Below are 49,607 nucleotides of genomic sequence, written 5' to 3' on the forward strand. Positions count from 1 at the left end.
AAAAACGTTTGCGAATGGGCCCTGGGTCTCATATTTACCGTGTTTGTAGGTGCCCTGACCGTTCAAGGGGTGATGGCGGCGTCGATTGATGGGATATCCATCAGGACGGCCAAATTCGCGGTCGATACCTTTGTGCCCGTCGTAGGTAAAATGTTTGCACAGGCCGTCGACATGGTTGTGAATTGTTCGTTGCTGATAAAAAACGCGGTGGGCCTCATGGGTTTGCTGGTCATAGCGTCCATATGCCTGTATCCGGTGCTCAAGATACTGTGCGTCATGGCGATATACAAGCTTGCCAGCGCAGTCCTGGAGCCGGTGACCGACAAGCGCATTGCAGACTGCCTGAATGACATTGGCAACATGATGATAATAATCGCGATAACAGTAGCCGGGATGGCCATGGTATTTTTCTTGGCGATAACATTGGTCATAGGGGTTGGGAACGCTGCTACCATGATGAGATAGCTTTGTGGTGACGCCTTGGTACAACATGGCGACTGATGCTGATGGAAGTTTCTGTTATTGTGAGGAAAATAAAAGCTTGAATATGGTACATCTGCAAGGAGGTGGTAAAAGGTGTGAACCCTTCAATTGGCAGGTGGATTATCAATTTGGCCGTGATAAGCATGCTGGGCGTAGCGGTAGACCTGTTGCTTCCAAGCGGCAGCATGAAGAGGTATGTCAGGTTTTTGATAGGCATAACAATCTTGACTGCAATGTTAAAGCCAATCTTTCAAGCGTTTGACCAGTTGCCGAATTTAGAGAGATATACTGCTCAGGCTTTTGCAACCATGGATTTTGCCGATGTGAGCTACCAGGTAAAATGGCTGGAAGGCCAGCAACAGCGTGAAATAATGGATTATTTTGTAGAGAGTATGGAATCGCATATGGAACAGCAAATCAAACAGTTCAAAGGCTATGAGCACGTAAAGGTAAACGTACAAATGAATGAGAAGTTCCATCATGATAACCGATTGTCGGATATTCTGAAGGTGTATGTGGACATCGGCGTTTCTGCAGGCAGCCATATCGAACCGGTACGCATCAAGGTAGACACAAAGGATGTCGATATTCCGCATTCTGATAAGCCTATCAAAGAGTCAAAGGACGAGCAGGAGATAAAGGCGCTTCTATCCAGCATATACGGTGTTGATCAAAATAGGATAGAGGTGCGCTTTCAATCCACTGCACACAAGAGTCCAAGCGATAATAAACAAAGGGTTCAGGAGGGAGAATTGCCGTGAAGCAGGTTGGCTTTTTGAAGGCCATAACAGAAAAGCTTAAGAATTTAAAAAACGTGGAAATAGTAATAGCTGTATTGTTTGTGGCGGTGGTGCTCAGCGTATATGCATCGAGCTTTAACCGGGCGTCTCCTTCCGTACCCAACCCTGATGACGGAGCCAATAGAGGCGTACAATGGGTGGAGCAGGATACATATGAAGACCAGCAGGAGCTCAAGCTGCAAAAAAAGCTGTCGGCCATCAAAGGAGTGGGAAGGGTAGAGGTCATGATCACGTATAAGTCAAGCAAGGAAATCGTCCCCGCTATGAATACTACCCAATCGGAGACGGTGACCGAGGAACAGGATAGCAATGGGGGGACGCGAAGGGTATCCCAACGGGATGTAAACAGCCAGACCGTTACGATCGGTGAAACCGGTAACGCCAAACCGCTGGTGATCAAAGAGATGGAGCCCGAGATCAAGGGCGTAATAGTCATTGCCGAGGGCGCAAAGGACATACGCGTAAAGCTTGACCTTATAAGGGCGGTTCAAACAGCCCTGGGGGTCAGCCCCCAGCAGGTTGAAGTGTTTGAAATGGAAACAAATAAAATGAAGGAGTGATGGAGATGTTGGTGATAAAGAGAAAGAGCGTGGTTATGGGAATTCTTATCGTATTGCTGATCATCACGGGTTATCTAAACCTTGTTTACAATCAAAGCGTGCTGAATGGGCAGGATGCACAGGAAGCGGTGAGTCAACAGGGTAAAGAGGATGGGATAGCTGTCAAGGACAAAGAAGGTTCATCTGAAGAAGAGGACGATACGGCCGAAGTGGCAGCCGTCAGTTCAGCGAATTTCTTTGCAAGCTACAGGCAGGAGCGGGAGAATACTCGTAAGGAGGAGATTGAGTACATACGCGAAATCCTGGATAACCCGGCATCGGATCCCGAGATGAAGAAGGAAGCGCAGGCACAGCTGCTTGAAATAACCAAAAACATGGAGAAAGAGCTGGCCATAGAGGCTCTGATTAAAGCCAAAGGTTTTAAGGATGTGGTGGTGATTCTACACAAAGATTCGGTGAACGTCATTGTGGATAAACCAGAACTGAAGCAGGAGGAGGTTGCACAGATTTTGGATATAGTGCGGCGAGAATCCGGACATAAACCTGAAAATATAAAAATTATACCCAAAATATGAAGGAAGAAGTTTGTAAAACAGCGCCTATTCTGCTATAATAACATTGTGTAAAATGTGTAGGAGGTGAGCGACGTGTCAGAGGTTACGCAGAACAAAACTGAAGAATACGGGAAAGTGACGTTTGCGGATGAAGTGGTGGCTATCATCGCGGGGCTGGCTGCTACCGAGGTAAAAGGCGTTGCAGCCATGAGCGGTAGCGTGGCAGGAGGCATAGCCGAGAAGCTAGGGCGCAAGAATTTGACCAAAGGAGTAAAGGTGGAGGTAGGCGAGAAAGAGGCCGCTATTGACCTGTATATCATCGTCGATTACGGCGTTAGGATACCCGAGGTGGCCTGGAATATTCAAGAAAACGTGAAAAAAGCAGTGGAGACCATGACGGGATTGTCGGTAGTAGAGGTTAACGTTCACGTTCAGGGCGTCAATTTTGATAGGGAAGTCAAGGAAGAGGATGTGAGCAAGAAACAATAGAATACATAAATCCTGACCCTCTGATCCTGTCAGAGGGTTAATTTTAGCAAAACTTTGGTAAATAAAGTAAATAAAATAGAGCATTTGGTGGTTAAAGAGTTTTTACAAAGGAGTCTGAAAAACAGGCTTGTGAATGGGGAGGAAAACATATGAAGATAAGCTGGCTCGAGAGGGCCCTGTTGGTGGTGTATACCTTTGTCGTTGCGCTGGTTTCGCTGGTACTGATGGCCATAGCAGTGGGGGTTATACCGTTTGCTCGTGCAGTCGAATACATAAACAATATTCAATATGATTGGGATTTTAGACTTGCGCTCTTCATCGTCTCTTTTGTTTTTTTGTTGACAAGCTTGAAGCTCCTGTTTTTGAAGCGAAAGCGTACAACCTTTGCTGGTACACTCATTAAGAACACAGAACTGGGCATGATAAGAGTATCGATAAATACATTGGATACGCTGGTACAAAAAGCCGTAAGGGGATTTGGTGAGGTCAAAGACGTCAGAAGCTTGGTGGTTGCCGAACCTGACGGCGTAAGGGTGCGCCTTAACATGCAGCTTATGCCGGATGTCAATATACCCGAGATAAGCCAGGCCATACAGAAAAAGGTTAAGGAGTACGTCGAGTCTACCGCAGGCATTATAGTAAAAGAGGTATATGTTTATATAGATAACCTTGCTGCCCTTCAACGTTCGAGGGTAGAATAAGGAGGGAGCCCCCTGTGGAACGAGAGGACATGCATGCCTTTTTTAAATCTCACAAGGGAAAAATAGTAGGGGTGTTGGCCGGGCTGCTTTTCGGAATACTTGTACTGGCGGTAGGGTTCTGGCGGTCGGTCTTTTTGGCCATATGCGTAACTGTGGGGTATGTGATAGGAAGCGTGTACGACGGGGGCAGCAAGCTCCGCATGTTTTTAAGAAAGATGTTTTTCAACGATTTGACATAGAATCGTATTGCGCTTTAAATTATAGCGGCGTTTGGGAGGAAAAACATGGCTAGAAAAGACGCAAGGGAAGTGGCCATGAAGTTTTTATACCAGAAAGAGCTGGCGGGAGAAGCAGACCTTGATTCCTTGCTTAGGATGGAGCCACACTACTCTATACACGAAAAGGACAGAGAATATATATTAAATTTGGTAAATTTGTTTGAAAGGTATGCACAGGAAATCGACGGACATATAAAGTCTTTTTCTAAAGGATGGGAATTTAACAGGATTGCCAAGGTGGACCTGGCTATATTGCGGTTGGCGCTGTGTGAAATCTTATATCGCCCTGATATTCCTGTAAGCGTTTCCATAAACGAGGCTGTGGAACTGGCCAAAAAATTCAGCGGGGATAAATCCGGCAAGTTTGTCAATGGAGTGCTGGGCGGTTTCATTCGCTCTAATCAGATTGCAACAGATGAGCAAACTGCATCAGAAGAGAAGATTACAACAGAGGAGCAAATTGCATCAGAGGAAAAGGTTGAAGCGGAGGAGAAGCCACAGTGAAATACATCCTTGGCATGGATACCAGCTGCTATACCACGTCTGTGGCGCTGGTGGATTTGGATGGGAATGTCCTGTTAAACAGGCAGATCCCACTGGAGGTGGAGCTGGGACAGAGGGGCCTGCAGCAATCAAAGGCGTTGTTTCAGCACCTTCATCGTTTACCTGACATTGCTAGTGAGATTGTCAGGGTTATCGATCCTAAAAATGAACTGGCAGCCGTGTGTGCCACCTGCAGACCACGTCCGGTTGAAGGCTCCTACATGCCGGTGTTTATGGTATCCCACCTTACAGGACAGGCTTTTGCAAGCATGCTTGGCATTCCCTATTACTCTGTCAGCCACCAGGAAAGCCATATCCAGGCGGGAATCTTTTCGGCTGGAGGGCCATACAGCCAACGCTTTTTGGCCATACATCTGTCTGGCGGCACGTCAGAGCTGCTTAAGGTGACCGATAGAGGTACAGCTTTTGAAATTGAAATAATTGGTGCAACTCAGGACCTCCATGCCGGCCAGTTTGTCGACAGGGTGGGAGTGGCAATGGGGCTTCCGTTTCCGGCGGGAGCCTATCTGGAAGAGCTGGCACGAAAAGGAAAGGATGGATATGTCACCATCCCTTTTTCTGTTAAAGGGTTGACAATAAGCTTTTCGGGGCCGGAGGCGCATGCTCACAGGCTGCTTGCTCAGGGTATCGACAAGGAAGATGTGGCCATGGCGGTGTATAACTGCCTCGTGAATACCCTTGAGAGGTGGATTCTGAATGCAATGGATAACCTGGACATGGATACAAAAGATGTGCTTCTGGTTGGAGGCGTGGCATCAAGCGCCATACTTCGTCAAAAGCTAGTTGATAGGCTAAAAAAGCGGGATGAAGCCATACGCCTTTACTTCGCGGATCCATTGCTGTCAAGGGATAACGCGGTGGGCACCGCGCTTTTGGGATTGAAGCTTTACAAGGGCGTACCGCCGATGTTAAAGTAGGCCGGGTATGCAATTTAAACTCTGCTATTTGGCTTATAGATAGTAGGATCGATTACTTATCGAAACTTTTGAGAAGTCGTTCATTTAAATATATTCCAGGTGTCTTTTGAAATAAACATCAAATATAGAAAGGCATTAGTAAGGTATCGAATGATGGAATATCCAAGCAGACACAGAAGAGGTCGGTTTGCGGGAGGAGGATAATATTGGAAGCCAAGATAATTGATGGAAAAGATTTGTCAAATCGATTGAGAGAAGATATAAAGTCAAGAGTAGAGAAGTTAAAGCAAAATGGGATTATCCCGGGGTTGGCCGTTATTCTCGTGGGGAATGACCCTGCATCTGCTGTATATGTCCGTAACAAGGAAAGGGCCTGCAATGGGGTGGGAATATACTCGCGGGTGATCAAGCTGGATGAGAATACGTCCCAGGAGGCCTTGCTGGAATACATATACAGGCTAAACGTTGACGAAACGATACACGGCATACTTGTACAGCTGCCCTTGCCGCCACAGATAGATCCCAATGCAGTCATAAACGCCATTGATCCTGCCAAGGATGTTGATGGTTTTCACCCGGTCAACATGGGGCGGCTGGTGATAGGGGAAGAGTGTTTTGAACCCTGTACTCCAAAAGGCATCATTCGGCTTATACAGGAGACCGGGCAGCCCATAGCTGGCAAGCACGCCGTGGTAATAGGGAGGAGCAATATAGTCGGAAAGCCAGTGGCCTTGATGCTACTTCGACATAACGCCACCGTTACGCTTTGCCATTCAAAAACCGCCAATCTGAGGGAAATAGCCCGTCAAGCGGATATACTGGTGGTTGCGGTGGGAAGGCCCAACCTGGTGGACAGCAGCTTTATAAAACAAGGGGCTATAGTAATAGACGTGGGGATAAACAGGGTGGACGATAAGCTGGTGGGTGATGTCAATTTCCAGGATGCCTGCCATGTGGCGGGGTGGATCACGCCTGTACCGGGTGGAGTTGGGCCAATGACCATTACCATGCTTTTGGAAAACACGGTTTTGGCAGCGGAGAGAAAATGGGTAGGGTGATCTTTTCAGTCCATCAAATAAACGAATATGTACGCGGTTTGCTGGGGCGAGACCCCATACTGCAGGATGTGTGGGTGCGTGGGGAGATTTCCAATCTGAAGATTCACTCCTCAGGGCATATATATTTTACTCTGAAGGACGAACAGGACAGGATACGCTGCGTGCTGTTTAGGCAAAATCAAAGGGATATGGCCTTTATACCATCTGATGGCATGAGAGTGCTGGTAAGGGGCCAGGTATCGCTTTACTGCAAGGATGGACAGTACCAGATATACGTGATGGGCATCGAAAAGGACGGCATAGGTAAGCTGTATCTAGCTTTCGAAGCCCTAAAGCAGCGGTTGAAAGCTGAAGGGCTTTTTGATGCGCAACATAAAAAGCCCATTCCTCCTTTCCCCAGAAAAATAGCGGTTATCACCTCGCCTACGGGGGCGGCGGTTCGAGATATAATAAAGGTGGTGCGGCGCAGATGTCCATGTGTGGACATACTGGTGGTTCCCGTGCTGGTGCAGGGTTCTGCGGCTCCCGCCCAGATAGAGGCCGCCCTGGACTATGTCAATACGAGAGACGATATCGATACCATCATTTTGGGCAGAGGGGGAGGCTCGCTGGAGGAGCTGTGGGCTTTCAACGAAGAGGTTGTGGCCCGGGCAATCTGGCGCTCGAGGATTCCGGTGATATCGGCTGTGGGGCACGAGACCGACTTCACCATAGCCGATTTTGTGGCAGACCTGAGGGCACCCACCCCTTCGGCCGCTGCCGAGATGGCGGTACCGATGCTCCAGCATCTGCAGGAGATGCTGGCCGGGCTAAACGTTCGGCTGATGGAAGCCATGCGCAACATGCTGCTGCACAAGAGAAAAGGCCTGGAGCATCTCCAGTCGAGCTACGTGTTTCGATATCCCGACAGGATTATGCAGCAGCGCAAACAGCAGCTGGATCAGGCGTATACAAGGCTTTGTGCTGCCTTCAACGATATATTATCCAACAAAAGGGAGAGGCTTTCGCGGTTGGCGGCAGCGCTGGATGCGTTGAGCCCTCTGGCCGTTTTGGGACGTGGCTATGCCGTTGTAACTTTGAGGCCGTCTGAGAGGGTGGTGTATTCCGTAACGTCGCTGAAACAGGGCGATGGCATTACGGTACATTTTAAGGATGGGCGTGCCGATTGCAGAGTAGAGAAAATAGAGGGTGGGGTGTATGGGGTAAGATGAGTCGGGAACGTGATAGGGCTGTATCGGAGTTGACGTTTGAAGAAGCGCTGAGGGAGCTGGAAATCATAGTATCGCGCCTTGAATCAAGCGATTTATCGCTGGATGAGGCCATTGAGCTGTTTAAACGAGGGGTCAGCCTTTCTGCTCACTGCAACGCAAAGCTGGAGAGGGCTGAAGGGATGGTAAAACTGCTTATACAAAATCAGGGGAAAATCGAAGAGGTGCCTTTTATGCCTGTAGAGGGAGATGAGGTATGAATTTTGATGAGATATACAGCAGTAAACTGGCGCTGGTGGAAGATGCTTTAAAGAAATTGATGGAGCGGCACAAGGAGTGCCCGCCGACCTTGTTTAAGGCCATGAATTACAGCTTGTTTGCTGGTGGAAAACGTATAAGACCCGTGCTGCTGCTTTCGGCCCATGAATTGGTGGGAGGAAACGTCGAGGAATCCATGGCACTGGCCTGCGGCCTGGAGATGATTCACACTTATTCTCTGATACACGACGACCTGCCGGCCATGGACGACGATGACCTGCGCAGGGGTATGCCAACCAATCATAAGGTTTTCGGAGAGGGAATGGCCATACTGGCAGGCGATGCCCTGCTCAATCTGGCTTATGAGGTTTTCCTGGAAAACGCCATGAAATATCCCTACAAGCTGGAGCGGCATGTAAGGGCGGCTTTTGTGATAGCTAGGGCTGCCGGGCTTCACGGCATGATTGGGGGACAAGTAGCTGACCTTGAACAGGAGGGAAAAGATGTCCAGCCCGATATGCTTTACTATATCCACACCCACAAGACCGGGGCGCTGATTGAAGCCGCCGTCAGGGCGGGGGCGATACTTGAGCCCATCGAAGGGGATGTTGAGGATGCCGTTGCAAAGTACGGACAAAAGCTTGGGCTGGCATTTCAAATAGTAGATGATATCTTGGATGTTACAGGGGATGCAGCCAGTATGGGGAAAAATCCGAGCAGGGATGAGGCGCGCAAAAAGCCACTTTTCCAGCTCTGTATGGCCTGGGGGAATCGCGGCGTATGGCACGGGACTTGATTGAAGAAGCGGTAAGCCATCTGGAACGTTTTGGTAAAGATGCTTATTTTCTAAAAGAGATTGCCTATTATGTACTGAAACGCCAGAAATAGGAGGTACTGGATGGAACAGCTTAAGCAACTTGCCGCTAACTCCGTTTTATGGGTGAGCTTTCTGGCGTGGTTTATTGCCCAGGCGTCCAAGGTGGTTTTGACGGTATTGACCCATAAAAAATTGGACCTGCGCAGGTTTGTGGGTTCAGGCGGCATGCCCAGCTCTCATACGGCTCTTGTAGTTTCGCTGGCCACTGCACTTGGAGAAATAAACGGCTATGACTCCTATATATTTGCGTTATCCCTGGTATTCGCTTTCGTGGTCATGTACGATGCGGCGGGGGTAAGAAGGGCAGCCGGAAAGCAGGCTGCCGTGCTCAATGAAATAGTAGAAAGGTTACAGGAAGGTAAGGATGTTCCGCAGGAGAAGTTGAAGGAGTTCATCGGCCATACGCCCATAGAAGTCATTGTGGGCGCCGTTTTAGGCTTTGTGATAGCTAAACTGTTGGTCTAAAATTTGAATTTGTGAGGGTGTTATGATATAATACTATTCCAGAAAACAATCTCATGCGTGGTGGTGCAGTATTCTAGTCAGCCCGGCCAATTTTGAAGACGGGCCTAAAAATCCGTCAAGGGCACATCGATGAAGTTCCTGGTGCTGGCTCTCGACGCCCAGTCGGGGGTTGGTGCTGGGAGTTAAGGAAGGTGGGCGATCCGCAAAGGCATGCGGGCGTTGACCCACTTTCCGCGGAGACCCAAGCTGGTGGTAACCATCGGTTGCTACTACTTGGGCGTGAACCTGTATCGCGGCGAAAAGCTGTGTACAGTGTAGCCCGCCTTGAGTGGTATGGGTGGATTACAGGTCAGGTTCCTGCGCAATAGGGCCCATTGTGCGGGGACTATTGCTGTATGAAACCCATGCTGCAAAAGAGGCTAGAAATTGGCTGCGGCTGTCGGGGAAAGCCCCTAGACTGCTATACGGTGCGTTGGGGATTACAGTGTGGTCTAAGTGGTGATCCAGTTTTACCGTTGGCGACACGGTAAGGCGGGGTTTAAAGGGAAACCGCTTCTTCGGCGACGGGAAGTACCCTGCCGGGAAATCCTACTGGACCTTAAGCCGCAAAGTCTACCCAACGCATCACCACCACGATACATATTAAGATTTTAAGGTATAGGAGCGTGTATGGCGTTTGTCAAAGGATGATGGTGGCCCTTATAAGAGTAGTAACGGCAAAGGTAAAGCGAAAAAAGACAGCAAAATAAAAAATAAGGGCAAGAACAATAATGGTAAAAATGGCAAAAACGGTAAAAAGCGCAATAACGGATGGCCAGTTAAGGTTTTCATCTTGACCTTTGTTATTGCGTGTGCTTTCAGCTTTTTTTCTGAAGTTACAATTCGAAGGATAGACGATTTGATACTGGCCATACTCATATTGTTGTTCATTGTATCCATAGGCGTAGTTTTTGATATAATAGGCATTGCAGTGGCATCAGCATCTGAGGTACCGTTTGTATCAATGGCATCCAAAAAAGTGCGCGGTGCCAGAGAGGCTATACGCCTTATAAGGAATGCGGATCAGGTCAGCAGCTTTTGTAACGATGTGGTGGGCGATATATGCGGAATTATCAGCGGTGCCGCAGGAAGCGTTTTGATCATGAAAATCGCATGGACAAACTCGGTATCATTGGAAGAGAGCCTGTTGAGCATAATAATAAGTAGTTTGATTGCTGCTGTCACGGTGGCGGGCAAGGCGCTGGGCAAAAGCTTTGCCATCGCCAATTCCAACAAGGTGGTATACTATACGGCATACTTCTTGTCGTTATTCACCAGAGACGAAAGGCTGAGCGGCAAGAGAAGCTCTCAAAGCAATGCATTCATGAAAGCGAGAGAGAATTAGATGGATAGATACCCTCTGCTGAAGCGCATTGATTCACCGAAAGATTTAAAATGTTTAAATATAGATGAATTAAAGCAATTGGCGGAAGAGATAAGGCAATTCCTGCTGGAGAAGGTGTCCAGGACGGGGGGACACCTGGCTTCAAATCTCGGCGTGGTGGAGCTGACCATAGCGCTTCACTACGTGTTTAACAGCCCCTTTGACAAGATCATCTGGGATGTGGGACATCAGGCATATGTGCACAAGATACTGACGGGGAGAAGAGAGCAGTTCGATTCATTGCGCCAGTTTGGGGGCTTGAGCGGTTTTCCAAAGCGCAGCGAAAGCGTGCATGATGTGTTTGATACAGGGCACAGCAGCACCTCTATATCGGCTGCACTGGGCATGGCACGTGCCAGAGATTTAAAGAATGAAAAGTACAGCGTGGTAGCGGTAATCGGCGATGGTGCGCTGACGGGCGGCATGGCCTTTGAGGCCCTAAACGATGCCGGCCATTCCAAGACCAACCTTATGGTTGTGCTCAATGACAACGAGATGTCCATATCTGAAAATGTAGGCGCTTTGGCTGCTTATCTATCAAAGCTCAGGTCAAATCCCAGGTACACCAGGGTTAAAAAGGGGATAGATTCGCTGGTTCGCAAAATTCCATGGGTGGGGCAGTATTCTGCCAATTTGATTGAAAGATTTAAGAACAGCTTTAAGTATCTCGTGATCTCGGGGATGTTCTTCGAGCAGATGGGATTTACCTATATAGGCCCTATTGACGGTCACAACCTGGCAGCGCTAATTGATGTAATGAAGAGGGCTACCATGGTGGAGGGACCTGTATTCATCCATGTGGTCACCAAAAAGGGCAAGGGGTATGCTTTTGCTGAGAAAAAACCCGAGCTGTTTCATGGGGTTCCTCCTTTTGATGTGCAAAGCGGCGAAATAAGTGCAAAAGGTGAGGTTACCTTTTCTCAGGCTTTTGGCCAGCATTTAGTGGAGATGGCGCAGCGGGACCCAAGGATTGTGGCCATTACGGCGGCCATGCCGGAAGGTACGGGCCTGGTTGAGTTTAAGAAGCGATTTCCAAATCGCTTTTTTGATGTGGGCATCGCTGAGCAGCACGCCGTCACAATGGCTGCTGGGCTGGCGGCCAACGGCTTTAGGCCATATGTGGCCATCTACTCTACTTTTTTGCAGCGCGCATATGACCAGATACTACACGATGTATGCCTCCAGAATCTTCCGGTGGTGCTGGCGGTGGATAGAGCCGGCATAGTGGGGGAAGACGGGGAAACCCATCAAGGGGTGTTTGATATAAGCTACTTGCGGCATATACCCAACATCACTGTGATGGCTCCCAAGAATATAGATGAGCTTAAAGAGATGCTGGACTATTCCTTGACGATGGAAGGGCCTGTGGCCATTCGCTATCCCAAAGGGAATACAGGGATAGACAATATTTTTCCTGCAAAGCCGCTTGAGGGATTAAAATGGGAAACTATGGTAAACGGAAGCGATTGTTGCATATTTAGCTTTGGCAGGATGCTAAAGGTGGCTTTGGAAGTTGCCAGCATCCTCAGAAGGGACGGTATAAGCGCTCGCGTGATAAACGCCAGGATTATCAAGCCGCTGGATGAGCAGCTGCTTATGGATATCTCAAATCGCATAAACAAATGGATCACGCTGGAGGATACCGTCATTCAGGGAGGGTTTGGGAGCAGCATAAATGAGTTCGTTGCGGCCCATCAGCTCCCTGTATCTGTAATGAATCTGGGCGTAGGCGATCGATTTGTCCCACATGGTTCGGTGGAGCGTTTGCTCAGACAGCTGGGACTTGATTCCAACAGCGTGGCGTTTAAAGTGAAAAAATTCTTGAGCGGATATAGAAAGAGGGCGTATGTCAACTTCTAAAGAGCGATTGGATGTGCTGCTTGTCAGGAAAAATTTGATAGAAAGTCGAGAGAAAGCAAAGGCCGCTATAATGGCTGGGCTGGTGTATGTTGGGGGTAAAAAGGTAGACAAGCCTGGAACCCTGGTAAGGGTTGACGAAGAGGTCACCATCAAAGGAGACCCAATTCCATATGTAAGCCGCGGTGGCCTTAAGCTGGAAAGGGCGCTCAAAGTCTTTAATGTATCCGTTGAGGGAAGAGTGTTTATTGACGTTGGGGCCTCAACAGGAGGTTTTACGCATTGCCTCCTTCTAAACGGCGCTAAAAAGGTCTATGCAATAGATGTGGGGTATGGGCAGCTGGCTTGGCAATTGAGGCAAGACCAGCGCGTGGTGGTGATGGAGCGAACCAACATCCGGTATGTCACTCCTGACATGTTTGATGACCCAATACAGGGTGCCACAATAGATGTATCGTTTATATCTTTGAAGCTGGTGCTTCCCGTGGTTAAAGAATTAGTCTCCGAGGGCAGCGATATCATAGCTCTCATCAAGCCGCAGTTTGAAGCAGGAAGGGAAAAGGTGGGCAAAAAGGGGGTAGTGAAGGACCCACGCGTTCACGCTGAGGTCCTTTTGGGGTTTATAGAGATGTGCCGGCAGCTCGGGGTTACACTTTATGATATTACCTATTCCCCCATTACCGGGCCGGAAGGCAACATCGAGTTTCTGGCCCATGTATGCAAAGACGCTGCCTCCCCGGTCATATATGTGACTCCACAAAGAGCGGAGCAGGTGGTCGAAGAGGCTCACTGGGAACTCTTGCATGGTCAGTGAGGAGGTGCCGCGTGAAAAACATTGGTGTCATACCCAATTTTTCTAAAGACCCAGGAGGGGTTCAAACCAGTTCCATCGTATCAAAGATAGAGCAAAAGGGAATGCAACCCATCGTCCTGCCGGAAGTTTATCAGGTTATAAAGGCCGGGAAGGTTGTCGAAAAAGAAGATTTCTACAGCATGTCGGATTTTATATTTGTGTTGGGCGGGGACGGTACCCTGCTGAGAGCAGCCAGGCAGGCTTGCAAGTATGGCCTGCCTATTTTGGGTATAAATATGGGACGGCTGGGTTTTCTCACCGAGGTGGAGGTTTCGGATATAGACGGGGCGCTTGACTCTCTTCTGTCTGGCGACTATTATATTGAACGGCGTATGATGCTCAAGGCAAAGCTGGTGCGGCAGGGGATGGAGGCGTATGAGCTGGTAGCTTTAAATGATATAGCCATTGCTAAAGCCTCTTTTGCGCGGATCATACACCTTAAGGTCTTCATCAACGGCGAGTTTGTGGGGTATTATCCCGCAGATGGAATTCTGGTATCCAGCCCTACCGGCTCAACGGCTTATTCCTTGTCTGCCGGCGGCCCCATAATCAATCCAGGCATGGAGTGCCTCCTGCTCACGCCTATATGTCCCCATGCCTTGAGCGCCAGAGCCATCGTCACCGACAGCAAAGACGAGATCAATATAGTGGTGGCTGATAAAAGCCGCGATGTCTTGCTGACGGTTGATGGACAGGAAGGAGTGCCGGTATACAAGGGGGACAATATAGTCATAACTAAAGCCGAGGTGGAGACCAGGCTTGTACGTATACGGCGGCGTAGCTTTTTTAACCTGCTCAGGGACAAGATGGCAGAGAGGTTGTCCGATTTGCCAGAGGCAGGAGGAGGTGGGAGAGAGGAATGAAGCTGCAGCGCCATGCCAAGATATTGGAACTTATACAGCAAAAGGATATTGAGACACAGGAGGAACTGGCAGAAGAGCTTCGGAACCACGGGTTTGATGTCACTCAGGCTACCGTATCCCGGGATATCAAGGAATTGCGGCTCATTAAGGTTCTCACTCCTGCGGGGACTTACAAGTACGCCACCATGAGCAAAATAGATTCCCAAAACTGGGAAAAGTTGATACGCGTCTTTGCTGAGTCGGTTACCTCCATAGACTATGCCAATAATCTGATTGTGGTGAAGACGCTTTCGGGCAATGCACAAGCAGCAGCGGCGGCCATTGATGCACTTAACTGGCCAGAGATTTTGGGGTGTGTAGCCGGGGATGACACCATCCTTGTGGTGGTGAGAGATGCCGATAAGGCAAAGGATGTGATGGAGCGTTTCAAAAAGTTGAGCCGCTATACGAGTTGAGGGGATGGCTGCGTGTTGTTTCGATGACAGGTGTGGGGGTGCCTTCATGCTTAGCCACTTGTCCATACGAAACGTGGCTCTGATTGACAACCTTACAATTGAATTCTGTGATGGGTTCAACGTCCTCACCGGAGAGACCGGTACTGGGAAGTCCATCATCGTCGATGCCATAGGGTTGATACTGGGCGAGAGGGCTGACAGAGAGCTGATCCAGAGTGGAAAGGATTATGCCCAGGTAGAAGGCTTGTTTTATTTAAAACGCCCCGAAAAGGTAGCACCTATCCTTGAACAGTATGGTGTTCCAATTGAAGATGACGGCACTTTGCTGCTAATGCGCCAGCTTTCGCGCAGCGGTCGAAATATATGCCGCATAAACGGACAGATGGTGACCCTCTCCGTCTTAAAAGAGGTAGGACAACACCTGGTGGACATACATGGCCAGCATCAGCATCAATCGCTGCTTAATGTTGAATACCACATCGAGATTCTGGATCGCCTGGGCGGGGATGTCATAGCTCTGCTTAAGCAGCAGGTGGGGCAGCTGTATTCTCAATGGAAGGCTGTAAGGCGTGAGATGGAGGAACTGATAAACCTCGAAAGAGATGGGGAACGCATGAAGGACCTTTTAAGCTACCAGATAAACGAAATTGAAGCAGCCAATCTGAAAGTGGGTGAGGATGTCGAGCTCGTCAATGAACGCTCTTTGTTGCAGAATGCCGAAAAGATTATGAGTGTGGTTCAGGAGGCCTATGACGTGTTATATAGGGGCAGTACTACAGGGACGGCGGTGTTTGACCAGCTGGCCAGCGTGAGGGACCGGTTTGCTCAGATAGCCCAGTTCAACGAGGTCTTTGCGCGTATATCGCATGACATTGAAAACATATATTACCAGTTAGAGGACATCATAGACAGGATAAGGAATTACAGGGACAGCTTTGACTATGACCCTGACAGGCTCAATGAAATCGAGTCCCGCCTGTCCTTGATCCATTCTTTGAAGAGGAAATATGGCCCTACTATCGAAGAAATCCTGGCGCTTAAAGAGAAACTTCAGCAGCAGCTGCTTACCATTGAAAGTAGCCAGGAAAAGCTGGAGCAGCTGAGGCTGCAAGAACGCAAAATCTATGGTAAGCTGGTAGAGGCCTGCATTGAGCTTTCACGTAAGAGAAGGGAACTGGCTGAGGTGTTCGAGCAGCAGCTGGTGTGTCAACTGAAAGAATTGGGGATGGAGAAGACCAGGTTCAAAGTGGAGATATCGAGTCCCGACTTGGGCAGCTTTGCTGAAGGCCGGCTTGAAGCATCGGCTTCAAACTACATTACCTCCCAGGGATTTGACAGGGTCGAATTTTTGATATCGCCCAACCCTGGAGAGCCGCTTAAGCCGCTGGCAAAAATCATATCAGGCGGTGAGATGTCCAGGGTGATGCTGGCTTTCAAGACGGTACTGGCTGAAAAGGACGACATACCGACCCTGATCTTTGATGAGATAGATACAGGGATAAGCGGGCGGATAGCCAGCGTGGTGGCCGAAAAGATAAATGAGCTGTCGCGTTCTCATCAGGTGATATGCATAACACACCTGCCTCAGATTGCCGTCATGGCAGATAAGCACTACAGGATTGAGAAAAAGGTTTGTGATGGGCGCACTGTAACGCATGTGCACCTATTGGACGATCAGGAACGCCAGATAGAGATAGCCAAATTGATAGGGGGAACGGAGGTCAGCCAGATAGGGCTGGAACACGCACAGGAACTAATTGATACAGCTCGCAAGATCAAACAAGCGGTAAATTGACATAAAAGGGCTAAATGCCCTTTTATTTTTTTGCCTTTTTTTGCACTGCAACGCTCTGAATAATTCGTTTTTTTTGAGGTTAACTTAAGTTTATGAATCTCAATTCAACAAATAGGACAGGAGAATGTGGCAGCTATGGAGAGATGTAGAACTAAGAAACTGGTAGGAATATTTCTGGCATTGATATTTTTATTTATAAACTATTCTCCCTGGATTCAGAACTTGAGGAATATACCTTCAGAACTTCAAATTTTTGAGGGCGATGCCCACATCCTCAACATCGGGTTGCCGCTTATCGTAAAGATTGAGACCGACAACGTCAATGTTCTAAAATTCAACGGCAATTCCCTGAAGGACCAGCCAAATTATAACATGGCGCGGCCTTTAGCTATACAAACGGTAAACGAAGGCAGCGCTGAACTCATATTTAAACTCTTTGGCGTTATCCCCATCAAGCAGATGAAGGTGAAAGTAGAGCCGGTCAAAAGGGTATTTCCTGGTGGTAACTCTATAGGCGTCTCCATGTATACCCAGGGAGCGCTGGTGGTTGGCATATCCGAGGTCATGGACCCTGAGGGGTTCACCCATTATCCGGCCAGTGAAGCCGGTTTGAGGCCGGGAGATGTAATTGAAAAGGTCAACGGCATCACGGTAGAAAATGCAGATCACCTTTCAAGGCTGGTAAATCAGGTGAAGGAAAAGGGACTTGAGCTGGAAGTGAGAAGGGGTAACACCATATTCAAAACCCATATAGTGCCTGTTAGGGATATGCACGACTCAAAGTACAGGCTGGGTATCTGGGTGCGCGACAGCACTGCCGGGGTTGGTACACTTACATTTTACGACCCTGATACCGGATGCTTTGGCGCTCTGGGCCATGCTATTACAGATATCGACACCGGCGTTTTGCTGTCGGTAAAAAATGGCGAAATAGTGCAGTCCACCATAATAGATGTCAAACAGGGCAGGCGCGGTGAACCGGGGGAGCTCAAAGGCGTCTTTTCAAGTAAGCAAAGAGCTATGGGCAATATCCTACGTAATACCCAGTACGGGATATACGGAAAGATGTACCGTCCTTTGCCAGAGTTTTACTATGACAGGCCGCTGCCGGTATGTTCCCAGTACGATGTAAAGGTAGGTAAGGCAAGCATACTGACCACGGTGGACGAAGAGGGTGTAAAAGAGTTTGAAATTCGAATAGTCAAGGTAAACGTTCAACAGCATCCCAGCTCCAAGGGGATGGTCATAGAGATTACAGACCCCGAACTGCTTGCGCGAACCGGGGGGATTGTGCAGGGGATGAGCGGCAGTCCAATTATTCAGGATGGAAAGATTGTAGGTGCCATTACGCACGTATTTGTAAATAACCCTAAAAGGGGATACGGGATATTCATAGAGTGGATGCTGAAGGAATGCCAGAAAATCCTCGATTAATGCGGAAGTTTGGTGTTTCTCCACGGCGGCAGATCTGGCAAAAAAAGTGGTAAACCGACAATTGTTTTTTTAAGGCACAGGCAGGAAATTTTATGCATCTGTCGAATAAAGATTAGATAAAAGATGGTCGGAGTTTGTATGTTTTGATTGATGGGGGGTATATTTACAATGAAAAATAATATAAAAGTGTTGTTAGCGGATGATAACAGGGAATTCTGTGATATTATCAGTGAGTATTTGGAGAAACAGGATGATATGGAAGTTGTGGGAATAGCAAACGATGGAATAGAGGTTCTTGAGATGGTTCCCAAAATAAAGCCGGATGTAATCGTTCTGGATATCATAATGCCCCATCTCGATGGGTTGGGTGTCTTGGAACGGTTGAATAGCCACGATTTAGAGCAACCACCAAAAATTATAGTATTATCGGCGGTTGGGCAAGACAAGATTACCCAGCGCGCCATCGCACTGGGGGCAGACTATTATATGGTTAAGCCCTTTGATATGGAAGTGTTTGTGAGAAGGATCCGCGAGGTGGTACTGGGGCTCTCACCCGATGTGGGAACACATGTATTTTCTGTCAGCCAGTCGGCCCAGAGCTACCAGGCTTCAATTCCTACATTGAACAGGCGTGTCTATGAGAGGCAGTCTTCAATTGAGGCCGATGTCACCAACATCATCCATGAGATAGGGGTACCTGCTCACATTAAAGGGTATCATTACTTGAGAGAGGCTATACTGCTGGTGATAAACAACATGGACCTTCTAGGAGGAATTACCAAGGAGCTTTATCCCATGATTGCCGAGAAATTCAATACCACCCCCAGCAGAGTGGAAAGGGCTATACGCCATGCTATCGAGGTGGCATGGAACAGGGGCCGCATAGAGACCATAAACAAGATATTTGGATATACCGTCCATGATGAAAAGGGCAAGCCCACCAATGGTGAGTTCATCGCCATGATAGCTGACAGGCTGAGGCTGCAGATGAAATTTTCGGCTCACTAGTATTGGTTCACTAGAGTAGTGTTAAAAGAGATCTGATGGGTGCCGTGGATGAATTGTGAGTTTAATCACCGAACTTTTTATAATGCCACCGCTATAAATGGTGATTAGTTCAATGTAAATGGCGTAAACTCTAGCGCCTCATACTGGGATATGTCAAGGGCAGCGAAAAATTCGCTGCCTTATTTTTTATGCATATTTAATGTGGTAATGCAAACCATATATGTATGGATATTGATTTACAACCAATGGAAGCCGAGGGTGTTGGATTTTATGATTAAAGGTCGAGCAAAGAAGGACAGGCGCACCAAAAACCTCATTGGACGGCTTATGCCGGGCGATATAGCGGTGATATACCATCAAGACCTGGATGAGGTTGCGGCCTTACATCTGGTGGAAAAAAGGGTAAAGGCCGTCATAAATGGAGCTTTGTCCATAAGTGGACGATATCCCAACCAGGGGCCAAAAATCCTTTCAGAGGCAGGTATACCCATTATCGACAATATTGGCCAGGAAGCCTTTGATCATATACAGGACGAGGATTATCTAGAGATAGATGAGAAAGGCCTGTGGGTAAACCACAGGTATTTGTGCGATGTCAAGTTCCTGGATAAGGATGAAGTGGAGAAGAAGATGAAGGAGGCCAGCGAAAACATATGGAGAGTACTCCGCGAGTTCATAGATAACACTTTGGACTATGCTGAAAAGGAAAAGGAGATGGTGATTGGCCCTGTAAAGGTGCCACCCATCAAGACCAGGATGGAAAAGCGCCATGTGCTCATAGTGGCAAGGGGTAGAAACTATATTGAGGATTTAAAGGCCATACGCTCATATATCGATGAGGTACGCCCCGTGATGATTGGCGTGGATGGCGGAGGAGATGCATTGTTGGAGTTTGGCTACAAGCCCGACATAATAATAGGCGATATGGACAGCGTCAGCGATCGCTGTTTAAAAAGCTGTGGCGAAATCGTTGTGCATGCCTATCCCGATGGGCGTTGCCCTGGCATGGAACGAATCCGGGCCCTGGGGCTGGAAGCAGTCGCATTTCCATTTCCGGGTACAAGCGAGGACGTAGCCATGATACTGGCTTATGAGAATAAAGCCGAGTTGATAGTCATGGTGGGCAGCCATAATAGCATGATTGACTTTCTGGAAAAGGGGAGAAAGGGAATGGCCAGCACTCTGCTGGTGAGGATGAAGGTGGGATACAAGGTGGTTGATGCCAAAGGCGTGAGCGAGCTCTATAAAAATCGCATTCAGCCCGGATATATAGCTGCTATATTTGCCGCAGCCATGTTTCCCATTCTGCTCATAGCGCGCATGTCACCGCAGATTCAGGACTTATATCAGCTGATAGCGCTTCGTATAAAGCTATTACTCGGTCTGTAGGTGGAGGAACCATGTTGCATCTTAAATACTACATCATCCTGCTAATCGGAATATTTCTTGCGCTGGGACTTGGAATTTTGATTGGCGTAACGCTTGAGAACAACAACGTGCTGGAAAATCAACAGGAACTCATCATTCGTCAAATAGAAAGGGAATTTGAGGCTTTAAGAAACGAGGCCGACATGCTTAAAAAAACCCTGGCGGAGGTAGAAGAACAGAAAGCCCAGGCAGACTCTACCTGTGAATATTTATTCTCTCGGCTTATAGAGGACAGGTTGCACGGCCTTAAGGTTTCAATTATAAGCCTGGGTCAGGGCGATATTGCTCCTGACTTGATACAGCTCTTGAAGCTGGCCGGAGCGTCGGTTGAGTCCAGCATAACCGTTCAGACCGATTTATATGCAAGGCAGGATTTGAGCGCAGCGTTGGAAGCTTTTTTGCCGAATGGCCAGGACGGTATGGAGAGAAACGGCTTTCACCGTATAGTTGCCGGCGAGTTGGTCTCAAGCCTTATTGAGGGGGCATTTACGCCGCTATCCGTTCGATTAAAGGAGATGAATCTAATTCAAGCTTCCAGCAACCTCAAGCAAAGCAGCGATGTGGTCATATTGAGCGGCAATGGAAAGAATAAAGAGGCACAATCTTTGGAAGAAGGCAGTTTTGATATTGTGCTCATTCAAACTGCGCTCAATATGGGACTGCCCGTTGTGGCGGTAGAGCCATCCTCGGTGGAGGAGAGCGCTATTTCAGAATACGAGGAGTTGGGGGGTTCAACCGTGAGAGATATCGACACGATTTACGGCAAGCTGGCGTTGATATCGATACTGGAAGCCAATAAGCCCGAGTAAGATAGCAGAGCCTGTCTTGTCATCTGAAGGAGGGCATATCAAATGGATAATCGGGATGTGGGGATCGTCATTCCGGCGTATAACGAGGAACAGCGCATTGGCACCACTTTAAGGGCGCTGAAGAGCCTCCCATGGGTTCGCGAGGTTGTGGTGGTGGATGACGGATCAACCGATAATACAGCCCAGGTGGCGCTGAGGGAAGGTGCAAGCCTCATAAAGCTGGCGCGAAACCATGGCAAGGGATATGCTTTACGTCAGGGATTAAAAGCTGTATCCAGCCCCATTGTGCTGGTTTTGGATGCCGACCTGGGGCAGAGCGCCATTGAGGCGGCAAAGCTGATACAGCCCATCAGGGAAGGCATGGCTGATGTGGCAATTGCGCGATTTGCGGCTCTACCCGACAGACACGGCTTTGGCCTGGTAAAGGGGCTGTCCAGAATAGGGGTACGGCTTTTGACGGGAAAGGATTTGAATGCCGTGCTTTCGGGCCAGCGCGCTTTCAGAAGAGAGGCCATAAACCCGGAGTTTTTTAAATATAAGAGGTTTGGCATAGAATTTGGGATGACGGTGGATTTGCTCAACCATGGTCTCAGGATATGCGAGGTGGACGTTGAGATGTCCCATCGCGTCACAGGGTTGGACCTTGCAGGGATACTGCACAGGGCAAAGCAGTTTAAGGACATATTTGCCGTTCTGATGGTCAAGCTGTGGGAAAAGGCGGGGACGAAAAAGGTATATGAGGTTGATTGATCAAATCGCGTCGCTGGTGCTGTCCTGCTTTGCTGTACGGTTTTTTATGCCTCGCATCTTTAAAATGCTGAAAACCAGGGGAATGATTGTAAAAAATTATAGGGGGCAGCCTGTTGTCACATCCATGGGCTTGACCTTCATCTTTCCATGCGCCTTGAGCATCATCCCCTTTATGGTTGCAGGAATTGAGCCGGAGCATATGGCATTTTTAACAGTTGTGACCTCGCTGACGCTGACCGGTTTCATAGACGATGTGCTGGGGGAGGCGACCATAAAGGGCATAAAGGGTCATGTGGCTGAACTCATTAAGGGCAGGATATCTACAGGGGGAGTCAAGCTCATAATAACGGTATTGGTGGGGATGTTTGTATCCTGCTGTTATCACAAAAGCCTGATAGCCTGGGGAGTTTATGCGCTGTTATTTTCGCTGCTTGTCAATTTCATAAATCTTATGGATTTAAGGCCGGGGCGCGCCATTAAAGCATTTCTGCTGGCCGTTATTTTCTTCATGATGTTAGGGGGATTTTCAAATGTTTGGATAGTAATGCCGGTTTTGGCTGCTCTACCCTTTTATATGAAAGGTGAGATGGAGGAGAAGTACATGCTGGGAGATACAGGGGCCAATCTTTTAGGGGGAATAGCCGGTTTTTACGCCGTCAAAGCTGTACCATTGGCGCCGGCAGCTGTGATGGCGGCGGTGCTGCTGTCAATTCATGTGATAGCCGAGTACTACTCTCTATCCAGATTTATAGAGTCGATTCCCGTGCTGCGGTTTATCGATCAATTGTGGAGGTTGAAAACAGATGGGGATACAGGCATGGATAGAGCTTAAAAGAGGAGTGGTAAAGGAAATAGTGGAGCGAAATGAAAACGGTACAACCGTTGTCAAGCTTGAGGTTGATCATCCATCCAAGCTAGCAATAGTATACGTGCCATTAACTGGAGCGGTTGACATAGGAGATGAGGTACTGGTCAACACCACCGCATGCAGCCTGGGCCTGGGCACAGGGGGTTATCACTTTGTGGTGTGCAACCTCAATGTGAAGGATAACGCTTTTGTCAGTAGAGGTCACGGCATGAAGCTGAAATATACTCCTCTTCAGATGCAGCTTCTGTTGTCCGAGGAGGAAAAAAGCCCACATCATGCCTATTACAACCAGCCGATTGATTTTCGTGGCAAGCTGGTGTATGTCGGAGAGCTGCACAGCATGCTGCCTCCGCTATGCGCCTACCTGAAGTACTTTTCCGGTGGTAGCATATCTATTGCGTATGTAATGACAGATCACGGGGCACTGCCCATAAACTTCAGCCGAAACGTCGGCCTGCTCAAAAAGAAAGGGTTACTGGATGTTACCGTCACCTCAGGCAATGCCTTTGGTGGGGACTATGAGTGTGTAAACATATACACTGCCCTGAAGGCTGCCCTCAATGTGGCCAACTGCGACGTGGCTGTTGTGGCCATGGGGCCTGGCATACTGGGGACCGGCACCACATTTGGGTTCAGCGGTCTGGAGCTGGGGCTATATGTCAACCTGGTGGCGGCCTTGGGAGGGCATGTGGTGTACATACCGCGGGTGGGGTTTGGCGATGCTAGAGAAAGGCATGTTGGAATAAGCCACCATTCTCTGACGGTGCTCAGGGACATTATCCAATACCCTCTTCCCCTTGTGTTGCCTTTGATGGATAAATCAAGGCAAAGAAGAGTTGTAAAGCAGCTTAAAAGCAACGGGCTGCTCGCCAAGTACAGAACGATTTTTCTAAGCGGCAGGGATATAAGAAGAGCTTTGGAGCATTATGGCCTTGTTCCCACCACTATGGGTAGGGGCATCGATGAGGAGCCCTATTTTTTTTATACCCTGGGAGCAGCGGCGCGCTATGGTTTGGTGGAGGTTCTAAAAAGATGACAATCATAGTAAGTAAAGGACAGGTTATAAATTCCCCTTGAGGTTCATAGTTATCAAGTAGGACAAATATTATAAAAAGCCTTGGGGGGATACCTCCATTGAACGCTTTGAAGATAAAAACAAATGTAATGCTTCATATAAGGGAAAACATAGCCCTTTACCTGCTTGTGGTGTTTGTCTTTATCACTGGAGTGGCTGCCGGAGGATTTACGGTCAGTTCCATCAGCGCTGAGCAGCGGCTGTACCTGGCCGATTACCTGCAGGGGTATTCGTACATTCTTGGCAATCAGCCTCATGTGGATAGGTCGACGATATTCATAAAGGCTGTATTGCACAACCTCCAGACTGCTTTTTTCATTTGGTTGTTTGGGCTGACTTATTTAAGCGCCCCTTTAGTGCTGATAACGGTGGGGGCCAGAGGGTTTTTTCTGGGCTTTACTGTGGCTTTTTTGATTGACTATTATGCCCTAAACGGATTGTTCATGGTGCTGACGTGCATTTTGCCACAGTCGTTTATCCATATACCTTGCCTTATGGTTATGGGCGTATTGGCACTGCAATTTGGAATAGAGAGGTTCAGAATAAGGAAGTTGCCCCACTTAAAGCACATGAGGTTGCGGAGAATAGCGCCTTACACCTTCAAGTTTGTGCTTATCATCATTGCTTTTTTTGTGAGCAGCATGTTTGAGGCTTTTGTGGTGCCCCTGGTCTTCAAATTTTTGTTTGCCAATATGTTGAAAGTGAAGGATTTTATAACCTTTTTACCGAAATAGATAAAATAGTACTCAACCAGCCGACATAAGAAGCATTGATGGGTATCATAATATTCGACATGGCAGCATTGGAACCAAATAGATGATATTGAGAGGTGAGATGTGTGTACAAAAACGCCGCCGAGTTCATTCAAAAGAGGATTGGTGTACGGCCTACGGTGGGGTTGATACTGGGGTCGGGTCTGGGAGATGTGGTCGATACCATAGAGGATCCTATCTTTATCGATTATAAGGACATACCCGGCTTTCCAAAGACGACTGTGCCGGGTCACAAAGGCCGATTTGCGGTTGGACGATGTCAGGGAAAAGAGATAATAGCGGCCCAAGGGCGGTTTCATTATTACGAGGGCTATGATATGGAACAGGTGGTTTTGCCGGTCCGCACCATGAAGATTCTGGGGGTACAGACGCTTATTATTACCAATTCCGCAGGAGGAATAAACCCCGATTTTTCGCCCGGCGATCTGATGGTCATAAGGGACCACATAAACATGTCGGGCGTCAATCCATTGAGGGGGAGAAATATGGATGACCTTGGCCCGCGATTTCCGGATATGACCTATGCTTATGACCCGGACTTGAGGCGCCTTGTTATGGATACTGCAAAGGAGATGGGGCTGAAAGTCAGGGAAGGGGTTTATGCCATGATGCCAGGCCCTAGCTATGAGACCCCGGCTGAGATACGCATGCTGCAGAGGCTGGGCGCCGATGCGGTTGGTATGTCCACTGTACCCGAGGTCATAGCCGCTGTCCATGCCGGCGTAAAGGTGGTGGGCATCTCATGCATCACCAACATGGCTGCAGGGCTATTGGACAAGCCTTTAACCCATGAAGAGGTCATTGAGACGGCCGGGCAGGCGGCCAGGGATTTTGCCAGGCTCTTGCTGGGTTTTATTGCGAAAATGTGACTGCTGTAATCTATTAATGCATGTTAATGCAACAGTTTCGCTGAAACAGATATAAGCCGATTTGACGGGCGCTTTTTGATGTGCATAACCCTTCTATTCGATGGAAAACCTAATCCTAGATGATGATTATAGGAGGGATCACATTGAGCACATTAAAAAGCGCTATTCTTTGCTGGTTGTTAACAATACTTTTTGTTATAATGCCATTCGGGGTGGCTGCAGCTGCACAACCGGTGACTGAGCTCCCCTTTGCTATACAGTCCAAAGCGGCACTACTTATGGATTATGAGACGGGTACCGTGCTGTATGAAAAAAACGCCCACGAGAAGCGTCCCATGGCCAGCATAACCAAAATTATGACCCTTCTGTTGGCCATGGAAGCCATTGAGGACGGCAGGCTAAAGCTGGATGATCCCGTACATGTCAGCGAATATGCAGCCAGCATGGGCGGATCTACCGTATTTTTGGCTCCGGGCGAGACATTTCCGGTATCCACCATCCTGGAAAGCATAATAGTAGCATCGGCCAACGATGGTAGCGTTGCTCTGGCTGAAAAGATATATGGCAGCCACGAGCTGTTCGTACAGAAGATGAACGAACGGGCCCAGCAATTGGGAATGAAAAACACCCATTTTGTCAACTGTACCGGCCTGCCTGCAGAAAACCATTATACCACCGCATATGACGTTGCTCTGATGAGCAGGGAACTGTTGAAGCACCCCCTGTTTTTCAAGTGGAGTACAATCTGGCTGGATTACATGAGGGACGGCCAGACCATGCTGGTCAACACCAACAAGCTGATCAGGTTTTATGAAGGCTGTGACGGCGTGAAGACGGGCTATACTGAAGAGGCCGGGCACTGCATTTCGGCCACTGCAAAGCGTGGGAACTTGAGGCTTATAGCTGTTATACTGGGGGCACCCACATCTCAGGTCAGGTTCAGTGAAGCCAGCAAGCTTTTAGATTACGGCTTTGCGAATTACGAGTCGGTCCGAGTCGTAAAGAAAGGCCAGATAGTTCAAAATGAGGTGCCTGTAACAGGAGGGAAAACCAGCAAGATAATGGGGCTGGCAGCCGATAACCTGTCGCTGTTGCTCAGCAAGGGCGATTCAAAGGAGTTTACGAAGGACGTACAGATTTCGGCTCCCTTAAGGGCTCCCATCAATCAGGGACAAAAGATAGGGGTACTGACGGTGAAGAGGGACGGCAAAGAGGTTGGAAAAGTGGACATCGTGGCAGGAGAATCGGTGGAGGTTGCCGGCGTGTTTGATTATTTCAGCAGGATATTTAACAACTGGCTTAAGAGATCGACAAACGGAAAAAACAGGTGATGCCCCAGCTGGCCTATTGACAGTTAGATTTTACTTGAAAATTGCTGGCATAATGCCGCTGGTAGATTGAAATGGATCGGCAAAGATATATAAACGCCGGTCCATTTTTTATTTGATTTAAAAAGAAAAAATCCAGCTGAAAGGGTTTCATAATGGCGCCTAATAATGTACAATAAAGTCATGAAATATTTGTCCATATGCTTTTTTGACTGCAGGACAACCATTATGTGAGGGAACGGAGGGTTGTCTGAATTGTACATGAACTGGATTGACGTACTTTTAAGCCTGCCGGCTGTGTTTTTGGCCATATCCTTCCATGAGTTTGCCCATGCCCTTACAGCCTATTGGCTGGGGGACCCCACTCCTAAAAATCAGGGGAGGCTTACCCTCTATCCTCTAGCCCATGTGGATTGGCTGGGTCTAATATTATTTGCTCTATTCAGGTTTGGCTGGGCCAAGCCGGTACAGGTCAATCCTGCAAACTTCAAAGACCGAAAGTGGGGCAGCATCATCGTGTCTTTTTCGGGGCCGCTGGCCAATATGCTGCTGTCTCTTGTCGCCCTGGTAATTTTGGTGGCAGCAAAGCTGTCTATTTCCTCCTACAGAGGCATTCTGTTGGGAATTATTGACCGTGTAGTGCAGCTGAATATAATATTTGCCATTTTGAATTTAATACCCATACCCCCTTTTGACGGGTATCACATTATAAAAGGGCTATTTTATCGCAGGAATGTCAGGTTTTTCTGGAATTATGAGTACTACGGCAAGTTCATACTGTTTGCTTTTGTATTGCTGGGGGGGGTTTAATCTAATTGTGCGCATTCCTGCCCAATACATTTACCAGCAATTGATGTATCTGCAAAGCTTTTTGCTTTCTTTATTGCAATAAACGGTAAGGAAAGGGGTAATAAGGGTTTGGGTTATCAGGTAAAGCTTGAGGTTTTTGAAGGGCCGCTAGATCTTTTGCTGCACCTTATCTCCAAGGCCAAAATCAACATAGAGGACATATCGATATCCGAGATAACCGCACAGTACATGGATTACCTCAACCAGATGCAGGCACTGGATATCGACATTGCAAGCGAATTCATGGTTATGGCTGCTACTTTGCTTCATATTAAGTCCTGCAAGCTGCTTCCCAAGCCTGCGCAGCAGTCAGAGGAGCAGGAGCCTGACCCACAGCAACAGTTGATTCAAAGGCTTAAGGAATACAAGAAGTACAAAGACGCCGGTGAATGGCTGCGTGAAAGGTATATGGTGTATTCCAACATGTACAGCAAGCTGCCAGAAGAGGTGGTAGATACAGGCGAGGATATAAAGTTCTCAAATGTGACCAAGCAGGACATTGCGCAGGCCATGATGGACCTGCTGAAGAGGAAGAACGCCTCTCAGCAGGCCCAACCTGTTGTCCGTAACATTAAGCCTGAGACCATATCGCTTCAGGACAGAATAAGGCAGCTGACGGCCGTACTGGTAAGGCGTGGAAAGGTGCTGTTTTCCCAGCTGGTCAGCAAGAAGTTTTCCAGGCTGTATATTATCGTGACCTTTTTGGCGCTGCTGGAGATGATAAACAGGGGATGGATCAAGGTACAACAATCCAGGCCATTTTCTGATATACTCATTCAAAGGAAGGGATTGGGATGGAAGAACAACAGATGATGGCTGTGGCAGAAGCAATTCTGTTCATTGCAGGGGATCCCGTACCTGTAAGGAGCATTGCCGAGGTACTGGACATAGACGTCGATACCGCCGAGCGGCTGATGGAGAAGATGGCGGAAGCCTACGCTTCGCAGCATCGGGGATTGCAGCTCATAAGGATCAACGATGCATATCAACTGGTTACCCGACCTGAGTACGGTGAGTATATTCGCAGGTTTACCGGTGCGACCAAGGAGCAGTCGCTTTCCAGGGCATGCCTTGAAACGCTGGCCATCATCGCCTACAACCAGCCTGTGACAAAAGCGGATATCGAACAGTTGAGGGGGGTAAAGTGCGACCATGCCATTGCGGTGCTGCTGGAGAAAAATCTGATCCGCGAGGTGGGGAGGCTTGACGCACCGGGGAAACCCAAGCTGTACGGGACCACAGAGCTGTTTTTGAAAAGCTTTGGGCTGTCGAGCATCGATGACTTACCGCCTCTCAAGCCGCAGCAGGCCACATGACCTTATTCCTTGCCCCGTGTATTTTTTTTATGAAGCGTGAAAAACTAGAAAAAAGTGCATGGGGTGCAGGTGGCTGTGGCTTTATACGTTTGGATAATTTTGGCTGTATTGGCTCTGTTTATTTTGGTCAGCATGGTCACGGTACATATAGAGATAAGTGTAAGGGTAAAAAACGGGCGGAGCAGATCGTTTATAGTTGTACGAGCTTTAGGTGGTCTTGTACGCAGGAAGCTGGCCTTTGCGATGAAAGCCGATGCTGAGCATCCGCTTTTTTTGGATATACGGAAACTATCTACTCATGATGAAACAGACATATCTCCCCAGGAAATCATAGACCTCATAAAAAAAGGCTTGAGGGCTGTACAGCAAAACGCCAAGTACCTTAAACATATTAAGGATAAGGTGCGGGTGGAGGATTTTGGGGTGACGGCCAGGCTGGGTACCGGCGATGCCGCCCATACGGCGCTGCTGTGCGGCAGCCTTCTCTCGCTCCTGCACATAGCGCTTTTTCATCTGCAAAACAAATATTATCTCGAAAAAAAGAGAGTCAATGTCACACCGGTGTTTGACAGGGAGGATTTTGAGCTGCACTTCGATTGCATAATAGCCCTTAAATTGAGATATATTATAATTGCTGGAATGCAAAAAACAGCTGAAAAAATAAAGGGCGGTGAAAAAATTGTCAGGGCATCCAATTGAAAACATCATGAAGACCACCATGGAAAACATCAAGGAGATGATAGATGTAAATACCATTGTGGGTGATGCTGTAGAGACGGCAGATGGCAATGTCATCATACCGATATCCAAGGTTTCCTTCGGCTTTGTGGCAGGCGGTGGAGAATACAAGGATGGAGGCAAAGAACAAAAGCAGGGCAGGGGTGGTGGAGAGGGCGAGCCTTCGGCATCCATTCCTTTTGCAGGTGGTACTGGAGCGGGCGTGTCGGTCAACCCGGTGGCGTTTTTGGTGGTGGGAGGCGGTAAAGTCAAACTGTTACCAGTCTGTTTCCGTACTTCCGCTGACCGCATTATTGAGATGATCCCCCAGCTGCTGGAAGACATACAAAACCTGGTTGGTCCAAAAAAAGAAAACGCGCAGAATACCCCTACACAGCAAAATGTGCAATAGGCGGCCAAAAGCCGCCTTTATTTTATGCCCCCTTTGGTGTATACTATAACTTGTATTTCAAATAAGGAGAGGTAAACCGCGTCTTGATATACGTGCCTGTATTGAAAGGAGATGTCCTGTGCGCCTGCAAAAGTACATGGCTCACTGTGGAGTGGCTTCGCGCAGAAAATGCGAGGAAATGATAAAGCAGGGCCGGGTTACCGTTAATGGTCAAGTGGTGACTCAGCTTGGAGTAAAGGTGGACCCGCAAAAGGATGAAGTAAGGGTGGACGGCAAGGCCATTTCCCTGGAACAAAAACAGGTATACATCCTTCTCTACAAACCGCGGGGGTATGTGACCACGGTGAAAGATACCCACGAAAGGCCCACCGTTGTGTCGCTGGTGGGGAATCAGCCCGCCAGGGTGTATCCGGTAGGGAGGTTGGATTTTGACACCGAGGGGGTGCTACTTCTTACCAACGACGGGGAGCTGGCCAACAAGCTTATGCACCCGCGGTACGGCGTGGAAAAGGAGTATTATGCGGTGGTGGACGGCCGTCCTTCCAAATCACAAATTCAAGCGTTTATAGATGGGATTGACATAGGCGATGCTATCGCGCATGCCCATAAGGTAAGGTTGCTCTGGCAGAAGGGCAACAGTTCGGCATTCAAGGTGGTATTGAAGGAGGGGAGAAACAGGCAGATAAGGCGGATGTTTGAAGCCATCGGCTGCCCGGTTAAATTTTTAAGGAGGGAGCGACTGGGCAATCTGGTGCTGGGCGATTTAAAGCCCGGGCAATGGCGATACCTTGATGAGGGCGAGGTAATGCAACTTAAAAAGCTGACGGAGGCGGAAACATGATAACCTTTAGGAAGATTGAGCCTCAAGACCTGGACAAGATATACTTAAATGAGGTTTTGCGGCCTTTGATTACCGTATCGAGCCAGGGCGAGAGGTTTGCTGTCGTGATTGAAGAAGATGGGGCCATAAAGGGAGGCGTAAGCGGCTACAGGCAGGGTGAAGACGCCTTTATGCAGCAAGTTGCGGTGCTGCCCGGCCTGGAGGAAGATTCTTTGCTTGACGGCCTGATCCGTTCGCTTGTGTACATACTCGAGAGGGATGGCGTTCAGAGGCTTTTTGCCATGGGCGACGAAAACTGGCACCTCTACGAGAGGATAGGGTTTAAGCGCTTTGACAGCCCGGATTCGGATTACTGCCTAGTTTTGGATATCCCGTCTTTTTTTGAGCAAAAGACCTGCAGGTGAAATGGTTTGCAGCAATTTTTTCTATACAAAAGGGCGAGTTTTTGATATAATTCTATATCAAATTTATCAATATTAGAAAATCTGGGAGGCTGAAAGGATGGAACTGTGGTACACTGAAAAGCAAACCCCCAATGTTGGAATTACATGTAAAACTATAAGCACGCTGGTGGTAGAAAAGACCAACTATCAAGAACTGGCCATCATAGATACAGTACAGTACGGGCGAATGCTGGTGCTGAACGGCATGGTTCAGACGACAGTGAAGGATGAGTTTGTGTACCATGAGATGATCACCCACATACCCCTGTTCACTCACCCCAATCCCAAGACGGTGGCTGTCATCGGAGGAGGAGACGGTGGAACGGTACGCGAGGCGCTCAAGCACCCTTCGGTTGAAAAAGTATACCTGGTTGAAATCGATGAGAGGGTGGTTGAAAACAGCAAAAGGTACCTCCCGGAGATCAGCTGTGGTCTATCTGATCCAAGGTGCGAGGTGCTGTTCCAAGACGGAATTGAGTTTATAGCACAGCACGAAAATTCCTTTGACGTTGTGCTGGTGGATTCGACTGAACCCATTGGGCCAGCTACTGGATTGTTTTCTAAAGATTTTTATTCATCGATATACAGGGCCTTGAAGGAAGATGGACTTTTTGTGGCCCAAACCGAGTCCCCATTTTTCAACGCCGAACTTATTCGCAGCGTGTATGCCAGCATAAAGCAGATCTTCCCAGTAACACGTCTTTACCTGGCTTCCATTCCCACTTATCCCAGCGGGCTGTGGAGCTTTACCCTTGGCTCAAAACGGTATGACCCCTTAGAGGTGGATGAAGAGAAAATTTTGGAAATTGACACTAAGTATTATTCTCCTGAAATCCATAAATCGGTCTTCAAGCTACCGCGCTTTGTCAAAAATCTGTTAGAAAGCTGTGAATGATTTTTCCAGGATTGACATAAGCGTTTATCATCGTTATCATTTTAAGAGGCATTGACTTCGTTTGCGTTATGGAAAGGAAATGGTACAGATGCTAAAGGAGTACAGGTGGAGCAATCGGTTCATGGGCAGCAGAGAATGCTATGATGAGAGCGATGTGATAATGGTGGGGGCACCCATGGACTATAGCGTCAGCTATAGGCCGGGTGCCCGGTTTGCCCCCCAGAAGATCAGAGAGGTCTCATATGCCATTGAAGAGTACAGCCCGTACGTGGACAGGGACCTCTCGGAAGTAAGATTTTTTGATGTAGGGGACCTGGAGCTTCCCATGGGAAATATCGTATCCAGCCTGGAAATTATCCAGCAAGCTGCCCGTGAGGTACTGGAAGATGGTAAAAAGCCCATATTTCTGGGTGGCGACCACCTCATCACTTATCCGGTGGTCAAGGAGGTTTACGAAAAATATGGAGACCAGCTCAGGCTTCTGCATTTCGATGCCCATGCCGATTTGAGGGAAGAGTATCTGGGCGAGAGAAACTCTCACGCCTCGGTGATCAGGCTGTGCAGCCAATTCCTTCCATCAAAGAACATATTTCAATTTGGCATTCGCTCTGGAACGCGCGAAGAATTCAAGTGGGCAGGGGAAAACCTCAATTTTTATCCATTTGAGGTTTTGCAACCCTTGAAAGAGGTTATAGATGTATTAAAGCCTTATCCCGTATATATTACGCTGGACATAGATGTTGTGGACCCTGCGTATGCCTGTGGTACAGGTACCCCCGAACCCGGGGGATGTATGCCCCATGAAATCTTTCAGGCGTTTAGAGCGATGAAGGGCTTAAACATCGTTGGTATGGATCTGGTGGAGGTAAATCCGGTATACGACACAGCAGGTGTAACCTCCATATTGGCTGCAAAGATAATACGAGAGGCTATGCTGATAATTTAAAAATTTAAATAAAAAATTTTTTAGAAAAAAGAAGGAAAAAGGATATTGATGTAGAATTAAAAGAAGTTGGGTCAGGAGTTTTATTTTTTAAAATTTTAAAAGGATCTGGAGGGTGTTGGATGAGTACATACGACAAAATAAGGCTTATGCAGGAACGAAAGCTGGCCATCCGTCAGGGCGGTGGCCCAGAGAGGATTCAAAAGCAGCACGAGAGCGGCAAACTGACTGCTCGCGAGAGGATTGAACGGCTGGTAGATCCAGGTAGTTTTGTCGAGATCGATGCGTTTGTGGAGCATCGCTCGGTGGAGTTTGGCCTGGATAAGATGAAGATGCCTGCCGATGGAGTGGTGACAGGCTATGCCACCATCGATGGTAGGCCCGTATATTTGTATTCTCAGGACTTTACCGTGATGGGCGGTTCGCTGGGCGAGATGCACGCCAAGAAGATTACCAAGATAATGGACATGGCCATGAAAACGGGCTGTCCCATCATTTGCATCAACGATTCGGGAGGGGCAAGGATTCAGGAAGGCATAGATGCCTTAAGCGGCTATGGCGAGATCTTTTTCCGCAACACCATGGCCTCCGGCGTCGTCCCGCAGATTTCGGTGATAGTTGGGCCATGTGCCGGAGGGGCTGTTTATTCTCCAGCTCTTACCGATTTTGTGTTCATGGTAGATAAGATCAGCAAGATGTTTATAACCGGTCCGCAGGTGGTTGAGGCGGCAACGGGCGAAAAGGTGACGGCAGAGGACTTGGGCGGTGCTTTGACCCATAACAAGATGAGCGGCGTTGCCCACTTCATAAGCGCTACCGAGGATGAGTGCTTTGCCGCGGTGAGGAAGCTTTTGAGCTATCTGCCCCTCAACAACATGGAGGACCCGCCGCTTTGCGAGTGCCAGGACGATCCTAACAGGCTGGCACCAGAGCTTAACAACATCATTCCTGACAATCCCAACAAGGCTTATGATGTAAAGGATGTTATAAGGCAGGTTGTGGACTACGGCGATTTCTTTGAGGTTCAACCGCTTTATGCTCCCAACATCGTGGTTGGGTTTGCGCGGCTTAATGGCAGATCGGTGGGAATCGTGGCCAATCAACCCAATGAGCTAGCTGGCTGTCTGGACATCAACGCCTCCGATAAAGCCGCTAGGTTTGTGCGCTTCTGCGATGCCTTCAACATCCCAATCATAACCTTCACTGATGTTCCGGGGTATTTGCCCGGGGTGGAGCAGGAGCACGGCGGCATCATACGCCACGGCGCAAAGCTGCTGTACGCATATTCGGAGGCAACCGTTCCAAAGATCAATGTGATCTTGCGCAAGGCATATGGTGGCGCGTATATAGCCATGAGCAGTAAGCATCTAGGGGCCGACATCGTAATGGCATGGCCTACGGCCGAGATTGCCGTAATGGGACCTGAAGGTGCTGCCAATATCATATTCAAGAAAGAAATCGAGAATTCAGCTGATCCCATTGAGATGAGGCAACAAAAGATCGAAGAGTATCGCAACCGCTTTGCTAATCCTTACGTGGCTGCTGCTCGCGGCTATGTCGATGACATTATCGAGCCCGAGGCTACAAGGCCAAGGCTAATTAGCGCTCTCCAGATGTTGGAAGGCAAGCGCGAAAATAGGCCACCTAAGAAGCATGGCAATATGCCCGTGTGATTAGAGGGAAATGAGGTGGATAAAATTGTTGGGTATCATTTGGGATAGTCTAAAGGTAATGGTTCTCGGCATGGGGACCGTATTCGTAGCTTTAATCGGTTTGGTGTTCATATTGAAAGGGATGCACAGGCTTACCGATAGGAGCGCGAAAGCGCAAAGGACAGCTGAAGCTGACCAAACTTTAAAAGCTGTCGAGAAGAGCGATGCGGTTGATAGCGTTGTTCAATTTCAAGGTCAGGATGAAGAGGATGAGGAGCTGGTGGCAGTTATAGCTGCTGCCGTTGCAGCTTCCCTTCATCGTTCAACCCATGACATCGTTGTTAGGTCCATAAGGCGAGTTCCTGCCATAACGCCCGTATGGAACAGGATCGGCCGTCAAGAACAAATAGCAAGCAGGTTATAAAAAAATAATCATTTTAAGGAGGAAGTAGGTATGAGGAAATTCATCATAACTGTTAACGGAAAATCCTATGAGGTTGAAGTGGAAGAGTTGTCAACTCAAACGGCAAGTGCTGTTACGCAGCCCACGCCTGTAGTAACGGCTGCACAGACATCTCAACCCGCTGCTCAGCCGGCGTCTCAAGCTGCTGCAGCACCTAAGCAAGAAAAGGCTGCCGAGCAAAAGCAAGCTTCGCAGCCCATACCCAGCGGGGCTGAGCTGGTAAAGGCGCCCATGCCCGGCACAATACTAGATGTAAAGGTGAATGTTGGAGACGAGGTAAAGAGGGGACAGGTATTGTTGATACTTGAAGCTATGAAGATGGAGAACGAGATCATGGCGCCCAGAGATGGCAAGGTTGTTTCCATCCAGGTGAGCAAGGGAGCATCGGTAAATACGGATGACGTGTTGGTAGCTTTGCAGTAATATACGTAGTAGGAGGTGAAGTAATGGGGAAACCATTGGGAGATGTAATACTGGATTTCCTTCGAGATTCAGGCTTTGCTGCCATAACATGGAAGCAAGCCTTGATGTTAGGCATATCTTGGCTTCTGATTTTTCTGGCTATAAAGAAAAAATATGAGCCTTTATTGCTCTTGCCAATAGCCTTTGGTATGATGCTTGCCAATTTGCCGTTGGCGGGGTTGACTGCAGAACCCAAATATGAAATGGTAAACGGCGAAATGAAGCTAAAAGAGGTTGGAGGACTCCTGTACTATCTTTATCAGGGTGTCAAATTGGGCGTATATCCTCCACTCATATTCTTAGGCATTGGGGCTATGACCGATTTTGGCCCGCTCATCGCCAACCCCAGCAGCTTGCTGTTGGGAGCTGCTGCCCAGCTGGGAATATTTGCAGCTTTTTTCCTGGCCAGGCTATTGGGATTTGACCCCAAAGCTGCTGCTTCAATCGGCATAATTGGCGGGGCAGATGGCCCTACCGCCATATACCTTACTACCAAGTTAAAGCCTGAGCTTTTAGGGCCGGTTGCTATTGCTGCCTATTCCTATATGGCCTTGATACCTATGATTCAGCCGCCCATTATGCGGGCGCTTACCACAAGGAAGGAGCGCCAGGTGGTGATGAAGCAGCTTAGGCCAGTATCCAAGCTGGAGAAGATTCTGTTCCCTATCGTGGTTACGGTGGTAGGGTCGCTGTTGGTCCCCTCCTCGGCTCCTCTGCTGGGAATGCTCATGCTGGGCAACCTATTCAGGGAAAGCCTTGTGGTGGATCGCCTCAGTAAGACGGCGCAGAACGAGCTCATCAACATAATTACCATATTCATTGGCGTTACGGTGGGATCCACGGCAACGGCAGAAAGGTTTATATCTCCCGATACCTTCAAGATTATTGCCCTGGGGCTTGCAGCCTTTACTTTTAGCACTGTAGGAGGCGTATTGTTAGGAAAGATTATGTACTGGGCAACTGGTGGTAAGGTCAATCCTTTGATAGGGTCTGCGGGGGTATCGGCGGTGCCCATGGCAGCCCGCGTTTCACAAATAGAAGGGCAGAGGGAGAATCCATCCAACTTCCTTTTGATGCATGCCATGGGGCCCAACGTAGCCGGCGTTATAGGTTCGGCCATTGCGGCAGGAGTGCTTCTCAACCTGTTTGGTTAATAGTATAAACTTTTGAATAGGAGGCTATTCATATGGCAAAAGTTAGGATAACCGAAACTGCTTTAAGGGATGCGCATCAGTCTTTAATCGCAACCCGAATGAGTACTGACGAAATGTTGCCTATAGTAGAGCTGATGGATGAAGTAGGATATTACTCTTTGGAGATGTGGGGCGGAGCCACCTTTGATGCATGCTTGAGGTTTTTAAACGAAGACCCATGGGAGAGGCTCCGCAGGATACGAAAGATAGTGAAGAAGACCAAGCTGCAGATGCTGCTTAGAGGACAGAACCTGCTGGGATACAAGCATTATCCCGACGATGTAGTTAAGGAATTTGTCAAAAGAGCGGTGGGCAACGGTATCGATATCATTCGAATATTCGACGCATTGAACGATGTTAGGAACCTTGAAACGGCAATTCATGCTACAATCGATGAGGGTGCCCACGCACAAGCTACCGTCGTCTATACCATAAGCCCTATACACGATATACAGCACTATATCGATACCGCCAAGACGCTGGAGCAGATGGGTGCCCATTCCCTGTGCATAAAGGATATGGCAGGGCTTCTGACGCCTTACACAGCATATGAACTGGTTAAAGAGCTTAAAAAGGTCATAAAGATACCCATTCAGGTCCACTGCCATTACACCAGCGGTTTGGCGTCTATGACTTACCTAAAGGCCATAGAGGCCGGGGCCGACGTGGTGGACTGTGCCATTTCTCCCATGGCCCTTGGCACTTCTCAGCCTGCTACTGAGCCTTTGGTGGCAGCCCTTAAGGATACGCCGTACGATACCGGGCTGGATCTTGAACTGCTCAGCAAGATAGCCGACTACTTTAGGCCTTTGCGCGAGAAATACCTGAGCAGTGGTTTGCTCAATCCAAAGGTATTGTCGGTAGACGTAAATACCTTGCGCTATCAGGTGCCCGGCGGGATGCTTTCCAACCTGGTATCTCAGCTCAAACAACAAAACAGGCTGGATAAGTATGAAGAGGTGCTCAAAGAGGTACCGAGGGTACGTGAGGATTTGGGCTATCCGCCGCTGGTAACTCCGACCAGCCAGATGGTGGGAACACAGGCGGTGCTCAACGTTATAACGGGTGAGCGTTATAAGATGGTGCCTGCCGAGGTAAGAGCATATGTAAGAGGCGAATATGGCAGGCCTCCAGGGGAGATCAAAGAAGAGGTTCGCAAGAAGATCATAGGGGACGAAAAGCCCATCACCTATCGTCCAGCAGATGCTCTTGAGCCGGCGCTTGACAAGTATCGTGAAGAGATAAAGGCTTATATGGAGCAGGAAGAAGACGTTCTAACTTACGCTCTGTTCCCGCAGGTAGCCATGAACTTCTTTAAGTACCGCCAGGCTCAGAAGTATAAGATTGACAGCACGTTGCTGGACGAGGAAAATAAAGTGCATCCCGTTTAATTGAAGTGAACCTAGAACGAAGGTGGGTTGGAGAGGGTGGTGAGCAGGCGAGGCAAAGGCCTGTGGCTTGCTCATCACCTTTTCGTTTTACTTCCCGTGCTTTGCTTCTTAAATTTGTAAAACCAGTTTTGTTTATGGTATTCCATGTGTGGTTTGTATTTAGCATTTGTGATGAAGATATATGACGTTAGGGCAGTTGCTGGTATACCTTAATACTTTCACACGGCTGCCGGGTTTTATCCTTTTTCCGCATTTGAGGCATGTGTAATTTCGTTTATAAAGGATGTCTTCGCTTATCTCCACATTGAGGTGGCCATATTTTTTCCAGCTTTTCCAGCCGGTCTTACACAGCAGGTGGCGTCTGTCGTAATCGGCGTACACCCAACGCAGTATCCTGTGAAAGTGCAGGGGATACCGGGTGTACTTTACGTACTGGACGGGCAGGCCAAGGCTTAAGGCGTATTCCTGAAAGGTGTTTTCTATTGCGCTCTGCAGAGGATCTTTGATCTTTGTGCTGTTTATGTTAAATCCCTCCTGCTTCAGCTTATGCCTTACCGTTTCAAACATGTATCCCTGGCAGATCTGTATCTCCTCGCGCTTGCTCACGTTTAGCTTTGATATGAGCGAATATACTATCTCCTCGCATTTGTCTATGTATGCCTTTTTTTCAAAGGCGCCTTCATAATAAGATTCAACGGGAATGAAGTCAAAGACGAATTCCTTGGTCTCTACCCGCATGGCGCCAATGCAGGTACCTCCTATCAGGCTTCCGCTCCCAGCGTCGTCGATTTGTACCAAACACATCCACTCCTTGGCGTTTTATATTTAACAATATTGAAATTTTCCCTCTGCCTACTTTCCTTAAAATTGTTCTGAGTTTTGTACGTTGGCCATCACCTGAAGATATTTTACTCTATTTTTAGCAATTCATCTCCATTTTATAGTAGAAGATGGAGTCTTTTTGCGCATGCTCCGATAAAATCGTGTAAATGCTCGGGGATGATAGTAAAATACTAAGGGGAAGCTCAGAAACAAAGCGTGTTGAGCGGTGCCTGCATTTGGTGGTATAATAGTGTAGACAAAACAGGATGTAGAAGGAGATGAGATATGAGGATACTGGTGTGCAACGATGACGGTATTTCTTCGAAAGGGATTATTCAGCTGGCACAAAGCATGAGCAGGATTGGGGAAGTGGTGGTAGCCGCTCCCGATGAAGAGAGGAGTGCGACAGGCCATGCTATAACGCTACATAAGCCCCTCAGGATAGAGCCGGTAAAGCTTCCTGATGTGGATGTTGAGGCTTATTCTGTCAACGGTACCCCGGCTGACTGCGTAAAAATCGGGGTGGATGTCATTATGAAGCGAAAAGTAGACTTGGTCATATCTGGCATCAACAGAGGACCCAACCTGGGTACCGACGTCATCTATTCGGGTACTGTGTCGGCAGCCATTGAAGGATGTATCCTTGGCATCCCGTCGGTTGCCATATCGCTGGTATCGTACGAATCCAACGACTTTTCGTATGCCGGTGAGGTAGCGGTTGAGGTAACCCAAAAGCTGCTTCAACACGGATTGCCCAGGGGGGCTTTGCTCAACGTAAACGTGCCGGCGGTGCCAAAAGAGGAGATAAAGGGGATAAAGGTTGTGCGGCTGGGCATACGGCGATATGCGGAGACATATATCAAGCGACTGGATCTGCGAGGCAAGCCGTATTACTGGCTTACGGGCGAGGCTATAGAAACTTCTCAGGAAGATATGCAGCTGGATACCGATATAGCTGCTGTAAGTCAGAATTATATTGCGATTACGCCAATTCACCTGGATTTGACGCTGTATCCTTTTATGGACGCAGTGGCAAGCTGGTTTAAAGGGCAATGATTGAAGAATTTAAAAGGAAGGTGGGACGTTTGATGGAAAATGAGAGCATGCCATCCCATGCCGTAAGGGCGGTTTTGGACATAAAGAATTTTCCTGACCTCTATAAGATAGTGGATTTTTTAAACAAAAATCTAAAGGACAGGGGCCTTATTTTCGGGCTCAGCCAAAAGGATGAGGAAACCATGCGCATATCTATATATGAAGTTGGCAATATGAATAAATAAAGTCTTAAACTTGCAAATTGAAGATAATGTGTTAAAATATCTTTATAGGCATCCAAGGAACCATGTTTGAGGAGGATATTAATGGTAGATAATGAAGATTTGCTCCAGAGGATTAGCGAGCGGTACAAAAAGATGAGCAAGGGCCAAAAGCTTATTGCCGATTACATCCTGAACAATTACGATAAGGCAGCTTTCATGACGGCGTCCAAGATAGGCCAGAAGGTGGGGGTAAGCGAGTCCACCGTGGTAAGATTTGCTAATATGCTGGGCTATGAGGGGTATCCGCAGCTTCAAAAGGCGCTGCAGGAGGTGATTCGCAATAAACTAACTACGGTGCAGCGAATAGAGATGACCTCCGAGCTCGACGAATCTACTCTATTGAAGACTGTGTCAAAGATGGACATAAACAATATACGCCTCACCGTTGAAGAGATAGACAAAGAGGTTTTCAATAGAGTGGTTGAGAGGATTTTTTCAGCAAGAAGCATATATGTGCTGGGGTTGAGGAGCGCTGCGCCTCTGGCTCAATTTATGGGATATTATCTGAGCTTCATATTTGAAAAAGTAAGAGTGGTGACCTCCGGGGTTAACGATATATTGGAGCAGCTCATTCACATTCAGCCGCAGGACCTGCTGATTGGCATAAGCTTTCCCAGGTATGCAAGGCGAACGGTAGAGGCCATGGCATTTGCTAAAAACAAAGGGGCCGAGACGGTGGCCATAACCGATTCGCTGCTGTCGCCTCTTACATCTTATGCAGACCACATATTGTTGGCAAGAAGCGATATGGCCTCCTTTGTCGATTCGCTGGTGGCGCCCTTGAGCCTTATCAATGCCCTGATTGTGGCTGTGGGCATTCGCAAGAAGACCGATATCTCATCCGATTTTCAAGAGCTTGAGAGGATATGGGACGAATACCAGGTGTATATTGGTAAGGATCGTTCTTAAGGGGAAATATGGCGTGTTTGTCTACATTGTAAGGCACGGGGAAACCGAATGGAACGTTGAGGGCAGAACGCAGGGGGCCTGCGACATAGGGTTGACCGATGAAGGGCGCAGACAGGCATTGCGGCTGGCCAGGCGCCTCAAAGGTGTGCCGATTAGGAAAATATACTGCAGCGACTTGAAAAGGGCTTTTGAGACCGCTTCAATCATAGGGAACGAGATTGGTCGGCAGTGGGTGGCCACTCCGCTTCTAAGGGAGGCCTGTTTTGGAAAGTGGGAAGGCCACACCATAGGCGAGATCGAATGCATCTTCCCGGGACAGCTATCCCGGTGGTATCGTGACCACACCTTTTGTGCTCCAGGCGGGGAAAGCTTAAGTTGCGTCAGGGAGAGGATAATCAAGTTTATAGACCAAATCAAGTCTTTAGAAATAGCACAGGATGAGGGTATCCTGGTGGTCTCCCACGCTTTGACCTGCAAAGTGCTTATATTGGAGCTTATGGATCTGCCATTATCTTATATCAGGAGAATCAAACAGGACAATACAGGTTTGACTGTGATAAAGGTGTTGCCTGATGAAGGTAATGTGCTCGTTTCGCTCAATGAGACGTACCATGTTGCTGATTGAATGTTACTTGTACTGTATGGCTTGTCAGGTTATAATGATAGGTGAAGGGTTTGTGATGGCGAGATAAAAATATAAAGCCGGTGATGGAGGGCATGGGATGAATCTGGTGGGAAGCAAAGAGGTTGCCCGGGCGGCCATAGAGATGTCGTTGACCCGGACCAGGGAAGAAGAAAAGGCGTTAAAGGAGCAGCTGCATCGCGAGGGTATAAGCGCTGCTGCGGTTGATTATGGCGGGGAATTCATAACTTCGGTTAACAAGATTGTAGAGCGGGCCGTTGTGGCTGCTAAAAGAGAAGGGGTAATAAGCGAAACGCATCCAGAAGAAGGGGCAGTGGCGGGAGCAACTAGGGAAGCCATTTCGCAGATCATGAACAAGGCCATTGGCCTTAACGTAGGTGGTAAGATAGGAATTGCCAGGTGCGGTGACCACATAAGCGTGGCTTTGTTCTTTGGCATAGGAATGATCCATTTAAACGAGGTGGCCATTGGCTTGGGACATAGGGTGGTATAGTTGAGGTGTTTTTTATATGCACATTAAAGCCATAAGGGGAGCTATAACCGTCGAAGAAAATACGCGCCAAGAGATTCTGGACAAGACAAAAACGCTGTTGCGTGCTATAATAGAGAAGAATAGTTTGCGCCGTGAAGACATAATCAGCATTATCTTTACAGCGACAAGGGATCTGGACGCGGTATATCCTGCGGTTGCTGCCAGGGAGATGGGCATGACCCAGGTACCGCTTTTGTGCTGCCAGGAGATGTATGTGGAGGGTAGCCTGGAAAAGTGCATACGGGTGCTCATCCACGTCCATTGGGATGATGATAAAGCTCCCCACCATGTGTATCTTGAAAAAGCTGTAAATTTAAGGCCGGATATTGCACAAACTTGAGCTTCAGAGGAGTGTCTTGATGAAGACGATTACCATTGCTATAGACGGCCCTGCAGGGGCGGGTAAAAGCACCATAGCTAAAATAGTCGCTCAGAGGCTGGACATACATTATTTGGATACGGGAGCCATGTATCGGGCGGTAGCTTTAAAGGTGCTGCAGGAAGGTTTGGACCCCTCAAATCATGAACAGGTCATATCAATTCTCCCGTCAACTCACATCGGAGTTACATACCAGCACAAGCTTCAACGCGTATATCTGGATGGAGAAGATGTCACCCATCTGCTCAGGCAGCCAGAGGTGGCAAAGGCCGCTTCAGAGATAGCGGTCATTCCCGAGGTGCGCATAAAGCTGGTGGAGCTGCAGCGGAGCATAGCACAGAATTATTCGGTGGTAGTAGACGGAAGGGATATAGGGACCTTTGTATTGCCCAATGCGGATAAAAAGTTTTACTTGACGGCTACGCTGGAGGAGAGGGCAAAGCGCCGATGGCTAGAAATGCGTGAGAAGGGCTATAATCAAAGCCTGGAGGATGTCAAAAAAGACCTTGAAGCCCGTGACAGGAATGATATGAATAGAGCCTTTGCGCCTTTACGCAAAGCGGAGGATGCCATACTCATAGATACCACTGGAAAATCGATTGAGCAGGTGGCTGACGAGGTATGCCGATATTTGACGGATATATCTGCTGATGGCTGGTAAAAGAAAAGCGGGGTGATACCTTTGTTCTACAAATTTGCACGTGCTATAGTGCGCCCCATAGTGTTTTTGCTCTTCAGGCCTCGAGTTGAAGGGCTTGAGAATTTTCCGATGGAAGGCAAGACCATCGTGTATTCAAATCATATCTCGCTGCTAGATCCCATACTGATCGGCTGTGTGCTACCGAGGCAGGTATTTTTTATAGCAAAAGTGGAATTGTTTAAAATTCCGGTGCTGCGAACCATAATCAGGCATCTTGGAGCTTTCCCCGTAAAGCGAGGTTCGGCAGACCTGTCGGCTATTAAGCATTCCCTTCAGGTGCTCAGTGAAGGAAAGGTGTTTGGTATCTTTCCTGAGGGCACAAGAAGCAAAACCGGTTTTCTTCAAAGCTTTTCCCATGGTATAGCTTCCATCGCTCATAAATCCAGGGCCAAGGTTTTACCCATTGCCATTGTGGGGCAATATAGATTGTTCAGGCCGATAACGGTCAGGATCGGCAAACCATTGAATTTTGATAATTACTTTGACCAGAAATCTAATACCGAGCTTCTCGAGAAGATGGCTGATGAAATGGAGCAGGCGCTTAGAAGTTTGCTCAGCGCTTAAAATCAGGAGGAGGCTTTTTAGGTTGAACATCATAGTGGCAAAAAATGCGGGTTTTTGTTTTGGTGTCAGGCGCGCTGTGGAGGCGGTATATAAGCAGCTTGAAAGGCCAGGCAAGGTTTATACTTACGGGCCGATTATTCATAACCCCCAGGTGGTGGAGGAGCTGAAGGCAAAAGGAGTCGTCATTGCAGAGGATTTGGAACATATAGAGGAAGGTACCATTATAATTCGTTCCCATGGCGTGCCACCGCACGTTTACCGGTTGATGAAGGATAAAGGGCTACAGGTAGTCGATGTCACATGTCCTTATGTGAAGCGGGTTCACAATCTGGTGAGCAAATACCACAGCAAGGGTTATCAGATTGTCATAGTCGGAGAAAAGGAACATCCCGAAGTAATGGGTATAAACGGCTGGTGCGACAATTCTGCATTTGTGATTAATGACCCTGAACAGGTGGAGTCCCTGCCTCATATGGCCAAGGCTTGCGTGGTAGCCCAGACCACAACGTCACACCAGAAATGGGATGCAATAGTAGAGCGGCTTCATAGCAAAGTTGATCAGCTTGAAGTCTTCAATACCATATGCAATACGACCGCTGTGAGACAGGCTGAAGCTGAAGCCATAGCCAAGATGGTGGATGTGATGCTGGTCATCGGAGGCAAAAACAGCTCCAATACCCGAAAGCTCTACTCCATATGTAAAGCCCATTGTAAAAAAACCTTTGCCATTGAAACGGCGAAGGATATTGAGGTTAATGCAATAGATCCAGGGGATAAGGTAGGCATTACCGCTGGTGCCTCTACTCCTGACTGGATCATCAAGGAGGTAATTGATATGGTGAGTCAATTGAATGATGAGAAAACGGGTTCGACCTTAAATGGGCAGCGACAGGATGATACCCGGATTTCGCGGGGACAAGCTGTCCAGCAGGAAATGCAAAATGAAGCCCTTGAGAGCAGCAATTATGACCTGAAAGGCGGCGCAGATAAATCGGCGCCTGCAATGGAGAATGCGGTACAGCAGGAACAACCAGAGCCGGAGATGCCAGCTATGGAGGATTTTGAAAAGACGGTGGTATCCTTGAGACCCGGTCAGGTTGTTCGGGGCACGATACTAAAAATAACGCCCGAAGAGGTCATAGTAAATCTGGGCTACAAGTCAGATGGCGTGCTGCCCATCAGTGAATTGACGTTGATTGACCACCATACGGGGGAAGTTAAATGGCACGAAGGCGACCCCATAGACGTCCAGGTTGTGAAGATCGATGATGGCGAGGGTAACGTTCTCCTTGCACGTAAGTCCCTTGAAAGAAGGCTGGCATGGAAGGAGCTTGAAGAGGGTTTCAAGAGTGGCAGAGAGTTTAAAGGCATCTGCACCGAGGTGGTAAAGGGTGGCGTGCTGGCCGATGTGAACGGTATTCAGGCCTTTGTGCCCGCTTCGCACCTATCTACGCGGTATATAGAAGATTTAAATTCCCTTGTGGGGACGACCTTGCGGCTTAAGATCCTGGAGCTGGACCGGCGCAGGAATAGGGTAGTGGCTTCCCAGAAAGTCATCCTGCAGGAGGAGGAAGAAGCCAGAAGGAAAGCGCTGTGGGATTCCATACAGGAGGGGCAGGTAATTACAGGAACGGTTAAAAGGCTTACAGATTTTGGCGCTTTTGTAGATATAGGCGGGGTAGATGGGCTGGTTCACATATCTGACCTGTCGTGGGGGCATATAGGTCATCCCCGGGAGGTTGTACAGGAAAACCAGACCATAACCGTAAGGGTGCTTTCGGTGGATAGAGAAAGGGGAAGGATTGCCCTTGGGTATAAGCAAACCCTTCCACAGCCCTGGGATAACGTGGGGGAGAAATACCACATAGGGGATGTTGTGACTGGCAAGGTGGTAAGGCTCACCCATTTTGGGGCTTTTGTGGAGCTTGAACCGGGCGTTGATGGGCTGGTGCACATATCAGAGGTGGCTGACAGGCATGTCAACAGGGTGGCCGACGTGCTGCAGGTAGGGCAAATGGTAAGCGTTAAAATACTGGATGTAAAACCAGAGCAGCGAAGGATAAGCCTCAGCATAAGAGAAGCGCTTCGCGAGCAGGAGGAAAAAGAAGCTAGCGAGGTGGAACAGCTATATCAGGACGATGAGAGCTTATCGGTCAGCTTGGCAGAGCTCTTTCCGGATAAATTGAGGCCCAAGAAACTTAAATAAAGGCAGCGTAAGCTGCTTTTATTGGTTTTGGATGTATAAAATTTTCGGTTATGGTAAGACTAAATACTGAACCTCACAAACACATTGAGACCCCCCTTTACAATTTTTGAGCCGCGAAAAACAGCCTTTCGCGGCTTTCTTTTTGTCAAATTGTGTGATAAACTCTATTTAGTCAAGGAACCAGATGGGGTAGGGGGATGGTGCATGAAGTGGACATATGAAGAATTTAAAAGAGCGGTGCTAGAGCTAACCGGCATCGATTTATCCAATTACAAGGAAAAGCAGATGAAAAGGCGTATCGATTCATTGATAAGCCGTAACGGCTATGATGGGTACCAGGCATATTACCGGGCACTTGTTGAAGATAAAGAGAGGCTAGCCCGGTTTTTGAGCTATATAACCATAAACGTTTCTGAGTTTTTTCGAAATCCCAATCAATGGGCCGTCCTTGAAAAGGAGATACTTCCCGATTTGCTGAAAAAGTACAGCAGTATCAACATTTGGAGTGCAGCCTGTTCTACCGGCGAGGAGCCCTATTCGCTGGTGATGCTCTTGACCAAGTTTCTCCCGCTGGAGCGCATACGCATCCTGGCCACCGATATAGACCAGGAGGCGCTAAACAAAGCCAGGGAGGGCATATACGATGCCAGGAGCTTACAGTCGGTGCCGCGGGGATTGGTCGATAGATATTTTAAACCTCTCAATGGCCTTTTTGCCATTGATCCTCGAATTAAAGCATGCGTCGACTTTAAACGCCATGACTTGTTAAAGGACCCTTTTCCAGAAAATTGCCATCTCATACTGTGCAGGAACGTCATGATATATTTTACAGAGGAAGCCAAAGTAAAGGTTTATGAGAAGCTCCACGATGCGCTTCATCCGGACGGAGTATTGTTTGTGGGCAGCACCGAACAAATCATAATCCCCCAGAGATATAAACTCCAGCCCCTCAAACCCTTTTTTTATAAGAGGATATGAGGTTTAGCCAGAGCAGAGGGCGTTTATCCTGCATGCTATGTTGTTCAAATCAACTATTTCGTCGTAAAGCCCATGCTGTATGATGGCTTTCGGCATCCCAAATATGGTACAGGTAGAAGCCGACTGTGCTATGACGTAACTGCCGGCTTTTTTAGCCTTTTGTATCCCCGCCAGACCATCATTCCCCATGCCAGTCATTATGACGCACAGGGCCTCACGGCCGTACGTCTTGCCGGCCGTTTCCATGAGCAGGTCCACCGAAGGAGCGTGTATATAGCCAAACATGTCCTTGGGATAGAGAGAAACCACGTCCCTTTTTTCTATGGCTATGTTCATTCCACCGGGGCATATGTAAACGTGGCCTGGCTGCAATACCTGATTGTGCTGGGCTTCAATCACAGGCACTGTGGAGATGGAATCAAGGCGCTGTGCCAGGCTTTTCGTAAATATGGGCGGCATGTGCTGCGCTATGACTATTGGGGCGGCGATGTTGGGCTTGATGTTGGGTATGACCTCGGCCAGGGCTTTGGGCCCTCCGGTTGATATCCCTATACAAACTATGGCATACTTGCTATTTAGTGGTAAAGCGTTATTTACAGCCTTATGCTCATTTTGTTGTCTGTTTTGAGCGGCGCCGTATGCGTTGCTTTCAATGGCCATGTATATTTTTTTCAGCAGTGTATCTTCGCTTAATTGTTCTTTTGATACATAGTCAATAGCACCGTTTTCCAATGCTCTGAGGGTAAGTTCGACCTCTTCGCTTGTCAGGGAGCTTACCAGTATTACAGGGATAGGACAGGTTGCCATGATCCTCTCTACCGCTTCTATGCCGGACATACGGGGCATCACGATATCCATAGTGACTATATCAGGGCGCAGGGCCTGAACCTTTTCCACGGCCTCGATGCCATCTCTGGCCACACCCACCACCTTTATATTGGGGTCTGATTCAATGAGCGAGCGAATTCGCATCCGCATAAAAGCTGAATCGTCTGCTATCAATACTTTAATCAAAAAGATCATCTCCTATTGCGTTGTTTTAATGCATATATATTATAACAAAAAAAGAGGGTCATGGTTGAGAGCAAATGGCAGTGGCTATTCTGTCCCTTTCGGATTGACCTGTCCACTTCTTCGGGTTATAATGATTATACGAACAGCAGCTGTTCTTTTATTCGATAGGGTGGGAGAGGGTATAATCCCTTTTTTGAAATGTTTTGCCTGATGAATATAGCATGGCTAGCAATATGCCAGGCGGCAAGCTTAAGAATTATAACCCATTTGGATGGCGTTTTTCAGATGGGCCGTGCTGTATTCAAATAAAGATATGGGATGAAGGAAGTAACAACGGTTGAAAATATCAATACAAAATGATATAATTTTAATTGAGTGATTATCGATGTTGTTGAGTATACAAAAAGTTAAAGAAACATACAACATCAGCAGAAGTACATTAATAAATTGGGAAAAGGAAGGGTTAATAACTCCAATTAGGACGCCAAAAGGGAGAAGAAGATACAAAAAAGAAGGGGAAGACGTGATAACAATGCAGGCTAAACTTACTTTCCCAAGCAAGGAAGATGAGCAAAGAGTGCTGGATTTAATGAGAAGATGGTCATCCTGCATGAGATATGCATATAACAGGCTTTTAGAAGGCTCGAGCAGAAACACACTAAAAGGAGAGGGTTTTTAATTTAAATTCGAGGTATGTAGATGATGCGATAATGAAGGCAAAGAGCGTTTTAGAGTCTTGCAGAGAAAGGGACGAAAACCCCAGTAAGGTTATCTTTGGTGGCAGGAGTTTGTTTGATAAGCTCAAGAAACGGCACATAAACGGTAAGGCATACAAGAGGTTAAGACAAGAGTGGCAAGAGAGAAGGAAAGGCAATCTTTATTCAAGAGGTGACAGGAGCAAGAAAGGGAATCTCAACACAAGGATTGAGATATATGAGTATACAGGTTATAGAGGTTAATCCCGTATATACATCAGTGATAGGGCTTTTAAAGTATACGCCGCAGTATATGATAAGCAAGGACGTAGCGGCGTCGTATGTGATAGCGAGGAGAGGGCTTGGACTAAAAGAGCAGATTCCCGAAGGGTATATGGCAATTGTAGAGCATTTAGATGCTGGGGAATTAGAGGGATTGAAAGAGCATGTAAAGAAAACGGTTAAGAAT

At 48.0% G+C, this 49,607-nt stretch carries 58 protein-coding genes and 2 pseudogenes (1 of these 60 only partly in view); 57 read left to right on the forward strand and 3 right to left on the reverse strand.

Features of this window, described 5'->3' with window-relative positions; genetic code table 11:
* From spoIIIAE to BM241_RS04140, 14 genes are all read left to right on the forward strand, one after another.
* Positions 1-465, forward strand: the 3' portion of a protein-coding gene (gene spoIIIAE / locus BM241_RS04075; protein ID WP_092282079.1) for a stage III sporulation protein AE. It extends 729 nt beyond the left edge of the window; the window shows 465 of its 1,194 coding nt (coding positions 730-1,194); its start codon lies beyond the left edge, outside the window; its stop codon occupies positions 463-465.
* A 113-nt stretch (positions 466-578) separates the two neighbouring features.
* Positions 579-1,244 (forward strand): stage III sporulation protein AF, encoded by a 666-nt coding sequence (gene spoIIIAF, locus BM241_RS04080; protein ID WP_025746496.1) that lies wholly within the window; start codon positions 579-581, stop codon positions 1,242-1,244.
* A complete protein-coding gene (locus BM241_RS04085) occupies positions 1,241-1,843 on the forward strand; it encodes a hypothetical protein (RefSeq protein ID WP_092282080.1) in 603 nt (200 codons plus the stop codon). The genes spoIIIAF and BM241_RS04085 overlap by 4 nt, the downstream gene beginning before the upstream one ends.
* A gap of 5 nt (positions 1,844-1,848) precedes the next feature.
* Positions 1,849-2,418, forward strand: coding sequence for a SpoIIIAH-like family protein (locus BM241_RS04090; protein WP_025746498.1), 570 nt, complete (start codon positions 1,849-1,851; stop codon positions 2,416-2,418).
* A 72-nt stretch (positions 2,419-2,490) separates the two neighbouring features.
* Complete coding sequence (locus BM241_RS04095; RefSeq protein WP_025746499.1) at positions 2,491-2,886, forward strand: Asp23/Gls24 family envelope stress response protein; 396 nt, start codon at positions 2,491-2,493, stop codon at positions 2,884-2,886.
* 149 nt (positions 2,887-3,035) lie between these two features.
* Complete coding sequence (gene amaP, locus BM241_RS04100; RefSeq protein WP_092282081.1) at positions 3,036-3,587, forward strand: alkaline shock response membrane anchor protein AmaP; 552 nt, start codon at positions 3,036-3,038, stop codon at positions 3,585-3,587.
* Between the two features lie 14 nt (positions 3,588-3,601).
* Entirely contained in the window at positions 3,602-3,826 is a 225-nt protein-coding gene (locus tag BM241_RS04105) for a DUF2273 domain-containing protein (protein ID WP_025746501.1), read from the forward strand.
* Positions 3,827-3,871: 45 nt separating this feature from the next.
* The gene (nusB, locus tag BM241_RS04110; RefSeq protein WP_092282082.1) at positions 3,872-4,369 is read left to right on the forward strand and encodes a transcription antitermination factor NusB; all 498 of its coding nucleotides are present in this window, start codon (positions 3,872-3,874) and stop codon (positions 4,367-4,369) included.
* On the forward strand, positions 4,366-5,346 hold the full coding sequence (locus tag BM241_RS04115; protein ID WP_242948243.1) for a tRNA (adenosine(37)-N6)-threonylcarbamoyltransferase complex transferase subunit TsaD: 981 nt from the start codon (positions 4,366-4,368) through the stop codon (positions 5,344-5,346). The genes nusB and BM241_RS04115 overlap by 4 nt, the downstream gene beginning before the upstream one ends.
* Positions 5,347-5,552: 206 nt before the next feature.
* The gene (gene folD, locus BM241_RS04120; RefSeq protein WP_092282083.1) at positions 5,553-6,404 is read left to right on the forward strand and encodes a bifunctional methylenetetrahydrofolate dehydrogenase/methenyltetrahydrofolate cyclohydrolase FolD; all 852 of its coding nucleotides are present in this window, start codon (positions 5,553-5,555) and stop codon (positions 6,402-6,404) included.
* Positions 6,392-7,615, forward strand: a complete 1,224-nt coding sequence (xseA, locus tag BM241_RS04125) for an exodeoxyribonuclease VII large subunit (protein ID WP_092282084.1) — start codon at positions 6,392-6,394, stop codon at positions 7,613-7,615. Before folD ends, xseA begins: the two co-directional genes overlap by 13 nt.
* On the forward strand, positions 7,612-7,872 hold the full coding sequence (xseB, locus tag BM241_RS04130) for an exodeoxyribonuclease VII small subunit (RefSeq protein ID WP_092282085.1): 261 nt from the start codon (positions 7,612-7,614) through the stop codon (positions 7,870-7,872). Before xseA ends, xseB begins: the two co-directional genes overlap by 4 nt.
* A complete protein-coding gene (locus BM241_RS04135; RefSeq protein WP_242948244.1) occupies positions 7,869-8,666 on the forward strand; it encodes a polyprenyl synthetase family protein in 798 nt (265 codons plus the stop codon). Before xseB ends, BM241_RS04135 begins: the two co-directional genes overlap by 4 nt.
* Positions 8,667-8,768: 102 nt before the next feature.
* A complete protein-coding gene (locus BM241_RS04140) occupies positions 8,769-9,212 on the forward strand; it encodes a divergent PAP2 family protein (protein ID WP_025746508.1) in 444 nt (147 codons plus the stop codon).
* A 51-nt stretch (positions 9,213-9,263) separates the two neighbouring features.
* On the opposite strand, the gene BM241_RS12370 is transcribed toward BM241_RS04140, so the two are convergent.
* Complete coding sequence (locus tag BM241_RS12370; protein ID WP_156925021.1) at positions 9,264-9,440, reverse strand: hypothetical protein; 177 nt, start codon at positions 9,438-9,440, stop codon at positions 9,264-9,266.
* 109 nt (positions 9,441-9,549) lie between these two features.
* Between BM241_RS12370 and BM241_RS12375 the strand changes: the two genes are divergently transcribed.
* From BM241_RS12375 to BM241_RS04295, 31 genes are all read left to right on the forward strand, one after another.
* Entirely contained in the window at positions 9,550-9,714 is a 165-nt protein-coding gene (locus tag BM241_RS12375) for a hypothetical protein (protein ID WP_177206085.1), read from the forward strand.
* Between the two features lie 174 nt (positions 9,715-9,888).
* On the forward strand, positions 9,889-10,596 hold the full coding sequence (locus tag BM241_RS04150; protein WP_092282086.1) for a CNNM metal transporter family protein: 708 nt from the start codon (positions 9,889-9,891) through the stop codon (positions 10,594-10,596).
* Positions 10,597-10,611: 15 nt separating this feature from the next.
* A complete protein-coding gene (gene dxs, locus BM241_RS04155; RefSeq protein ID WP_092282109.1) occupies positions 10,612-12,495 on the forward strand; it encodes a 1-deoxy-D-xylulose-5-phosphate synthase in 1,884 nt (627 codons plus the stop codon).
* Positions 12,482-13,306, forward strand: coding sequence for a TlyA family RNA methyltransferase (locus BM241_RS04160; RefSeq protein WP_025746512.1), 825 nt, complete (start codon positions 12,482-12,484; stop codon positions 13,304-13,306). The genes dxs and BM241_RS04160 overlap by 14 nt, the downstream gene beginning before the upstream one ends.
* An 11-nt stretch (positions 13,307-13,317) precedes the next feature.
* Positions 13,318-14,208, forward strand: coding sequence for an NAD(+)/NADH kinase (locus BM241_RS04165; protein WP_025746513.1), 891 nt, complete (start codon positions 13,318-13,320; stop codon positions 14,206-14,208).
* Positions 14,205-14,663, forward strand: coding sequence for an arginine repressor (locus BM241_RS04170; RefSeq protein ID WP_025746514.1), 459 nt, complete (start codon positions 14,205-14,207; stop codon positions 14,661-14,663). Before BM241_RS04165 ends, BM241_RS04170 begins: the two co-directional genes overlap by 4 nt.
* Positions 14,664-14,709: 46 nt before the next feature.
* Positions 14,710-16,458 carry a DNA repair protein RecN gene (gene recN, locus BM241_RS04175; protein ID WP_177206086.1) on the forward strand — a complete coding sequence of 583 codons (1,749 nt, stop codon included), beginning with the start codon at positions 14,710-14,712 and terminating at the stop codon, positions 16,456-16,458.
* A gap of 135 nt (positions 16,459-16,593) precedes the next feature.
* Positions 16,594-17,892: a SpoIVB peptidase gene (gene spoIVB, locus BM241_RS04180; RefSeq protein ID WP_092282088.1), complete on the forward strand. Its 1,299-nt coding sequence runs from the start codon at positions 16,594-16,596 to the stop codon at positions 17,890-17,892.
* Positions 17,893-18,060: 168 nt separating this feature from the next.
* A complete protein-coding gene (spo0A, locus tag BM241_RS04185; RefSeq protein ID WP_025746517.1) occupies positions 18,061-18,900 on the forward strand; it encodes a sporulation transcription factor Spo0A in 840 nt (279 codons plus the stop codon).
* Positions 18,901-19,170: 270 nt separating this feature from the next.
* The gene (gene steA / locus BM241_RS04190) at positions 19,171-20,289 is read left to right on the forward strand and encodes a putative cytokinetic ring protein SteA (RefSeq protein ID WP_025746518.1); all 1,119 of its coding nucleotides are present in this window, start codon (positions 19,171-19,173) and stop codon (positions 20,287-20,289) included.
* 11 nt (positions 20,290-20,300) lie between these two features.
* Complete coding sequence (locus BM241_RS04195) at positions 20,301-21,137, forward strand: copper transporter (RefSeq protein ID WP_092282090.1); 837 nt, start codon at positions 20,301-20,303, stop codon at positions 21,135-21,137.
* 42 nt (positions 21,138-21,179) lie between these two features.
* Positions 21,180-21,887 carry a glycosyltransferase family 2 protein gene (locus BM241_RS04200; protein WP_092282091.1) on the forward strand — a complete coding sequence of 236 codons (708 nt, stop codon included), beginning with the start codon at positions 21,180-21,182 and terminating at the stop codon, positions 21,885-21,887.
* Positions 21,874-22,719 carry a hypothetical protein gene (locus tag BM241_RS04205; protein WP_092282092.1) on the forward strand — a complete coding sequence of 282 codons (846 nt, stop codon included), beginning with the start codon at positions 21,874-21,876 and terminating at the stop codon, positions 22,717-22,719. The genes BM241_RS04200 and BM241_RS04205 overlap by 14 nt, the downstream gene beginning before the upstream one ends.
* A complete protein-coding gene (locus BM241_RS04210; RefSeq protein WP_092282093.1) occupies positions 22,691-23,791 on the forward strand; it encodes a DUF3866 family protein in 1,101 nt (366 codons plus the stop codon). Before BM241_RS04205 ends, BM241_RS04210 begins: the two co-directional genes overlap by 29 nt.
* Positions 23,792-23,889: 98 nt before the next feature.
* On the forward strand, positions 23,890-24,564 hold the full coding sequence (gene spoIIM / locus BM241_RS04215; protein ID WP_025746523.1) for a stage II sporulation protein M: 675 nt from the start codon (positions 23,890-23,892) through the stop codon (positions 24,562-24,564).
* 95 nt (positions 24,565-24,659) lie between these two features.
* Positions 24,660-25,472, forward strand: a complete 813-nt coding sequence (locus BM241_RS04220) for a purine-nucleoside phosphorylase (protein ID WP_025746524.1) — start codon at positions 24,660-24,662, stop codon at positions 25,470-25,472.
* 143 nt (positions 25,473-25,615) lie between these two features.
* On the forward strand, positions 25,616-26,803 hold the full coding sequence (locus tag BM241_RS04225; RefSeq protein ID WP_207637316.1) for a D-alanyl-D-alanine carboxypeptidase family protein: 1,188 nt from the start codon (positions 25,616-25,618) through the stop codon (positions 26,801-26,803).
* 243 nt (positions 26,804-27,046) lie between these two features.
* Positions 27,047-27,610: a site-2 protease family protein gene (locus BM241_RS04230; protein ID WP_143094048.1), complete on the forward strand. Its 564-nt coding sequence runs from the start codon at positions 27,047-27,049 to the stop codon at positions 27,608-27,610.
* 108 nt (positions 27,611-27,718) lie between these two features.
* The gene (locus BM241_RS04235; protein ID WP_025746527.1) at positions 27,719-28,462 is read left to right on the forward strand and encodes a segregation and condensation protein A; all 744 of its coding nucleotides are present in this window, start codon (positions 27,719-27,721) and stop codon (positions 28,460-28,462) included.
* A complete protein-coding gene (gene scpB / locus BM241_RS04240; protein WP_025746528.1) occupies positions 28,444-28,965 on the forward strand; it encodes an SMC-Scp complex subunit ScpB in 522 nt (173 codons plus the stop codon). The genes BM241_RS04235 and scpB overlap by 19 nt, the downstream gene beginning before the upstream one ends.
* A 75-nt stretch (positions 28,966-29,040) precedes the next feature.
* A complete protein-coding gene (locus BM241_RS04245; RefSeq protein ID WP_143094049.1) occupies positions 29,041-29,664 on the forward strand; it encodes a DUF2953 domain-containing protein in 624 nt (207 codons plus the stop codon).
* Positions 29,645-30,094 carry a GerW family sporulation protein gene (ytfJ, locus tag BM241_RS04250; protein ID WP_092282095.1) on the forward strand — a complete coding sequence of 150 codons (450 nt, stop codon included), beginning with the start codon at positions 29,645-29,647 and terminating at the stop codon, positions 30,092-30,094. Before BM241_RS04245 ends, ytfJ begins: the two co-directional genes overlap by 20 nt.
* 118 nt (positions 30,095-30,212) lie before the next feature.
* Positions 30,213-30,935 carry a pseudouridine synthase gene (locus BM241_RS04255; RefSeq protein ID WP_025746531.1) on the forward strand — a complete coding sequence of 241 codons (723 nt, stop codon included), beginning with the start codon at positions 30,213-30,215 and terminating at the stop codon, positions 30,933-30,935.
* Positions 30,932-31,339 carry a GNAT family N-acetyltransferase gene (locus BM241_RS04260; protein WP_092282096.1) on the forward strand — a complete coding sequence of 136 codons (408 nt, stop codon included), beginning with the start codon at positions 30,932-30,934 and terminating at the stop codon, positions 31,337-31,339. The genes BM241_RS04255 and BM241_RS04260 overlap by 4 nt, the downstream gene beginning before the upstream one ends.
* A 97-nt stretch (positions 31,340-31,436) precedes the next feature.
* Entirely contained in the window at positions 31,437-32,273 is an 837-nt protein-coding gene (gene speE, locus BM241_RS04265; protein WP_025746533.1) for a polyamine aminopropyltransferase, read from the forward strand.
* An 88-nt stretch (positions 32,274-32,361) separates the two neighbouring features.
* A complete protein-coding gene (gene speB, locus BM241_RS04270) occupies positions 32,362-33,219 on the forward strand; it encodes an agmatinase (RefSeq protein WP_092282110.1) in 858 nt (285 codons plus the stop codon).
* Between the two features lie 119 nt (positions 33,220-33,338).
* Positions 33,339-34,889 carry an acyl-CoA carboxylase subunit beta gene (locus BM241_RS04275; protein ID WP_092282097.1) on the forward strand — a complete coding sequence of 517 codons (1,551 nt, stop codon included), beginning with the start codon at positions 33,339-33,341 and terminating at the stop codon, positions 34,887-34,889.
* A gap of 28 nt (positions 34,890-34,917) precedes the next feature.
* Positions 34,918-35,292, forward strand: coding sequence for an OadG family protein (locus BM241_RS04280; protein WP_025746536.1), 375 nt, complete (start codon positions 34,918-34,920; stop codon positions 35,290-35,292).
* A 30-nt stretch (positions 35,293-35,322) separates the two neighbouring features.
* Positions 35,323-35,754, forward strand: coding sequence for a biotin/lipoyl-containing protein (locus BM241_RS04285; protein WP_092282098.1), 432 nt, complete (start codon positions 35,323-35,325; stop codon positions 35,752-35,754).
* Positions 35,755-35,777: 23 nt separating this feature from the next.
* Positions 35,778-36,947: a sodium ion-translocating decarboxylase subunit beta gene (locus BM241_RS04290; RefSeq protein WP_092282099.1), complete on the forward strand. Its 1,170-nt coding sequence runs from the start codon at positions 35,778-35,780 to the stop codon at positions 36,945-36,947.
* 32 nt (positions 36,948-36,979) lie between these two features.
* Positions 36,980-38,377, forward strand: coding sequence for an oxaloacetate decarboxylase subunit alpha (locus tag BM241_RS04295; RefSeq protein ID WP_092282100.1), 1,398 nt, complete (start codon positions 36,980-36,982; stop codon positions 38,375-38,377).
* Positions 38,378-38,536: 159 nt separating this feature from the next.
* On the opposite strand, the gene BM241_RS04300 is transcribed toward BM241_RS04295, so the two are convergent.
* Positions 38,537-39,175 carry a hypothetical protein gene (locus BM241_RS04300; RefSeq protein ID WP_025746540.1) on the reverse strand — a complete coding sequence of 213 codons (639 nt, stop codon included), beginning with the start codon at positions 39,173-39,175 and terminating at the stop codon, positions 38,537-38,539.
* A gap of 309 nt (positions 39,176-39,484) precedes the next feature.
* On the opposite strand from BM241_RS04300, the gene surE reads away from it, so the two are divergent.
* From surE to BM241_RS04350, 10 genes are all read left to right on the forward strand, one after another.
* Positions 39,485-40,255, forward strand: coding sequence for a 5'/3'-nucleotidase SurE (gene surE, locus BM241_RS04305; RefSeq protein WP_092282101.1), 771 nt, complete (start codon positions 39,485-39,487; stop codon positions 40,253-40,255).
* A gap of 47 nt (positions 40,256-40,302) precedes the next feature.
* The gene (locus tag BM241_RS04310; RefSeq protein WP_092282111.1) at positions 40,303-40,479 is read left to right on the forward strand and encodes a YpmA family protein; all 177 of its coding nucleotides are present in this window, start codon (positions 40,303-40,305) and stop codon (positions 40,477-40,479) included.
* An 81-nt stretch (positions 40,480-40,560) separates the two neighbouring features.
* Positions 40,561-41,427 (forward strand): MurR/RpiR family transcriptional regulator, encoded by an 867-nt coding sequence (locus BM241_RS04315; RefSeq protein WP_025746543.1) that lies wholly within the window; start codon positions 40,561-40,563, stop codon positions 41,425-41,427.
* Positions 41,428-41,440: 13 nt separating this feature from the next.
* Complete coding sequence (locus BM241_RS04320) at positions 41,441-42,052, forward strand: histidine phosphatase family protein (protein WP_177206087.1); 612 nt, start codon at positions 41,441-41,443, stop codon at positions 42,050-42,052.
* A gap of 97 nt (positions 42,053-42,149) precedes the next feature.
* The gene (locus tag BM241_RS04325) at positions 42,150-42,563 is read left to right on the forward strand and encodes a HutP family protein (RefSeq protein ID WP_025746545.1); all 414 of its coding nucleotides are present in this window, start codon (positions 42,150-42,152) and stop codon (positions 42,561-42,563) included.
* A gap of 16 nt (positions 42,564-42,579) precedes the next feature.
* Positions 42,580-42,942: a chorismate mutase gene (aroH, locus tag BM241_RS04330; protein ID WP_092282103.1), complete on the forward strand. Its 363-nt coding sequence runs from the start codon at positions 42,580-42,582 to the stop codon at positions 42,940-42,942.
* Between the two features lie 19 nt (positions 42,943-42,961).
* Positions 42,962-43,642, forward strand: a complete 681-nt coding sequence (gene cmk / locus BM241_RS04335; protein ID WP_092282104.1) for a (d)CMP kinase — start codon at positions 42,962-42,964, stop codon at positions 43,640-43,642.
* Between the two features lie 21 nt (positions 43,643-43,663).
* A complete protein-coding gene (locus BM241_RS04340) occupies positions 43,664-44,245 on the forward strand; it encodes a lysophospholipid acyltransferase family protein (RefSeq protein ID WP_092282105.1) in 582 nt (193 codons plus the stop codon).
* Between the two features lie 22 nt (positions 44,246-44,267).
* A complete protein-coding gene (locus BM241_RS04345; protein WP_177206088.1) occupies positions 44,268-46,451 on the forward strand; it encodes a bifunctional 4-hydroxy-3-methylbut-2-enyl diphosphate reductase/30S ribosomal protein S1 in 2,184 nt (727 codons plus the stop codon).
* Between the two features lie 204 nt (positions 46,452-46,655).
* Entirely contained in the window at positions 46,656-47,429 is a 774-nt protein-coding gene (locus BM241_RS04350; RefSeq protein WP_025746550.1) for a CheR family methyltransferase, read from the forward strand.
* Positions 47,430-47,432: 3 nt separating this feature from the next.
* On the opposite strand, the gene BM241_RS04355 is transcribed toward BM241_RS04350, so the two are convergent.
* On the reverse strand, positions 47,433-48,443 hold the full coding sequence (locus tag BM241_RS04355) for a protein-glutamate methylesterase/protein-glutamine glutaminase (RefSeq protein WP_025746551.1): 1,011 nt from the start codon (positions 48,441-48,443) through the stop codon (positions 47,433-47,435).
* A 385-nt stretch (positions 48,444-48,828) separates the two neighbouring features.
* On the opposite strand from BM241_RS04355, the pseudogene BM241_RS12750 reads away from it, so the two are divergent.
* Positions 48,829-48,957, forward strand: a pseudogene (locus BM241_RS12750) (MerR family DNA-binding transcriptional regulator); the annotation flags it as partial.
* A gap of 9 nt (positions 48,958-48,966) precedes the next feature.
* Positions 48,967-49,607 (forward strand): annotated as a pseudogene (locus tag BM241_RS13105) (IS200/IS605 family accessory protein TnpB-related protein); the annotation flags it as partial.

The organism is Caldicoprobacter faecalis (assembly GCF_900115765.1).
GTDB classification, from domain to species: Bacteria; Bacillota; Clostridia; order Caldicoprobacterales; family Caldicoprobacteraceae; genus Caldicoprobacter; species Caldicoprobacter oshimai.

What these genes read in the sequence shown, in the direction of transcription:
- BM241_RS04090 (WP_025746498.1), top strand. Translation starts at nt 1,849, where the DNA reads ATGTTGGTGATAAAGAGAAAGAGCGTGGTTATGGGAATTCTTATCGTA.
- amaP (WP_092282081.1), top strand. Translation starts at nt 3,036, where the DNA reads ATGAAGATAAGCTGGCTCGAGAGGGCCCTGTTGGTGGTGTATACCTTT.
- nusB (WP_092282082.1), top strand. Translation starts at nt 3,872, where the DNA reads ATGGCTAGAAAAGACGCAAGGGAAGTGGCCATGAAGTTTTTATACCAG.
- xseA (WP_092282084.1), top strand. Translation starts at nt 6,392, where the DNA reads ATGGGTAGGGTGATCTTTTCAGTCCATCAAATAAACGAATATGTACGC.
- xseB (WP_092282085.1), top strand. Translation starts at nt 7,612, where the DNA reads ATGAGTCGGGAACGTGATAGGGCTGTATCGGAGTTGACGTTTGAAGAA.
- BM241_RS04135 (WP_242948244.1), top strand. Translation starts at nt 7,869, where the DNA reads ATGAATTTTGATGAGATATACAGCAGTAAACTGGCGCTGGTGGAAGAT.
- BM241_RS04140 (WP_025746508.1), top strand. Translation starts at nt 8,769, where the DNA reads ATGGAACAGCTTAAGCAACTTGCCGCTAACTCCGTTTTATGGGTGAGC.
- BM241_RS04160 (WP_025746512.1), top strand. Translation starts at nt 12,482, where the DNA reads ATGTCAACTTCTAAAGAGCGATTGGATGTGCTGCTTGTCAGGAAAAAT.
- BM241_RS04170 (WP_025746514.1), top strand. Translation starts at nt 14,205, where the DNA reads ATGAAGCTGCAGCGCCATGCCAAGATATTGGAACTTATACAGCAAAAG.
- recN (WP_177206086.1), top strand. Translation starts at nt 14,710, where the DNA reads ATGCTTAGCCACTTGTCCATACGAAACGTGGCTCTGATTGACAACCTT.
- spoIVB (WP_092282088.1), top strand. Translation starts at nt 16,594, where the DNA reads ATGGAGAGATGTAGAACTAAGAAACTGGTAGGAATATTTCTGGCATTG.
- spo0A (WP_025746517.1), top strand. Translation starts at nt 18,061, where the DNA reads ATGAAAAATAATATAAAAGTGTTGTTAGCGGATGATAACAGGGAATTC.
- steA (WP_025746518.1), top strand. Translation starts at nt 19,171, where the DNA reads ATGATTAAAGGTCGAGCAAAGAAGGACAGGCGCACCAAAAACCTCATT.
- BM241_RS04195 (WP_092282090.1), top strand. Translation starts at nt 20,301, where the DNA reads ATGTTGCATCTTAAATACTACATCATCCTGCTAATCGGAATATTTCTT.
- BM241_RS04200 (WP_092282091.1), top strand. Translation starts at nt 21,180, where the DNA reads ATGGATAATCGGGATGTGGGGATCGTCATTCCGGCGTATAACGAGGAA.
- BM241_RS04205 (WP_092282092.1), top strand. Translation starts at nt 21,874, where the DNA reads ATGAGGTTGATTGATCAAATCGCGTCGCTGGTGCTGTCCTGCTTTGCT.
- BM241_RS04210 (WP_092282093.1), top strand. Translation starts at nt 22,691, where the DNA reads ATGGGGATACAGGCATGGATAGAGCTTAAAAGAGGAGTGGTAAAGGAA.
- scpB (WP_025746528.1), top strand. Translation starts at nt 28,444, where the DNA reads ATGGAAGAACAACAGATGATGGCTGTGGCAGAAGCAATTCTGTTCATT.
- BM241_RS04260 (WP_092282096.1), top strand. Translation starts at nt 30,932, where the DNA reads ATGATAACCTTTAGGAAGATTGAGCCTCAAGACCTGGACAAGATATAC.
- speE (WP_025746533.1), top strand. Translation starts at nt 31,437, where the DNA reads ATGGAACTGTGGTACACTGAAAAGCAAACCCCCAATGTTGGAATTACA.
- speB (WP_092282110.1), top strand. Translation starts at nt 32,362, where the DNA reads ATGCTAAAGGAGTACAGGTGGAGCAATCGGTTCATGGGCAGCAGAGAA.
- BM241_RS04275 (WP_092282097.1), top strand. Translation starts at nt 33,339, where the DNA reads ATGAGTACATACGACAAAATAAGGCTTATGCAGGAACGAAAGCTGGCC.
- BM241_RS04285 (WP_092282098.1), top strand. Translation starts at nt 35,323, where the DNA reads ATGAGGAAATTCATCATAACTGTTAACGGAAAATCCTATGAGGTTGAA.
- BM241_RS04290 (WP_092282099.1), top strand. Translation starts at nt 35,778, where the DNA reads ATGGGGAAACCATTGGGAGATGTAATACTGGATTTCCTTCGAGATTCA.
- BM241_RS04295 (WP_092282100.1), top strand. Translation starts at nt 36,980, where the DNA reads ATGGCAAAAGTTAGGATAACCGAAACTGCTTTAAGGGATGCGCATCAG.
- surE (WP_092282101.1), top strand. Translation starts at nt 39,485, where the DNA reads ATGAGGATACTGGTGTGCAACGATGACGGTATTTCTTCGAAAGGGATT.
- BM241_RS04310 (WP_092282111.1), top strand. Translation starts at nt 40,303, where the DNA reads ATGCCATCCCATGCCGTAAGGGCGGTTTTGGACATAAAGAATTTTCCT.
- BM241_RS04315 (WP_025746543.1), top strand. Translation starts at nt 40,561, where the DNA reads ATGGTAGATAATGAAGATTTGCTCCAGAGGATTAGCGAGCGGTACAAA.
- BM241_RS04325 (WP_025746545.1), top strand. Translation starts at nt 42,150, where the DNA reads ATGAATCTGGTGGGAAGCAAAGAGGTTGCCCGGGCGGCCATAGAGATG.
- aroH (WP_092282103.1), top strand. Translation starts at nt 42,580, where the DNA reads ATGCACATTAAAGCCATAAGGGGAGCTATAACCGTCGAAGAAAATACG.
- cmk (WP_092282104.1), top strand. Translation starts at nt 42,962, where the DNA reads ATGAAGACGATTACCATTGCTATAGACGGCCCTGCAGGGGCGGGTAAA.
- BM241_RS04350 (WP_025746550.1), top strand. Translation starts at nt 46,656, where the DNA reads ATGAAGTGGACATATGAAGAATTTAAAAGAGCGGTGCTAGAGCTAACC.